This window comes from Paenibacillus chitinolyticus NBRC 15660 (assembly GCF_000739915.1).
Lineage (GTDB): Bacteria > Bacillota > Bacilli > Paenibacillales > NBRC-103111 > Paenibacillus_F > Paenibacillus_F chitinolyticus.
In genome coordinates this window covers 346,030-403,700 of the sequence record NZ_BBJT01000005.1, presented here as the reverse complement: position 1 = coordinate 403,700, position 57,671 = coordinate 346,030, and the positions used below count along the sequence as shown (strand labels likewise).

51 protein-coding genes (2 of these 51 only partly in view) are annotated in these 57,671 nt (G+C 55.8%); 49 read left to right on the top strand and 2 right to left on the bottom strand.

What is annotated here, in order from left to right; genetic code table 11:
* Nucleotides 1-1,018, top strand: partial view of a sensor histidine kinase gene (locus tag PCH01S_RS15045; RefSeq protein ID WP_042230564.1) — the 3' portion only. It extends 134 nt beyond the left edge of the window; only the last 1,018 of its 1,152 coding nucleotides appear in the window; its start codon lies off the left edge, out of view; its stop codon occupies nt 1,016-1,018.
* On the top strand, nt 1,015-1,617 hold the full coding sequence (locus PCH01S_RS15040; protein WP_084706609.1) for a response regulator transcription factor: 603 nt from the start codon (nt 1,015-1,017) through the stop codon (nt 1,615-1,617). The genes PCH01S_RS15045 and PCH01S_RS15040 overlap by 4 nt, the downstream gene beginning before the upstream one ends.
* Nucleotides 1,618-1,956: 339 nt before the next feature.
* On the opposite strand, the gene asnB is transcribed toward PCH01S_RS15040, so the two are convergent.
* A complete protein-coding gene (asnB, locus tag PCH01S_RS15035) occupies nt 1,957-3,801 on the bottom strand; it encodes an asparagine synthase (glutamine-hydrolyzing) (protein WP_042230562.1) in 1,845 nt (614 codons plus the stop codon).
* Nucleotides 3,802-4,041: 240 nt separating this feature from the next.
* On the opposite strand from asnB, the gene PCH01S_RS15030 reads away from it, so the two are divergent.
* The 17 genes from PCH01S_RS15030 to ispG all read left to right on the top strand — a co-directional run bounded on the left by PCH01S_RS15030 (nt 4,042) and on the right by ispG (nt 23,397).
* On the top strand, nt 4,042-4,395 hold the full coding sequence (locus PCH01S_RS15030; protein ID WP_042230560.1) for a hypothetical protein: 354 nt from the start codon (nt 4,042-4,044) through the stop codon (nt 4,393-4,395).
* A 166-nt stretch (nt 4,396-4,561) separates the two neighbouring features.
* Complete coding sequence (locus PCH01S_RS29810) at nt 4,562-4,675, top strand: DUF4023 domain-containing protein (RefSeq protein ID WP_084706608.1); 114 nt, start codon at nt 4,562-4,564, stop codon at nt 4,673-4,675.
* Between the two features lie 88 nt (nt 4,676-4,763).
* On the top strand, nt 4,764-4,892 hold the full coding sequence (locus tag PCH01S_RS31380; protein WP_255246842.1) for a hypothetical protein: 129 nt from the start codon (nt 4,764-4,766) through the stop codon (nt 4,890-4,892).
* Between the two features lie 261 nt (nt 4,893-5,153).
* On the top strand, nt 5,154-6,353 hold the full coding sequence (locus tag PCH01S_RS15020) for an ROK family transcriptional regulator (protein ID WP_042230558.1): 1,200 nt from the start codon (nt 5,154-5,156) through the stop codon (nt 6,351-6,353).
* A gap of 31 nt (nt 6,354-6,384) precedes the next feature.
* Nucleotides 6,385-7,473, top strand: a complete 1,089-nt coding sequence (locus tag PCH01S_RS15015) for an extracellular solute-binding protein (RefSeq protein WP_042230557.1) — start codon at nt 6,385-6,387, stop codon at nt 7,471-7,473.
* A gap of 143 nt (nt 7,474-7,616) precedes the next feature.
* Nucleotides 7,617-8,699 carry an ABC transporter ATP-binding protein gene (locus PCH01S_RS15010; protein ID WP_042230556.1) on the top strand — a complete coding sequence of 361 codons (1,083 nt, stop codon included), beginning with the start codon at nt 7,617-7,619 and terminating at the stop codon, nt 8,697-8,699.
* 52 nt (nt 8,700-8,751) lie between these two features.
* Entirely contained in the window at nt 8,752-10,458 is a 1,707-nt protein-coding gene (locus tag PCH01S_RS15005; protein ID WP_372011940.1) for an ABC transporter permease, read from the top strand.
* A gap of 162 nt (nt 10,459-10,620) precedes the next feature.
* On the top strand, nt 10,621-13,146 hold the full coding sequence (locus PCH01S_RS15000) for a PIG-L family deacetylase (RefSeq protein WP_042230552.1): 2,526 nt from the start codon (nt 10,621-10,623) through the stop codon (nt 13,144-13,146).
* A gap of 167 nt (nt 13,147-13,313) precedes the next feature.
* Nucleotides 13,314-14,060: a creatininase family protein gene (locus PCH01S_RS14995; protein ID WP_042230551.1), complete on the top strand. Its 747-nt coding sequence runs from the start codon at nt 13,314-13,316 to the stop codon at nt 14,058-14,060.
* Between the two features lie 60 nt (nt 14,061-14,120).
* Nucleotides 14,121-15,632: an argininosuccinate lyase gene (argH, locus tag PCH01S_RS14990; protein WP_042230550.1), complete on the top strand. Its 1,512-nt coding sequence runs from the start codon at nt 14,121-14,123 to the stop codon at nt 15,630-15,632.
* Nucleotides 15,629-16,585: an N-acetylglucosamine kinase gene (locus tag PCH01S_RS14985; protein WP_042230549.1), complete on the top strand. Its 957-nt coding sequence runs from the start codon at nt 15,629-15,631 to the stop codon at nt 16,583-16,585. Before argH ends, PCH01S_RS14985 begins: the two co-directional genes overlap by 4 nt.
* A 24-nt stretch (nt 16,586-16,609) precedes the next feature.
* On the top strand, nt 16,610-17,347 hold the full coding sequence (locus PCH01S_RS14980; protein WP_042230548.1) for a PIG-L deacetylase family protein: 738 nt from the start codon (nt 16,610-16,612) through the stop codon (nt 17,345-17,347).
* A 246-nt stretch (nt 17,348-17,593) separates the two neighbouring features.
* Entirely contained in the window at nt 17,594-18,508 is a 915-nt protein-coding gene (locus PCH01S_RS14975; protein WP_042230547.1) for a hypothetical protein, read from the top strand.
* A 154-nt stretch (nt 18,509-18,662) separates the two neighbouring features.
* On the top strand, nt 18,663-20,027 hold the full coding sequence (gene tig, locus PCH01S_RS14970) for a trigger factor (RefSeq protein WP_042230546.1): 1,365 nt from the start codon (nt 18,663-18,665) through the stop codon (nt 20,025-20,027).
* Nucleotides 20,028-20,229: 202 nt separating this feature from the next.
* Entirely contained in the window at nt 20,230-20,823 is a 594-nt protein-coding gene (gene clpP / locus PCH01S_RS14965; RefSeq protein WP_009674201.1) for an ATP-dependent Clp endopeptidase proteolytic subunit ClpP, read from the top strand.
* Nucleotides 20,824-20,835: 12 nt separating this feature from the next.
* Nucleotides 20,836-22,101 carry an ATP-dependent protease ATP-binding subunit ClpX gene (gene clpX / locus PCH01S_RS14960; RefSeq protein WP_042230544.1) on the top strand — a complete coding sequence of 422 codons (1,266 nt, stop codon included), beginning with the start codon at nt 20,836-20,838 and terminating at the stop codon, nt 22,099-22,101.
* A gap of 147 nt (nt 22,102-22,248) precedes the next feature.
* Nucleotides 22,249-23,397: a flavodoxin-dependent (E)-4-hydroxy-3-methylbut-2-enyl-diphosphate synthase gene (gene ispG, locus PCH01S_RS14955; RefSeq protein WP_042230707.1), complete on the top strand. Its 1,149-nt coding sequence runs from the start codon at nt 22,249-22,251 to the stop codon at nt 23,395-23,397.
* A gap of 184 nt (nt 23,398-23,581) precedes the next feature.
* On the opposite strand, the gene PCH01S_RS14950 is transcribed toward ispG, so the two are convergent.
* Nucleotides 23,582-24,505 (bottom strand): N-acetylmuramoyl-L-alanine amidase, encoded by a 924-nt coding sequence (locus tag PCH01S_RS14950; RefSeq protein WP_042230543.1) that lies wholly within the window; start codon nt 24,503-24,505, stop codon nt 23,582-23,584.
* A gap of 166 nt (nt 24,506-24,671) precedes the next feature.
* Between PCH01S_RS14950 and lonB the strand changes: the two genes are divergently transcribed.
* The 30 genes from lonB to PCH01S_RS14805 all read left to right on the top strand — a co-directional run.
* Nucleotides 24,672-26,396 (top strand): ATP-dependent protease LonB, encoded by a 1,725-nt coding sequence (gene lonB, locus PCH01S_RS14945; protein ID WP_174446821.1) that lies wholly within the window; start codon nt 24,672-24,674, stop codon nt 26,394-26,396.
* Nucleotides 26,397-26,545: 149 nt separating this feature from the next.
* A complete protein-coding gene (gene lon / locus PCH01S_RS14940; protein WP_042230540.1) occupies nt 26,546-28,885 on the top strand; it encodes an endopeptidase La in 2,340 nt (779 codons plus the stop codon).
* Between the two features lie 69 nt (nt 28,886-28,954).
* On the top strand, nt 28,955-29,593 hold the full coding sequence (yihA, locus tag PCH01S_RS14935; RefSeq protein WP_042230538.1) for a ribosome biogenesis GTP-binding protein YihA/YsxC: 639 nt from the start codon (nt 28,955-28,957) through the stop codon (nt 29,591-29,593).
* Between the two features lie 192 nt (nt 29,594-29,785).
* The gene (locus tag PCH01S_RS14930; protein ID WP_241688730.1) at nt 29,786-30,478 is read left to right on the top strand and encodes a hypothetical protein; all 693 of its coding nucleotides are present in this window, start codon (nt 29,786-29,788) and stop codon (nt 30,476-30,478) included.
* Between the two features lie 78 nt (nt 30,479-30,556).
* The gene (locus PCH01S_RS14925) at nt 30,557-30,829 is read left to right on the top strand and encodes an autorepressor SdpR family transcription factor (RefSeq protein WP_174446816.1); all 273 of its coding nucleotides are present in this window, start codon (nt 30,557-30,559) and stop codon (nt 30,827-30,829) included.
* Nucleotide 30,830: 1 nt separating this feature from the next.
* Entirely contained in the window at nt 30,831-31,499 is a 669-nt protein-coding gene (locus PCH01S_RS14920) for an SdpI family protein (RefSeq protein ID WP_042230535.1), read from the top strand.
* 304 nt (nt 31,500-31,803) lie between these two features.
* On the top strand, nt 31,804-32,391 hold the full coding sequence (locus tag PCH01S_RS14915) for a hypothetical protein (RefSeq protein WP_042230534.1): 588 nt from the start codon (nt 31,804-31,806) through the stop codon (nt 32,389-32,391).
* Nucleotides 32,392-32,798: 407 nt separating this feature from the next.
* Nucleotides 32,799-33,200, top strand: coding sequence for an adenosylmethionine decarboxylase (gene speD / locus PCH01S_RS14910; RefSeq protein ID WP_016423520.1), 402 nt, complete (start codon nt 32,799-32,801; stop codon nt 33,198-33,200).
* A gap of 141 nt (nt 33,201-33,341) precedes the next feature.
* Nucleotides 33,342-33,875, top strand: a complete 534-nt coding sequence (locus PCH01S_RS14905; protein ID WP_042230531.1) for a hypothetical protein — start codon at nt 33,342-33,344, stop codon at nt 33,873-33,875.
* Between the two features lie 145 nt (nt 33,876-34,020).
* Entirely contained in the window at nt 34,021-35,418 is a 1,398-nt protein-coding gene (hemA, locus tag PCH01S_RS14900) for a glutamyl-tRNA reductase (protein ID WP_042230529.1), read from the top strand.
* 36 nt (nt 35,419-35,454) lie between these two features.
* A complete protein-coding gene (locus PCH01S_RS14895; RefSeq protein ID WP_042230527.1) occupies nt 35,455-36,297 on the top strand; it encodes a cytochrome c biogenesis protein in 843 nt (280 codons plus the stop codon).
* Entirely contained in the window at nt 36,294-37,049 is a 756-nt protein-coding gene (locus tag PCH01S_RS14890) for a precorrin-2 dehydrogenase/sirohydrochlorin ferrochelatase family protein (protein ID WP_042230526.1), read from the top strand. The genes PCH01S_RS14895 and PCH01S_RS14890 overlap by 4 nt, the downstream gene beginning before the upstream one ends.
* A gap of 81 nt (nt 37,050-37,130) precedes the next feature.
* Entirely contained in the window at nt 37,131-38,084 is a 954-nt protein-coding gene (hemC, locus tag PCH01S_RS14885; protein WP_042230524.1) for a hydroxymethylbilane synthase, read from the top strand.
* A gap of 185 nt (nt 38,085-38,269) precedes the next feature.
* The gene (gene cobA, locus PCH01S_RS14880; protein WP_042230521.1) at nt 38,270-39,832 is read left to right on the top strand and encodes a uroporphyrinogen-III C-methyltransferase; all 1,563 of its coding nucleotides are present in this window, start codon (nt 38,270-38,272) and stop codon (nt 39,830-39,832) included.
* Nucleotides 39,833-39,927: 95 nt separating this feature from the next.
* Complete coding sequence (gene hemB, locus PCH01S_RS14875) at nt 39,928-40,923, top strand: porphobilinogen synthase (RefSeq protein WP_009674217.1); 996 nt, start codon at nt 39,928-39,930, stop codon at nt 40,921-40,923.
* Nucleotides 40,924-41,263: 340 nt separating this feature from the next.
* On the top strand, nt 41,264-42,328 hold the full coding sequence (gene hemE, locus PCH01S_RS14870) for a uroporphyrinogen decarboxylase (protein ID WP_084706607.1): 1,065 nt from the start codon (nt 41,264-41,266) through the stop codon (nt 42,326-42,328).
* 3 nt (nt 42,329-42,331) lie between these two features.
* Entirely contained in the window at nt 42,332-43,276 is a 945-nt protein-coding gene (gene hemH, locus PCH01S_RS14865; protein WP_042230517.1) for a ferrochelatase, read from the top strand.
* A 101-nt stretch (nt 43,277-43,377) separates the two neighbouring features.
* Complete coding sequence (gene hemY / locus PCH01S_RS14860) at nt 43,378-44,868, top strand: protoporphyrinogen oxidase (RefSeq protein WP_042230515.1); 1,491 nt, start codon at nt 43,378-43,380, stop codon at nt 44,866-44,868.
* A gap of 58 nt (nt 44,869-44,926) precedes the next feature.
* Nucleotides 44,927-45,193, top strand: coding sequence for a hypothetical protein (locus tag PCH01S_RS14855; protein ID WP_042230513.1), 267 nt, complete (start codon nt 44,927-44,929; stop codon nt 45,191-45,193).
* Between the two features lie 56 nt (nt 45,194-45,249).
* A complete protein-coding gene (gene hemL / locus PCH01S_RS14850; RefSeq protein WP_042230511.1) occupies nt 45,250-46,551 on the top strand; it encodes a glutamate-1-semialdehyde 2,1-aminomutase in 1,302 nt (433 codons plus the stop codon).
* 289 nt (nt 46,552-46,840) lie between these two features.
* Nucleotides 46,841-46,984, top strand: a complete 144-nt coding sequence (locus tag PCH01S_RS30910; protein ID WP_164977153.1) for a hypothetical protein — start codon at nt 46,841-46,843, stop codon at nt 46,982-46,984.
* A complete protein-coding gene (locus PCH01S_RS14845) occupies nt 46,953-47,816 on the top strand; it encodes an RluA family pseudouridine synthase (RefSeq protein ID WP_042230509.1) in 864 nt (287 codons plus the stop codon). The genes PCH01S_RS30910 and PCH01S_RS14845 overlap by 32 nt, the downstream gene beginning before the upstream one ends.
* 102 nt (nt 47,817-47,918) lie before the next feature.
* Nucleotides 47,919-49,409, top strand: coding sequence for a LysM peptidoglycan-binding domain-containing protein (locus PCH01S_RS14840; protein ID WP_241688729.1), 1,491 nt, complete (start codon nt 47,919-47,921; stop codon nt 49,407-49,409).
* 981 nt (nt 49,410-50,390) lie between these two features.
* The gene (locus tag PCH01S_RS14835) at nt 50,391-51,158 is read left to right on the top strand and encodes a tyrosine-protein phosphatase (protein WP_042230505.1); all 768 of its coding nucleotides are present in this window, start codon (nt 50,391-50,393) and stop codon (nt 51,156-51,158) included.
* 148 nt (nt 51,159-51,306) lie between these two features.
* Complete coding sequence (locus PCH01S_RS14830) at nt 51,307-52,062, top strand: YveK family protein (protein ID WP_042230503.1); 756 nt, start codon at nt 51,307-51,309, stop codon at nt 52,060-52,062.
* Nucleotides 52,046-52,729: a CpsD/CapB family tyrosine-protein kinase gene (locus PCH01S_RS14825; protein ID WP_042230704.1), complete on the top strand. Its 684-nt coding sequence runs from the start codon at nt 52,046-52,048 to the stop codon at nt 52,727-52,729. Before PCH01S_RS14830 ends, PCH01S_RS14825 begins: the two co-directional genes overlap by 17 nt.
* An 84-nt stretch (nt 52,730-52,813) precedes the next feature.
* Nucleotides 52,814-54,649 (top strand): polysaccharide biosynthesis protein, encoded by a 1,836-nt coding sequence (locus PCH01S_RS14820; protein WP_042230501.1) that lies wholly within the window; start codon nt 52,814-52,816, stop codon nt 54,647-54,649.
* Between the two features lie 30 nt (nt 54,650-54,679).
* Nucleotides 54,680-56,032: a flippase gene (locus tag PCH01S_RS14815; RefSeq protein WP_241688728.1), complete on the top strand. Its 1,353-nt coding sequence runs from the start codon at nt 54,680-54,682 to the stop codon at nt 56,030-56,032.
* A 1-nt stretch (nt 56,033) separates the two neighbouring features.
* Nucleotides 56,034-57,257: a polysaccharide pyruvyl transferase family protein gene (locus PCH01S_RS14810; RefSeq protein ID WP_042230500.1), complete on the top strand. Its 1,224-nt coding sequence runs from the start codon at nt 56,034-56,036 to the stop codon at nt 57,255-57,257.
* Nucleotides 57,247-57,671: the beginning of a glycosyltransferase family 1 protein gene (locus PCH01S_RS14805; protein WP_042230498.1), read on the top strand. The gene runs 709 nt beyond the window's last position; 425 of the gene's 1,134 nt are visible here — the first part of the coding sequence; the start codon lies at nt 57,247-57,249; its stop codon lies beyond the right edge, outside the window. The genes PCH01S_RS14810 and PCH01S_RS14805 overlap by 11 nt, the downstream gene beginning before the upstream one ends.

The window sequence follows — 57,671 nt, the reverse complement described above, 5'->3', positions numbered from 1 at the left end:
GCTGCTTATCGTCTTTGTGGCGGCTTATTTGACTTCTTTTCACCGGGCTGCGGGAAGGTACTGGGTCATTCTGTTTCAGACGGTCGTTATCGGCTTTCTGTCGATCCGGTATAACGAGAACTTTATTTACCTGGCGTTTTATCCGTCTCCGGTGATCGGGATGCTGCGGAGCGTCAGGCAGATGGCCGCCGCGATAGCGGGCTTGTTTCTGATGTTCGTGGCGGTAGGCTGGCACTACAAGTTAATGAACGATGTCGATTTGTTTTTGCAGCTTCTTCCGGCCCTTGTCATTATCCTGATCATGCCGGTCGCGATGCGCATCGGACGCAGGTCGAAGGAGCTCCGGGGCAAGCTTCAACTGGCTAACGAAGAAATCGCCCGCCTGTCCAAAATCGAGGAGCGTCAGCGGATATCCCGCGATTTGCACGATACGCTCGGGCATACTTTGTCTCTCATCACGCTCAAGGGCGAACTGGCGGAGAAAATGATTCCGAAAAATCCGGAGAAAGCGGTCCGGGAAGTTCAGGATATCCAGGCGACCTCGCGGGCGGCGCTCAAACAGGTGCGCGAGCTTGTATCGGATATGAACATGGTCACGATCCGGGAGGAATTCGACCGGGCCAAGCAGATTCTTGCGGCGGGCGGCATTGTGCTGGAATTGAAAGCCGGTGAAGGCGCCGAAGACGTAGCTCCCCCGCTGATCGGCAACATTCTCGGCATGTGCCTGCGGGAAGCGGTGACGAATGTCGTCAAGCACAGCAAAGCGAAGCTGTGTATCGTGGAATGGGCCTCCGATGAAGAGGGGTACAGGCTGATCGTATCGGATAACGGAGTCGGCTTCGATAGGGACGAAAGGCAGCCGGACTTGGGTACGAACGGGCTCAGAGGCATGAAAGAGCGGCTTAAGCTGGTGGACGGGCACTGCACGTTCGAATCGGCGGGCGGCCGGGGCACCCGGGTCGTTTTTACGATCCCTAAAGTGACCAAAAACGGAGAAAAGGAGGCGGGCGGCGAATGAAGGTCATTGTCGCGGAAGATCAGGGCATGCTCCGGGGAGCGCTGAGCGCCCTGCTGGATTTGGAGGACGATATTGAAGTGATCGGCCAGGCGGCGGACGGCGCGGAAGCGCTGGAGATGATCCGTACGCTCCGGCCGGATCTTTGTATCATGGATATTGAGATGCCGAAAATGTCGGGCCTCGATGTGGCCGAGGCGCTCCAGAAAAGCAAGGACCCGTGCGGAGTCGTCATGTTGACGACCTTTTCCCGATCCGGCTATTTTCAGCGGGCTATGCGTGCGGGAGCGCGCGGCTTCCTGCTCAAAGATTCGCCGGTCGGCGAGCTTGCGGCGGCGCTCCGCGATGTGCAGGCGGGCAGGCGCGCGGTCAGCCCGGAGCTGGCGCTGACGTTCTGGGAGGCCGAGAATCCGCTGACGGAACGGGAGCGCGAGGTGCTCAAGCTGGCCAGAGAGGGGCTGTCGTCCGGCGAGATTGCGTCGCGTCTGTTCCTTTCGGGCGGCACGGTCCGCAATTACTTGTCGGAGGCGATCCAGAAGCTGGAGGCCAAGAACCGGATCGACGCCATTGCCGCGGCGGAGAAGAACGGCTGGCTCGATTAGGCCGGAGATTCGGCGCTGAGACCGGGAGTGCGGACTCGGAATGCGGACACGAACGCGTGGTCCGGCAACGGAAGCGGTAGCGGTACGGATACTCCCGGACTTCGGGCGAAAAGGACAAAAACCTCCAGTGCCATTAAGATGGCGGCTGGAGGTTTTTTTGAAGTTTTTTTCCGCACCGCGCGAAGCTCCCGGCGCGCGGTGCTCGGCGTCACATGACGGTGGTCAACCACAATCGGGACTACTCGTAAAACCGGTGCGCGTGTAAACAGCCGTAAGTTTAGACGCGCATTGGTGTGTATAGACGTGGATCGACGTGCATAGACAAGCGGCGGCAAATGCTTAACGGATCGATACCTTATATTCGCGCAGCCACGTGTCCACCTGGATCAGATACGCGAACATTTGCGGACCGGACATGAGCTGGCCGAACCAGGGGAATTCGGTCGATTCGGCTCCCGGAGCCGCCATGGCGCGCAGCGTTTTGGCATCCACAAAAGGAAGAAGCGGCGACGACGAATCGTTTAAGATCTCAAGCGCCTGCTGTTTGACCGCGGTCGCATAGTTCGGATTGTGCGTTTTGGGATAAGGGCTTTTTTTGCGGGCCAGCACATCTTCCGGCAGCACGTCTACGAGTGCCTTCCGCAGAATCCCTTTCTCGCGGTCGCCCGCCGTTTTGATGTCCCACGGGATGTTCCACACGTATTCCACGAGCCGGTGGTCGCAGAAGGGAACCCGGACTTCGAGCCCTACGGCCATGCTCATGCGGTCTTTGCGGTCAAGCAGGGTCGGCATGAAGCGGGTGATGTTCAGGTAAGACATCTCCCGCATCCGGTTCTGCTCCCGCGTTTCTCCCGCCTGACGGGGCACCTCGGCCAGCGCCTGCTCGTAGCGGCCGCGGACGTATGCCTCGGGCTTGATCCAGTCGGCGAAATCGCGCGACAGAATGCCGGCCCGCTGAGGCAGCGAAAGCGACCACGGGAACGTGTTCGCATTCAGGGCGTCTTCCCGGTGGAACCAGGGGTAGCCGCCGAAGATCTCGTCGGCCGCTTCGCCGGAAAGCGCCACCGTGGCGCCTTTCTTGATTTCGCGGCAGAACAGGTAAAGCGAGCCGTCGATGTCGGCCATTCCGGGCGTGTCGCGGGCGAGTACGACGGTGCGGAGCGATTCGACGAGTTCGGGCGTGTCGAATTCGATGTAATGATGCTCCGTGCCGAGGTACTCCGTCATCCGATTGATCCACGGGGCGTCGGAGTTGGGCTGGAACGCGTTCTCCTTGAAGTTCTTGTCGTTGTCGGCATAATCGACGGAGTACGTATTCAGCACGCCGCCGCCGCTGTCCCGGTAATGGTGGGAGGCGAGTGTCGTCAGCGCGCTGGAATCCAGCCCGCCCGAAAGCAGGGTGCAGACCGGAACGTCCGAGACGAGCTGGCGCCGGGCGGTGTCGGCCAGGAGCTCGCGGATACGGAGCGCCGTTTCCTCCACAGTGTCCGTATGGGGCCGGTTTTCCAGCTTCCAGTAAGGACGAATCGTCAGCCCGCTGCGGTCGTAAACCATAAAATGGCCCGGCTTCAGTTCGGCCAGGTTGCGGTAAATGCCGTGACCGGGCGTGCGCGCGGGTCCGACGGCGAAAATTTCGGCAAGGCCTTCGGCGCCTACCTCGGTTTTGATATCCGGATGGGCGAGTATCGCCTTCGGTTCCGAGCCGAACAGGAAGGCGCCGTCCGTGTGGCTGTAGAATAGAGGTTTGACGCCAAGACGGTCCCGGGCCAGGAACAGGGTCTGTTCCTGTTCGTTCCAGGCCGCGAACGCGAAGATGCCGTTCAGCCGCTCCAGGCAGCTCCGGTCCCATTCGACGAAAGCGGCCAGCAGAACTTCGGTGTCGCAGGAGGTCGCGAAACGGTGGCCCCGGTGTTCCAGCTCGCTGCGCAGCTCGGGAGCGTTATACAATTCCCCGTTATATACGATGGAATACGTCCGGTCCCCGTCCTTACGGATCATGGGCTGAGCGCCGTTAAGCGGGTCCATGACACTAAGCCGTCTGTGCCCCAGGGCGCAGTGGCCGGATATCCACGTGCCGGAAGCGTCAGGACCGCGGTGGACCAAGGTTTCCGTCATATTTTCGAGAATGGATGAAGATGTGGTCAGATCTTTGCGCCAGTCTATCCACCCTGTAATTCCGCACATGATGTTCACCCTTTCGAAATACGTTCTAAGCGAGTCTTTCGAGAAGACTGCCGAATGCGATGATTAAAAGGTATGCGGCGCCCGGAGCGAAAATGTCTGTCCCCCCGGAAGAACCGGAAGAACCGGAAGGGCGAAATCGGTTTTGTTTCCAGAAAAATTTTGTTACAATAGGATTTGGTAGAAGAAAACTCCCCCTGCAAGCGCTATCGGGGAAATCATGCTAAAGGTGGACTGTTATTGATGAAACGTAAATACGCCAGGGCGCAAATCGATTATTTGGCGGCCAAAGAACAATTTCTCGCAGCCAGCCAGCAGGCTGACAAGAAACTGAACGACATGAGACAAGACGGTGCGGAAATCGGTCAGAAAGAAATGGAAGATGCGATTGAACGCAGCGGTTTCCATAAAGCTTTCAATGAACTTCGCCAGGCGGAGAACCGTCTGATCGAGTGGAGCCATTTCACGATCAAGAACGAAGGCGAGTTCAAAGAAAACAAAGCGGCTTTCGAGAAGCTTTACAACGAAGTGAAAACGAAGCCGGAAGCGCGCGCGGTTCTGGTGGACATGGCCATGAGACTGGAAGCGGAAGCTTAAGATCTTTCCTGAACGGACAAGCACTTATACGTATAGAGAACCGAGGAGCGCCGGCTTGACTGGTGCTCTTTTTCTTTTTTTCGCGGAACCCGGCATGCTTTCCCCCAAAGCCCGGACATACTAAGACGGCTTCACGAAACTTACTTCCCGGGGAGGGCTTGCGGAGATGGACAGTCATTTCATCAGCAAACTGCATGACACTCAGCGTAAAGACGAACGCAACCGGAGGACGCAAGGCAAAAACCGCCCGGACAAACGGCTCCCCAACAAACAGCACTGAGCAGTGCCGCTTTGACTATTCCGTTCACCGTCCCTTTGCGGCGGAGGCCGGAATAAAGGAAATCGACAAACGGGCGGGGGTGATGAACATGGCGAAGGTTTCGAAAGCGACCAAAGGCAAAAAGTACGAAGTAAACGCGGAATTTGCCGAGGAGATGGAGGCCAAAAACGTCAAGCATTCGGCCCAGAACAACCTCAGTCACGGGACGGCGAAGTAAGCGTAAGGAAGAGAAAAGCCTGCTGCGGCTGCAGCGGGCTTTTTGACGCGGACGCATAAGAAGGCGGAAAAGTAAATAAACTGAAGGGAAGAATACACGCTATTAGGTATAAAAATGATGAAATAATTGATAATAACGCGATTAATATTTATTTTCTATGACTATTTTCACTTTTTATATTGACATCATGTAAACGTATACATATACTTGATTTAATTAGTTTGTTAGTCATTTTAACTAAGTAAGGTGGTGATTGGGCTTGTGATCGGCAAGGGGAAAACGGGAAATACGAAATTAGTGAAACAAATGAACCGGGAAGGCATTTTGTACCAGCTGCGCCAGCATCCCCGCTTGTCGAGAGCCGAATTGTCGGTCCGGACAAAGCTGAGCAGACCCTGCGTTTCCTCTCTCGTGGACGAAATGATCCATGAAGGACTTATTCATGAAGTGGGAACCGGGGAGTCGAAGGGCGGACGCAAGCCGATTCTCCTTGAATACAACGTGCAGGCGTATACGGTCGTCGGGGCCGTTTTTGAAGGCAGTGAGCTGGAAATGGCCATTGCCGATATGAAGGGCGAGCTGCTGCATCATGTGCATACCCGCCTGGAGCAGCCGGTTGACGGCGATTCCGCTCTGGAAGCGCTCAAGACGAACCTGGATACGCTGCTTGAGAAAAGCGGGTTCGGCCGCGACCGCGTTATCGGGATCGGCGTCGGCCTGCCGGGTATTACGCAGAAGCGCAGCGGCACCGTCAGCTACGCGCCGAGCACGGGCTGGATGAACCTGCCGGTCGGGAAGGAAATCGAAGAACGGCTCGGCATTCCCGTTATTCTCGACAACGACGTCAATATGATGACGATGGGCGAATTTTACGGGGGCGCCGGCTCGGGGGTTTCCAGCCTGGTCTACATGTATGTGGGAACCGGGATCGGGGCCGGGATTATCATCGACAAGCAGTTTTACCGAGGCAGCAAAGAGGCTGCCGGCGAAATCGGCTACATGCTAATCGGCGGCGACCGGCTCCGCAGACAAGGCGAATTCGGCGTTTTCGAGAAGAATTACTCCGTTACCGGCATCTGCGACAAAGCGAAGGCTGCGGGCCTTGCCGTCGATCCCGGGCGCAGCATCCTGCGGCAGTTGGTCGAACAGGCGGATCAAGGAAGCCGCCAGGCCGGGACGCTGCTCGAAGATGTTTACGTCCACTGGGCGTCCGGGATCGCCAATACCGTCAGCGTGCTGGACCCGGAGCTGCTCATCCTGAGCGGCGAGATGGTCCATCTGAGCGAAAGCGGCCTGACCCGGATCCGCGAGCTGCTTGCGCAGTGGGTTCCGGTGCTGCCGGACATCCAACTGGCGGGGCTGAGGGAGCGGGCAGGTTTGCTGGGGGCCGTCCACAGTGTACTGGAAGCGTTTCCGTCCGCCCAGCCGGCCAGATCCTCCGGATCTGCCGGCGCGGATTAAACGATACAATCTAGAACTAGGGGGAGTACAAGTGAAAAAGAAGATGACCAAATGGACTAGTTTGACTCTTATCGCGGCAATGGCTGTCGGCCTGTCGGCCTGCGGCGGCGGTGACGACGGTGCGAAGAAGGGTGCCGAAGGCGCCGGCGGCGGAGCCGCTTCCGGTTCCCAGAAGCTCGTGATTTACACGGCCCGCGACAAGAACGTGGTCGACGAGATTTTGCCGAGATTCAAAGAGAAAAATCCGGGCATTGACGTGGAAGTCATGACGATGGGCGCCCAACAGGTTCTGGAGCGTATCCGCGGCGAGAAATCGAATCCCCAGGCGGACTTCTGGTGGGGAGGCACGCAGTCCTCTTTCATAACCGGGGCCGAGGAAGGACTTCTTGAGCCGTATAAGCCGACCTTCGCGGATAATGTCGCGGCTGAGAACAAGGACGCTCAGGATCGCTGGTACGGCGAAATGCTGCTGCCCGAAGTGATCATGTATAACTCCGAGGCGCTGAAGAAGGAAGACGCGCCGAAGGACTGGGATGAGCTGCTCGACGCGAAATATAAAGATAAGCTTCTGATCCGCGGCGTTATGGCGTCCGGTACGATGCGTACGATCTATTCCTCGATGATTTACCGCCAGGACCCTGCGAATCCGCAGAAGGGCTACGACTGGCTCAAGAAGCTGGACGCGAACACGAAGGAATACACGCAGGATCCGACCAACCTGTATCTGAAAATGGCTCGTCAGGAAGGCACGCTTTCCCTCTGGAACCTTCAGGATATCCTGATTCAGAAGGAAATGAAAAAGCAGCCGTTCGATTTCATTTATCCGGCCAGCGGCGCTCCGATCCTTGTAGACGGAGTGGGTATTGTCAAAGGCGCCAAAAACATGGACGCCGCCAAGAAATTTTACGAGTTCCTTTTCGATAAAGAAGAACTGAAGAAGAAAGCGGAAAAACTGTTCCAGATCCCGACCCGGACGGACATCAACAAGGATGAATTCCCGGCTTGGCTGAAAGGAATCGAAACGAAACCGCTGCAGCTCGACTGGAAAGTACTGGCCTCCAAAGAAAAAGAGTGGATGCAGTACTGGGATGAAAACATCAAGGGCAAAGGCAAGAAATAAAGCCCGAAGCCTGACAGATCCGGGTGGGGGAAGCCCCATCCGGGCCCGTTTAGGCCGGGCACAATATACGATTTGTGCCTTTGCGCCGGCGGGATAGACGTACGGATAGGCAGGGAAGTTTTACTTTCTAGGAGGGATTCCACTTGATAGAAGTCAAGCTCGATAAAGTAAGCAAGCAGTTTAACGGCGCACGCGGCGTTGAAAACGTCGACATTCACATCCAGCCGGGCGAATTCTTCACGTTTCTCGGACCCAGCGGCTGCGGCAAAACGACAACGCTCCGCATGATCGCCGGTTTCTATTACCCGACGGAGGGACGGATCATGTTCGGCGAGAACAACGTGACGTATACGCCTCCCAACAAACGCAACACCGGTATGGTGTTTCAGAACTACGCCTTGTTTCCGCACATGACCGTGTTCGAGAATATTGCTTTCGGTCTCCAAGTCCGCAAACAGTCCAAGGCGGAAATTATGGATAAGGTGACGCGCGCCCAGAAGCTCGTCCACCTGGACGGATACGGCGACCGCAGAATCGACCAGCTGTCCGGCGGGCAGCAGCAGCGGGTGGCACTGGCCCGAGCCTTGGTGATCGAACCGAATATTCTCCTGCTTGACGAGCCGTTGTCCAACCTCGACGCAAAGCTGAGGGAAGAGACGCGGCTGGAAATTAAGCGCTTACAGCTTGAGCTGGGCATTACGACGATTTATGTCACGCACGACCAGGCCGAGGCTATGTCCATGTCCGACCGGATCATGGTCATGAAAGACGGCATCGTGCAGCAGATCGGCACCCCGCACGACATTTACAACCGTCCCGTCAACCGGTTCGTCGCTTCCTTTATCGGGGAGTCGAATCTGTGGGAAGGGACCGTCGAACGCATGGAGGGCGACAGCGTGTATGTCCGCACCTCGTCCGATGTGCTTATTGCCGGACTTGCCGCCAACGCTTCGCCGGAGTGCCGTCTGGCCCTGGGCAGCAAGGTGACGGTCTCGGTCCGTCCGGAATCGATCCGCGAGGCCGCGGCTTCGGAGAGAGGCCTGGAGAACATTCTGGCCGGCAAAGTGCTGATGTCGGAATTTACGGGCGTGAGCGTCAACTACGTCGCTCAGGTCGGCACGCTGCCGATTAAAGCGATGTTTATCGGCCCCGGCCAGCGCATGCGTCACCGCGATGAAGATATCGCTTTTGCCGTCCCGAAGGAAAGCGTCTATTTCGTAGAATAAGGAGGGTGCGCCCGTGCAGACGAACAAACCGCAAGCCAAGCAGCAGCCGGCCATCCGTCCGAACAGCCGATGGACCACGATCACGACGTCGCCTTACTTCGTCTACGTGCTCATCGCGCCGTTGTTTCTGATTTTGCTTGCTTATGTCATTTATCCGTTTTTTCAGACATTTTTACAGAGTGTGAAGCTGGAAGGGGCTTTTTCGTTCAAAAATTACGCCCGCTTCTTCAGTCTTGAGCATACATCGAATCTGGAAGCGTTGTGGAACAGCGTCTACATCTCCGTACTCAGCGTTATCACCTGTGGCATCGTGGGTGTCGCGATGGCGTTCCTGCTGGAGCGCTACGAGTTTCCGGGACGCAAAATTTTGTCCGTCCTCGCGATCGTGCCGATGGCTCTTCCGCCCCTGATCGGGGTGCTGTCCTTCTCGTTCCTCTACGGGGACAGCGGCATTATCCCGCGTGCGCTTCAGAAGCTGTTCGCTCTCGATCACGCGCCGCTTGCGCTTAAGGGCATCTGGGGGGTCATCGTCGTCCATACGTTCACGATGTACACCTATTTCTATATGACGGCGTCCACCGCCATCAGAGGTCTGGACCCGTCGCTGGAAGAAGCGGCCGCCAATCTGGGCGCCGGACGTCTGCTCATCTGGCGTAGAGTCATCCTTCCGATGCTGACGCCGGCCATCATCGCGGCTTCGCTGCTCGTCTTCATGATCTCGATGGCGTCCTATACGGCGCCGCTCGTGTTCGGGATCGACCGGACGCTCACCATGCAGATTTACTTGTCCCGCACGAACGGGGACCTCGACATGGCGGCGACCCAATCGACCCTGCTGTCGATCGTTTCGATCCTGTTCCTGATTATGATGCGCTGGTACCAGAACGCGCGGAACTATCAGAACATGAGCAAAGGCGTCAGCGTCCACCGGACCGAAGTGAAAAGCAAGGCGGGCAAGTACACGGCGATGGTGCTGTCGTTTATCGCCACGCTCGTGCTGATGCTGCCGATTCTCGTCATCGTCCTGCTTTCCTTCTCCGAAGACAGTACATGGACGGTCCAGGTCCTTCCGCCGGAGTATACGCTCCAGCACTTTAAAGACCTGTTTACCGATCCGAAAACATGGCGCCCGATCGCCAACAGCTTCAAGATGAGCTTCGTGGCGACCATCGGCAACCTGCTCTTCGGCGTTGCGGCGGCTTATGCCATCGTGCGGATGAAATTCAAGGGCAAAACGCTGCTCGACATCCTGATTATGCTGCCATGGGCGCTGCCGGGTACGGTCGTAGCCGTCAACCTGATCACGGCCTTCAGCGAACCGAACGCATTCTCGTTCAACCAGGTTCTGATCGGCAGCTTCTGGATTTTGCCGCTCGCTTATTTCGTCCGCCACCTGCCGCTGATCTTCCGGTCGACATCCTCGACTCTGATGCAGATGGACAGCTCGGTAGAGGAAGCGGCGCGCAACCTTGGAGCTTCCTGGTGGTACAGCTTCCGGCGCGTTGTCTTCCCGATGGCTCTGAGCGGTATTCTCGCGGGAACGCTGCTGGCCATGGTGGAGGGCCTCGGCGAGTTCGTAGCGTCGATCCTTCTGTACACGAATAACACGACACCTATGTCGGTTGAAATTTTCCAGCGCATGTACGCGTTCGAATTCGGTACGGCATGCGCCTACGGGGTCTTGCAGATTGTCATGATCATTCTCGTTCTTTTCGTTTCCAGGAAGCTGACCGGCGGCAACGCCGGGTCCGCTATCTGACCCGAGCTACGGTTCATTATCGTCAGGTCGCCGGCCGTTCCCCCGCGGAATGCCGCGACCGCCGCGATTTTGATAAAGGCAGGGAGTCATGCAGGATTCCTGCCGCCACTTTTTACGCCTGAGGAGGAGAAGCGATTGAGTCAAGCAAGTGCAAACAGATGGATGAAAAAGTGGGTGGCAGCCGCCGTCTCGCTGACGGTTGTCGGAACCGTCGCCCTACCGGCGGCGCCGCAGACAGCCTCGGCCGATAGAGGGGTTGTCGATCTCTGGAAATCGATCAAGCCGCTCACCACAATCGCCAGTGCCATGAATACGGGGGCTCACCCCGACGATGAGCACAGTGCTACACTCGCGTATGTATCTCTCGGTCAAGGGGTTGACACGTCCAGTGTCATCGCCAACCGCGGAGAAGGCGGACAGAATGAAATCGGCAGCGAGCTCGGAAATGCCCTCGGCATTATCCGGACCCGGGAACTGCAGGAAGCTTCCAAAATCACGAACATTACGCTGGCCAACCTGAGCGTGAAGCTCGACGATCCGATCTACGATTTCGGCTTTTCCAAAAGCCCGGACGAAACGCTGGAGAAGTGGGGCGAATCCGTCGCCTACGAGCGGCTGATCCGTCAAATCCGCCAGAAGCGGCCGGACGTGCTGATTCCCGCATTTCTGAACGAAGCGTCGACTCACGGTCATCACCGGGCCATCAACGTTCTGACGGTACGGGCGTTCAAAGACGCCGGCAATCCGGCTATTTTCCCGGAGCAGCTTAAAGAAGGCCTTGCCGTATGGCAGCCGAAAAAGCTGTACCTGCCGGCCACGGACAAAGAGTACGACGTCGCTCTTCCGGTCGGAGACTACAACGAAATTTACGGAGCCTCCTACTCGCAGCTTGGGGAAGAATCCCGTTTTATGCACAAAAGCCAAGGCATGGGCCGCCATGTAGATGAAGGTCCGGGAAATTCCTATTACAAGCTGGCAGGCACCGCCGGGGACAACAAGACAGCCGTTTCCAAAAGCAGCTCGCTCTTCGACGGGATTTCCTTTACATTCGAAGATCTTGCCAAAGAGCTGGACACCAAAGGCAAAGACAACAAGATCGTCAAAGATCTGAAAACCCTGCAGCAGGATGCCAATGAAGTCGTTGCCGCCTATCCTAAATTCGCGAACGTCGCACGCGAGGTTCATGAAATGAAGGCGGACGTAAAGTCAGCGATTGAAAATGTGGAAAAATCCACTTTAGATGCTTCTGTTAAAACTGATCTCCTTCACAGATTGCAGGTGAAAACCGATCAGCTTAACAAAGCGAGCATGGAAGCGGCCTCTCTAACCGTTAAAGTGAAGCCCGTATCGGGCGAGCTTGTAGCCGGACAAACGGCGAAGGTAGCGGTCACCGCACACAGCGGCGGCAGCGTGGATATCTCGGACATCGCGATGAAGCTGAATGTTCCGGAAGGCTGGACGGCCAAGGCGGCGGGCGCCGCCGAGTTCAAGAAACTGGGCTACAACCAGACGGTCAAAACCGAGTTCGAAGTGACCGTTCCGGCGAAATCCGCCGACTTCAACCCGTACGCCCTGCCGCTCATCAGCGCTGATGTTACATACACAGCCTACGGCACGCAGGCGGCGGTCCATGCGGTACCGGACAACGCGGTTGCCGTTCTTCCGGCAACGTCCTTGACCCTCAGCCCGGAAGCGGCCGTGTTCAATACGCTTAAGCCGGACGAAGCCGTGCCGGTTAAAGTAACCGCCCGCAATTACGCGCCGGGAGCTTCCAAAACAACCGTTTCGCTGAAAGCACCGGAAGGCTGGACGGTCGAGCCCGCTTCCCTGGACGTAAGCTTTGCGGCGAAGAACGAAACGAAAGCCGTCGAGTTTACCGTGAAAGCGCCGAAGGGCGTGAAACCGGGCAAGGTGGACATTTCCGCCGTGGCGACAGAAGGCCAGACCGATACGAGCCGTACGGTGCAGGTCATTTCGTACCCGCATATCGGCACGACTTATTACGTGAAACCGGCGACTCTGACGATTCAAGCTTTTGACCTTAACATGCCGCAGAATCTTAAAGTCGGGTATGTTTCCAGCGGATTCGATAATATCGACGCCGTTCTGCGCCAGGTAGGCGTTAACGTGACGAATCTGGATGCGAAAGCGATCCAATTCGGGGATCTGTCCCAATACGACACGATCGTGCTCGGCATTCGCGCTTACGCGTTCCGTCCCGAGCTGATTCCGAGCAACCAGCGTCTGCTTGATTACGCGAAAAACGGCGGCAACCTGGTCGTTCAGTACCATAAGCCGGAAGACAAATGGACGCCGGACCTCGCGCCGTATCCGATCAAAATCGGTCAGCCTCTCATTCAGTGGAGGGTAACGGACGAGAATTCGAAGGTAACCATGCTGGCACCGGATCACAAGATCTTCAATACGCCGAACAAAATTACGGACGCCGACTGGCAGAATTGGATTCAGGACCGTTCGGCCTACAATCCGGCTGAGTGGGGCAAGGAGTACACCGAACTGATTTCCAACGGCGATCCGGGCGAAAAAGAATTTACGGGCACGTTCCTGTCCGCCAATTACGGCAAAGGCACGTACACGTACAGCTCGCTTGTCTGGTATCGTGAAATGCCGAGTCTTGTTCCGGGCTCCATCCGGATGTTCGTGAACATGATCAGCCTGAAGCAGTAAGCTTGGCAAGCCGAACTTATACCGTTTTTTGATTTCAAAAAGCTCTATGATTCACTCCTTATTTAAATGAAGAAAGACCGCAGCGGGGGATCTTCCGATCCTCCGTTCTATCGCGGTCGGCTTGGTCCGGCAGCAGGAACAAATCAAAGAAACCGGAGGGGACAGTTATGAAGGCCCTAGATATCCACGGAAGGCATGCCGAGGACGCTTTCAGAAATGCCGCCTTTGCGGTCGTTCCGCTGGGAAGCTTGGAGTACCACGGTCCGCATTCTCCGCTGGGGACGGATTTTTTTCTCGCTCAAGGCTTCGCAGATCTTATTGACCCGGGGTTAAATCCCCTCGTTTATCCGGCTATTCCTTACACGGCATGTCCGGGCAAAACGGGAGATTATCCCGGCACCATATCCATTGATCCGGCCGTGTTTCACCGGTATTTGAGCGATGTGCTGGAAGGCATCTGCCGTTCGGGGTTCAGACGGATCGTGCTGCTCAACGCCCATGACGGCAACATTGGAGCTTCCAGGACGGTTGCCGAGGAAGTAACTTCCCGCTGGAAGGATGCAAGCTTTCTCCTGATCAACTGGTGGCAGTTGGCTGCTGCGGACGCTCCGGAAAAGCTCGGATTTTTTCAAGGGACGACAGGAAGAGGACACGGCGGGCCTTACGAAATGTCCGCTGTCAAAGCGTTCCGTCCCGATCTGGTTCATGTATCGGAAGAAGATGCGGAATTGACTCCGCCTCCTCCGCTTTCCCCGATGCCTTACGTATTGGTGGAAGGCACGCCGGAAGGCTGGGCGGGCTACACGGGTCACATCCGCCAGACTTCTCTTCAAACGGGTGATTGGATTGTAGGCGAGGTCACGGCCAACATGAACGCTCTCATTGCGAACTGGCTCGGCCGGCCCGCTCCCTGAACCGCGCACCGCTTGCCTGTCACAAACATATAGAAAGTATCACTAGGAGGAATGGACCGCATGAGAAACCGCGAACAGATCTTACAGGAAGAAGGCGCCGCCTTTCCGGGGCTGACCTATACGGAAGCTGTGCTTAAACCCGCTTTTAACGAAGCGAAAGCAAGTCTTCTCGGCCCGATGATGGCAATCAATAAAGCACACCTGATCATGCTTAAAGACCAGGGGCTCGTTACCGAAGAGGAAGCGTCGCAAATTGCGGACGCGATCCGCGGACTGGATCTGGAAGGGCTGCGTCAAGCCGAATATACGGGACAGTTCGAGGATTTGTTCTTCCAAGTGGAAAGCGACCTGCTGGAAGCGGCCGGAGACATCGCCGGCAATCTCCATCTGGCCCGCAGCCGCAACGATATGGGCATCTCGATTTACCGGATGGTGCTCCGGGAGAAGCTCCAGACGACGATCCGGGGAGCGCTCGCCCTCAAAAGCCAACTGCTCGCCTTCGCCGAGGAGCACGCCGAAACGATCATGATCGGCTACACGCACACCCAGCAGGCACAGCCGACAACGCTTGCTCATTACATCATGGCGGTGGCGGATTCGCTCGACCGGGATGTGCGCCGTCTGCAGGCCGCCTACGCCAACTGCAACCGCAGCAGCATGGGCTCCGCCGCTTTGACCACCTCCGGGTTCAATATCTCCCGGGAGAGAATGCAGGAACTGCTCGGCTTTGACGAGCTGATTTACAACTCCTACGACGCCATCGGCGGAGCCGATTATGTCGGTGAGATTGCTACGGCCGTACAACTGGCCGCCATTAACCTCGGCCGCTCTTCCCAAGATTTCCTGCTGTGGTGCACACAGGAATTCGGTGTTCTGCGCGTAGCCGACCCGTACGTCCAGATTTCGTCGATCATGCCGCAGAAACGCAATCCGGTCTCGTTCGAACACATGCGCTCGCTTCTTTCGAGCTGCGTGGGGAACACCCAGACCGTACTGACGATGATGCACAACACACCGTTCGGCGACATCGTCGACACGGAAGACGACATGCAGCCGTACGCATGGAAAGCTCTGGCTGTCCTCAATCAAATGTACCGCCTCCTGTCCTGCGTCATCGGTACGATTCACGTGGACAAGGATGTGCTGCGCAAGCGGACGGAAGGCAGCTTCGCTACCGTGACCGAGCTTGCCGATACTCTGGTGCGGACCGACAATCTCTCTTTCCGCAAAGCCCACCACATCGTCAGCGGAGTCGTGAAACGCGCGGTATCCGAAGGGCTGGCCGCCAACGAAATATCGCTGGCCATGGTTAACGAGATTGCCCGTCAGGTGATCGGCCGCGACTTGTCGATTACAGAGGAAGCGTTCCGCAGCTCGCTCGACCCTGTCCATTTCGTCTACATCCGCACCCTGCCCGGAGGACCTGCCCCGGACGAAATCCGCAGCACGATCGCAGACCGCCGCAGCCGTCAGCAGACCCAGGAAGCCTGGCTCCGGGATTCGCGGAGCAAAACGGAAGAGGCGCTGTCGCATCTGGATGCGGCGCTTGAAGGATGGAGCTCCGGTCAATGAAGGGACGCAGCATTCCGCTGCTTGCCGTAGACGGCGGTGGAACCAAGTGCCTGGCTGTTTTTACCGATAGGCAGGGAAAAATAGAAGGAACCGGCCGGGGAGGTTCCTGCAATTACCAGACGACAGGCAAGGAAGCCGCCGTGGATGAGCTGGTGCGGGCCATGAAGATCGCCAAGGAGGAGCTCGGCGAGTCTCCGGACGAAACGCTGCGCGTCGAATGCGCGGTCTTCGGGATGGCCGGGCTCGATACCGGTTACGACCGGCAGATCATTGAAGGGCTCGTCCGCGAAGCCCTCTCCAGAGCGGAGATTCGGGCGGACCGGGTCGTCGTGGAGAACGACGGACTTGCCGCGCTGCTCGGAGCGACGGACGGCAAGCCGGGCGTCCTGCTTATCGCGGGCACCGGCTCCATCGTTTACGGCGTCAACGGGCAGGGACGCAGCGCCCGGGCGGGCGGCTGGGGCTACCGGGTCGGAGACGAGGGCAGCGCCTACTGGATCGGCAAACAGGCCCTCACCGCTATCCTGCAGACCCTGGACGGCAGGCAGGGACCGACGAGTCTCGCCCGCAGAGTCCTGCCCTATCTCGACCTCCGTTCGGAAGAGGAGCTGTACAACTGGGTGTATTCGGCCGACTACCGGGTAGACACCGTTGCGGAACTGTCGCTGCTTGTCAGCGATTCCGCTCGGGAGGGAGACGCGTCCTCCCTGCGTATTCTCGAGGCCGCCGCGGATGAGCTTTTTTACGGGGGGCGGGCCGTTATCGAAAAGCTTGGAATGACAGACACTTCCTTCACTTTGATCCTCCAGGGCGGGGTTCTCCAGAATAATGAGTTTGTGCGGAGCCGTTTAACGAAAAAATTGCGCGAATTCGCCCCTTCATGTAATCTGGAAGAAATAAAAAAAGAACCGATTTACGGAGTGATCGCCCAGGGACTCAGCCTGCTGCCGTAAATCCGGAGGAGGTTGGGGGACGTTATGAGGAAAACGCTGCTCTTTGTGTTTGCGCATCCGGACGACGAATCGTTTGCCTGCGGAGGCACGATGGCCAAATACGCGGAGAGTGGACATGCTGTCCATCTGGCCTGCGCCACATCCGGCTGCAAGGGCAAAACGGGGGAGTACACGTTTACCTGCAGGGAAGAAATCGCGGTGTACCGGGAAGGGGAACTCCGCCGGGCCGCCGCCGTTCTCGGTGTTGAGCGGGTTCATTTCTACCGTTATCCGGACGGAGACCTGGCCGAGGTCCGTGAAGATCTCCTGGCCGCCCGTGTGGCCGCGACGATTCTGGACCTGCAGCCTCATCTCGTCGTCACGTTTCCCCCGGACGGAGTAACGGGGCATCCCGATCATATCGCCATCTCCAAGGCTGTGCTGCGGGCGGTCAAGGAATTGGACGCGGAAGGCGGGGCGGCGCCCGACCTTTATTACGCGTCCATTCCGAACTACTACGACCACTGCGGGGACTGCGGCCCGTCCGAGTGCTGCCCCATTACGGCGCGCGTGAATATTTCGGAATTCCGCAGCCGCAAGGGTGAAGCGCTCCAGGCGCACAAAAGCCAGGTGTATTCCGTGGATCGGGCCTACCCCGGCGTCATGCACGGCGACTACTCGGTGATCGGGCCCTACGAATACTTCACGCTTGTGCGGCGGGGCGGACAGTCAACCGGATTAAACAAATGCGCCGGTGAAATTCCGGTCGTTGAACTGGTCTGATATTCTTTTTAATTAAGCAGCTCAATAAACGAGGCCGGCTTTCCTTCGACAGGGAGGCTGGCTTTTTTTACGTGTCCAGCCTTAGGAAAGGACAAGGTGAGCAGCGAGTTGGAGGACCCGCCCGAATTCCGTTCTTTGATTTCCTTCCGCTAATCCGGTACACTTTATGGATGATCTTTTGCAGGAGGAACTGCGGGAGAATATTTCAAAATCAGCCGGGACGAGTCCGGTTTTGAGGTGGAACTTTTGACTCATTCCTACGACAATGTAGTTTTATTTCCCAAAACGGCCGCTTCCTACGAGAAGCAGATGACTCAGATGTTGGAGCAGGAGCGCTATGAAGAGGCGGTCCGCCTGCTTCGCTACCTTCTGCAGTTCGCCAGGGACGATGCGGAGAAACAAGCCCAGTGGAGAGCTCTTCTGCAGTGGCTGGAAACGATGTTCCCGGAAACTCTGTACGACGATGCCGTCATGCAGGAGGGCGGTGAAGAGGAGGAAATTACCGAGGAAGACCTCAAGCGCCAGTCGGTGGCCGGAAAGTCCGCGGAAGGCCGGCAGTATGTCGGGCGTCTGCTGGACATGCTTGAGGACGGTACGGATATGGAGCGTCAGATGATCGCTCTGGAGCAGCTTGCTTTTGCGGAGGACGACCGGATCGACGAGTTTGTAAAAGAGTGGCTCCATACGGCCGAGAGCCATCCGTTCGTCCAGTTCAGAGCTCTGCAGATGCTGAAGCAGCGGGGAGGAAAAGGCCCTGTCGTGCTTGCGCGCGCGCAGAACAAAATGGTGCTCCGCATCGAGGATACGCCTCTGAACCTCGAAGAATTTCCGGACCGGATACGCGAAATGGTATACCGGGTTCAGCAGATCAGCGAGTCGGAGCAGCCCGATTTCGGTTTTTTCGCCGAGCAGACGTGGCTGGAATTTCTCAAGACGGTGTACGGCACGGAATTGTACACGTCCATGAGCAGCTGCAGGGAAGAAGAAGTGGACGTCTGGGCGAGCGCTCTGCATACCGTTCTTCACGAATCTTTATTCGGGAGCGCGGACAGGGAGCATATGCGGGAGCAGTACGGAATCACCGCTTCCATGCTGCAGGCGTGGGGCGAAGCTTACGCTTGTCTGCAATCTTTTATCCGGGCTTTGTACACGGGCGGCTAAAATAAAGCCATTCCTGTCATTCGCTTGAAAAAGCAAGGGTTTGTGGTATACTAGAATGGTTATAATGGCCACTAAAAGGCTTACGGGCCTAATTATGAGGTCAGAACGTGAAAAAATACTTGTCAGGGTACATTTTTGGAGGGGAAAGCATAAAATGAAAGCAAGCTGGGAAAAAATAGAGAAGAACACTGCAGTTCTTGATATCGAAGTGGAAGCGGAGCAAGTAGCCGACGCTCTCGACAGAGCTTTTAAGAAAGTCGTAGCCAAAGTAAACGTTCCGGGATTCCGTAAAGGTAAAGTGCCGCGGTCCATTTTTGAAAAGCGTTTCGGCATCGAAAGCCTGTACCAGGATGCGCTGGACATCATTCTGCCGGAAGCTTACATGCAAGCCGTTCAAGAAACGGGCATCGAGCCTGTTGACCGTCCTGAAGTGGACGTTGAACAATTCGGCAAAGGCCAAGCCCTGAAGTTCAAGGCGAAAGTAGCCGTGAAGCCGGAAGTGGAACTCGGCGACTACAAAGGCATCGCGATTCCTGCAGCGGACAGCGCGGTAACTCCGAAGGAAATCGACGAAGAGCTGGAACGCCTGCAGCAAAGACACGCTGAGCTTGTCGTGGTTGAAGAAGGCGCGGCGGCAAACGGCGACATCACGATCATCGACTTCGAAGGTTTCGTGAACGGCGAAGCGTTTGAAGGCGGCAAAGCGGAGAAGTACTCCCTTGAGCTGGGCTCCAACAGCTTCATCCCTGGTTTCGAAGAGCAAATCGTCGGCATGACCAAGGACGAAGAGAAGGACATCGAAGTGACATTCCCGGAAGAATACCACTCCGAGCAGCTTAAAGGTCAAGCGGCTACTTTCAAAGTGAAGCTGCACGACATCAAGCGTAAAAACCTTCCTGAGCTTGACGACGAGTTCGCTAAAGACGTAAGTGAATTCGACACGCTCGAAGAGTACAAGCAGGACATCGCGAAGAACCTGGAAGAGAAGAAGAAGCAGGATGCTGAAGTTCAGCGCGAAACAGCCGTGGTCGAGAAAGCCGCTGCCAACGCGAACGTTGAAATTCCGGCTTCCATGATCGAAACCGAACTCGACCAGATGGTAGGCGAATTCGAAAGACGTCTGCGCATGCAGGGCATGACGCTGGATCTGTACTTCCAATTCTCCGGCCAGAACGTGGACGTGCTGAAATCTCAAATGAGAGAAGACGCCGATAAACGCGTTCGCAACAACCTGGTTCTCGAAGCGATCGCGATCGCGGAGAAAATCGAAGCGACGGACGAAGACGTGAACGCCGAGCTGGACCGTCTTGCCGAGCAGTACCAGAAATCCGTTGAAGAGCTTCGCTCGATCTTCGAAGCTAACGGCAGCCTGGAAGGCATCAAGCAGGATCTGGCTGTTCGCAAAACCGTAGACTTCCTGCTCGCCAACAGCACGGAAGAGAAAGAAAAGCCGGCTAAGAAAGAACCGAAAGCTAAAAAAGCAGCGAAAGAGGAAGCCAAGGAAGAAGCGGCCGAGTAATCGCCTCGCCTTCCCGGGCACTGCACGATCCCGACAAAAGCTGTATAATAGGACACATACAAAGGCACGTAATCCAAAGCGTGCCTTTGTTTTACCCGAAAACAGCCGCGGAAGCGAGATTTATCGGGATTTATCCTAAAAATGACTTTACCTTTTAAACATGGTAAAATGAAAAGTAAGTACCCGCAAAGGAGTTGGTCCAATGAGTCTTATCCCTATGGTTGTGGAGCAAGAAGCCCGTGGTGAGCGTTCCTACGACATCTATTCTCGCCTGCTCAAAGACCGTATTATCTTTATCGGCAGCGCGATTGATGATGATGTGGCTAACCTTGTCATTGCCCAACTGCTGTTTTTACAGTCCCAGGACGCAGAGAAAGACATTCACGTATACATTAATTCTCCGGGTGGCTCGGTAACGGCCGGACTCGGAATTTACGATACGATGCAGCACATCAAACCGGACGTGTCGACGATTTGCGTAGGCATGGCAGCGAGCATGGGTTCCCTGCTTCTGACGGCCGGTGCGCCCGGCAAGCGTTTTGCCCTGCCGAACAGCGAGGTTATGATCCATCAGCCGCTGGGCGGTGTCAGGGGGCAGGCGTCGGATATCAAAATCCACGCCGACTGGATCATCAAAACGAAGCAGAAGCTGAATAATATCTATGTGAAGCATACCGGCCAGCCGTATGATAAAATAGATCGCGATACTGATCGCGATAACTTTATGAGCGCGGAAGATGCGAAGGCGTACGGATTGATCGACGAAGTCATCACTCGAAGCGACCTGAAATCTTAAAGGAGTGAGCCAATGTTTAAATTCAACGATGAAAAAGGTCAGTTGAAATGTTCTTTCTGCGGAAAGTCCCAAGATCAAGTCCGCAAACTCGTTGCGGGTCCCGGCGTTTATATCTGCGACGAGTGCATTGAATTGTGCACGGAAATCGTGGAAGAGGAGCTCGGGCACGAGGAAGAGCTGGATCTCAAAGATATTCCGAAGCCGAAAGACATTTGCGGCATTCTCGATCAATATGTAATCGGCCAGGATCAGGCGAAGAAATCCCTATCCGTTGCCGTTTACAATCACTATAAGCGGATCAACTCCCAAAGCAAGCTGGAAGACGTGGAACTGCAGAAGAGTAACATCATTCTTGTCGGTCCTACGGGAAGCGGGAAAACCCTTCTTGCCCAGACGCTTGCCAAAATTCTCAACGTTCCTTTCGCCATCGCCGATGCGACTTCCCTTACGGAAGCCGGCTACGTGGGCGAAGATGTCGAGAACATTCTCTTGAAGCTGATTCAAGCAGCCGACTACGATGTGGAAAAAGCCGAGCGCGGCATTATCTACATCGATGAGATCGATAAAGTAGCCCGCAAGTCCGAGAACCCGTCGATTACACGCGACGTTTCCGGCGAAGGCGTACAGCAGGCCCTTCTGAAAATTCTGGAAGGTACGGTCGCTTCCGTACCGCCGCAAGGCGGACGCAAGCATCCGCATCAGGAATTTATCCAGATCGATACGACGAACATCTTGTTCATCTGCGGCGGCGCGTTTGACGGCCTGGAACAAATTATCAAACGCAGAATCGGGAAGAAAGTCATCGGTTTCAGCTCCGACGGTCTGAAAACCGATTTGAAGCCGGGCGAGTACCTCTCCATGGTACTGCCGGAAGACCTGCTGAAATTCGGATTGATTCCGGAGTTCGTAGGACGTCTGCCGGTTGTTTCCACGCTGGAACCGCTGGACGAAGCGGCTCTCGTTCGTATTCTCACCGAACCGAAGAACGCCCTTGTGAAGCAGTATCAGAAGATGCTGGACATGGATAACGTCAAGCTTGAATTCGATGCGGAATCGCTCGATGCTATCGCCAAAGAAGCCATTAAGCGCAACACCGGTGCCCGCGGTCTGCGTGCAATCATTGAAAGCATTATGCTTGATGTGATGTTCGACGTGCCGTCCCGCACGGATGTAACGAATTGCACCGTTACGAAAGATACGGTTCAGGACAAATTGACCCCGATTCTTTCCTCTCAGGAAGGTCAGGATGTCAACAAGAAGAAAGAAGAAAGCGCCTGATCTCGGTTGAGACCGGAGCTCATACTATAGAGTAACCGACAGCCTCCAAGCTGCCCGGCCTTGGCTGCCCGCTTCATCATTTGAGGCCGGCGCGGCTTTTGCCGGTGCGGCGCGGAGGATGTTTGGTTCATGGGAGAGAAGACACGTATGTTTCACAGAAAAGATACGAGACCGGTTCGTGTCGGAGATTTAACGATCGGCGGCAGCGACGAGGTTATCATTCAAAGTATGTGTACGACGAAAACGGCGGACGTCAAAGCGACTGTAGCCGAAATCCACCGGCTGGAGGAAGCCGGCTGCCAGCTCGTTCGTGTGACCGTCAACAATATGGAAGCGGCGGACGCCGTCAAGGAAATCAAGAAGCAGATTAACATTCCGCTTGTATCCGATATCCATTTCGACCATCGCCTCGCACTGGCGGCCATTGAGAACGGCATCGACAAAGTCCGGATCAACCCGGGTAACATCGGCCGCCGTTCGAAAGTCGAAGCCGTTGTGAAGGCTTGTAAAGAGCGGGGAATTCCGATCCGGATCGGCGTAAACGCGGGTTCTTTGGAAAACCACCTCTTGGAGAAATACGGATATCCGACGCCTGAAGCGATGGTGGAAAGCGCCTTGTTCCACATCGGCATCTTGGAAGAACTCGATTTCCACGACATTATCGTGTCCCTGAAGGCGTCCGATGTGCCGATGGCTATCGCCGCGTACACCCAGGCTGCGCAGGCGTTTAATTACCCGCTTCACCTTGGCATTACCGAAGCCGGAACGCTGTTCTCCGGCACGGTAAAGAGCGCTGCGGGGCTCGGTGCGCTACTTAGCATGGGCATCGGCTCCACGATGCGGATCTCGCTCAGCGCGGACCCGGTCGAGGAAGTGAAAGTCGCCCGCGAGCTGCTTAAAACGTTCGGCCTCATTACCAATGCCGCGACGCTTATTTCATGTCCGACCTGCGGACGTCTGGACATCGACCTCTTTTCCATCGCCAACGAAGTCGAGGACTACATCGCCAACCTTAAGGTGCCGATTAAAGTTTCCGTACTCGGCTGCGCCGTGAACGGACCGGGCGAAGCCCGCGAAGCCGATATCGGAATCGCCGGGGCGAGAGGCGAGGGCCTGCTTTTCCGCTACGGGGAGATGGTCCGCAAGGTACCGGAAGCCGAGCTTCTGAACGAGCTGAAGAAAGAAATCGACATCATTGTCCACGAATTCAACCGTACGGGTGAAATTCCGGGACGCCGGCAGCATCAAGAACGTATCGAGCTTGCCCAAAAGCAGGCTCAAGCCCAGCATTCCTGATGCATCAAGGATTCCCCGGCTAAGGCTGGGTGCAGTCAACCGGAGTATTCCGCTTAACAAATCAAAAGTCACGATTCCCTTAGGATCGTGACTTTTTTTGTTGGAGCTTAATCCTGGAAGCTGCCGGGGGACTTTTGTCCTTCGCCAAAAAACGATTTCTCCTGAAAGCGAAGCGGGCTGTCCGTCATTTTACCGGTGAGGAATCCTTATTCTGGCTGCCGCCGGGACCGGGGCCTAAATCCCCATGGGTGATATAAGCGGCAACGGCATCCCGGATCGCCGCTGCGATTTTTTGCTGGCCCTCGGCGCTCGTCATCCGTGCCCGGTCCTCCGCATTTGTGATAAACCCGATCTCCACGATGACCGAGGGGCTCTGGGCTCTTTTCAGAAGGTAATACGTTTTACCAAGGATGGGGAGATGCCGGGTTCCTGAAATGGCGTTCAACCGTTCTTGGATTTGAGTGGCAAGAAAAAGGGAACCGGCGCTGTTTTGATGCAGCACATAGGGCCCTTTTTTGGAGCGGCTGAACGAAGAATTCACATGCAGCGAAATGAGCAGCTTCGGTTTGAGGTCGTTGGCCATCTGCATCCGCTGAGCAAGGTCCCGGATATGCCGGCTGCGGTTATTAAGCCATTTGTTGTCGTCGCTCAGAGCGTAGTCTTTGTCCCGGTTCAGAACGACCCGGTAGCCCGCTGTCGTGAGCAGCTGATAAGTCTGCTTGGCCACGGCCAGGTTGATGTCTTTTTCGAGCAGATCGCCGTGAACGGCCCCGCCGTCAATGCCTCCGTGTCCGACATCAATCAGCACATCCGGCGGATTTATATGGCTGTTGGTCTTGGAAGCGGATTTGGGAGGCTGCGCGTTGAGCGGGGAGTCGGGTGTCATCGCGGGTTTCATTATATCGGGTAGCGATTCCGCATGGGCTTTTCCCGTAGTGAGCGATTTTTTGGCGTCGGCTGCAAGCTTAGATGCCTGTGAGGCGGTATCGGCGGTAAGAGCTTTGGTTTCGGCGAGCCGGTTTGGCGTTCCGCAGGCCGCGGCAAACAAAGAAAGGCCGGTTATGCAAGCGGCCAGACAGGAACCCGTTAATAAGCGTTTGGTAAACATCCGGTCCATCCTTTCCGGAAAAGAGATAACCGTAGTTTTCTACGCCGGCCTTCCTCTCATTCATTATTAGCCGAGAAAACATTTGGACGGCATGATTATTCCTTCCCAGGAGGGGAATACTGCCATGTATGAGATCGGACCGGAAAGGACTGAAGATAAGATGGATATGAGCTTTAGTATGATTTTAATGTTGATTCAGGTGTTTTTTGCAGTTGTCATCGGGATGTACTTCTGGAACTTGCTGCGCAACCAGCAGACCAACCGGTCTGCCATAGATAGAGAATCGAAAAAAGAGCTGGAGAAGCTGAGAAAGCTCCGATCCGTATCGCTGACCAAACCTCTGGCGGAAAAAACGCGGCCTTCCAGTATGCAGGATATCGTTGGGCAGAAGGAAGGGCTTAAAGCGTTAAAAGCCGCTCTGTGCGGTCCCAATCCCCAGCATGTGCTGATATACGGCCCTCCGGGTGTAGGAAAGACGGCGGCGGCTAGGGTCGTTCTGGAAGAAGCGAAGAAAAATCCGCAATCGCCTTTTCGCAACGAAGCGAAATTCACGGAAATCGACGCGACCACGGCACGTTTTGACGAGCGGGGCATTGCCGATCCGCTGATCGGCTCCGTTCACGACCCGATTTATCAGGGCGCCGGTGCAATGGGCGTTGCCGGAATACCGCAGCCGAAACCGGGTGCCGTTACGAAAGCTCACGGCGGTATTCTGTTCATTGACGAAATCGGGGAACTGCATCCGATTCAGATGAATAAATTGCTCAAGGTGCTGGAAGACCGCAAAGTGTTCCTGGAAAGCGCCTATTACAATTCGGAAGACAATAACATTCCGAACTTTATCCATGATATTTTTCAGAACGGGCTGCCTGCGGACTTTCGTCTCGTCGGCGCGACGACGCGCACGCCGAATGAAATTCCTCCGGCCATCCGTTCCCGCTGTATGGAAATCTTCTTCCGTCCGCTCCTTCCGGAAGAAATCGGGGAGATTGCGGCCAATGCGCTGGCCAAAATCGGGTTCCCGGCGAACGAATCCGCCATTGAGGTCGTCAAACGCTACGCCACCAACGGCCGCGAAGCGGTCAATGTGATTCAGCTCGCGGCCGGACTCGCTCTGACGGACAAGCGCGAAGAAGTGACCGCGGCCGATATCGAGTGGGTCGTCAACAGCTCCCAGATCCAGCCCAGACCGGAACGCAAAATCCCTTCGGAGCCGCAGATCGGCTTTGTAAACGGGCTTGCGGTATACGGTCCGAATTTGGGCACGCTATTGGAGCTGGAAGTTATCGCAATCCCCGCCGCCCGTCCGGGGAGCGGTTCGTTCAACATCACCGGGGTCGTCGACGAGGAAGAGATGGGCGGCGGTTCCCGCACGCTTCGCCGCAAAAGCATGGCCCGCGGGTCCGTGGAGAATGTGCTGACGGTTCTGAAGCGCATGGGGCTGCGCACATCGGACTACGACCTGCACATTAATTTCCCCGGCGGGACGCCGATCGACGGACCGTCCGCGGGAATCGCCATGGCAACGGCAATCGCATCGGCCCTAAACCAGATACCCGTGGACAACAAGCTCGCCATGACCGGCGAGATGAGCATACACGGGAAAGTGAAGCCGGTCGGCGGCGTGGTCGCCAAGGTGGAGGCCGCTTTCCAGGCGGGTGCTACGCGCGTGTTTATTCCGAAGGAAAACTGGCAAGAGCTTTTCGCGGATTTGCCCGGTGTCGAAGTTATCGCGGTGGAATCGGTCGAAGAAGTGCTTTCGCTTGCCCTCGGCCTCCAGATCGCCAGCAATGTCATTCCGATGCCTGCGGCCGGAGAGCAGATGCTGCCGGGCACGATGCCGTTCCTGCATGCGGGACCGACCGATGGATCGGAATCCGCCAAATCGTAACATTTCCGTCTCCGGGCAGAAGCGGCTTTCGGCAGGGAGAAATTCCTTTCCGGGGGCCGTTTTGTGCCCAATTGGTGTTTTTCAGACAATTTTGTTAAAATGTTATCTACAGCATTAGCCCACCAGTAAAAAAGTGGAGGTGTCGGAACTTGGGGCCTAATAAAACGCGGATACGCCGCCTGCCGTTATTGCCTCTCAGGGGACTGCTCGTATATCCGAGCATGGTACTGCATCTGGACGTAGGCCGGGAGAAGTCGGTCAAAGCCTTGGAAAAAGCAATGATCGAAGACAGTATGATCCTGCTCTGTTCCCAGGCCGAAGTGAATATAGAAGAACCCGCCAAGGAAGATATTTATCGGGTGGGGACCATCTCGAAAGTGCGTCAAATGCTCAAGCTTCCGAACGGAACGATTCGCGTACTGGTAGAAGGAGTCGTGAGGGCGGAAATTGCCGAGTATATCGCCAACGACGAGTTTTACGAAGTCAACGCGAAAGAGCTTCCCGAAGAAGAAGTGAACGACGCCGAAATCGACGCGCTAATGCGTACGGTGCTCAACCAGTTCGAGCACTATATTACGCTGTCCAAAAAAGTAACGCCGGAAACATTGGCTGCGGTATCCGATATTGATGAGCCGGGGCGACTCGCCGATGTCATCTGCAGCCATCTTTCCCTTAAAATCAAAGATAAGCAGGACATTCTCGAAACGGTGGACGTGCGAAGCCGTCTGGAGAAGCTGCTTAATATTTTGAACAACGAGCGCGAAGTGCTTGAACTCGAACGCAAAATCAGCCAGCGCGTGAAGAAGCAGATGGAGAAGACGCAGAAGGAATACTATCTGCGGGAGCAGATGAAGGCCATCCAGAAGGAACTCGGCGACAAAGAGGGCCGGGCCGGAGAGATCGAAGAACTCCGGAGCCAGCTTGCCGCCTCGGAAGTGCCTGAGAACGTTCAGGAAAAAATCGAGAAGGAAATCGACCGTCTCGAGAAGATGCCTTCCACATCGGCGGAAGGAAGCGTTATCCGCAATTATATCGACTGGCTGCTTGCTCTCCCGTGGACGAAGAAGACGGAAGACGATCTGGATATCCATAAAGCGGAAGAAATTTTGAATGCCGATCATTACGGACTGGAAAAACCGAAAGAACGCGTGCTGGAATATTTGGCCGTCCAGAAGCTGGTCAAGAAGCTGAAAGGGCCTATCCTCTGTCTCTCGGGTCCTCCGGGAGTCGGTAAAACGTCCATCGCCCGCTCGATCGCGAAATCGATGAACCGCGAGTTCGTCCGTATCTCGCTCGGAGGCGTACGGGACGAAGCGGAAATCCGCGGTCACCGCCGTACCTACGTCGGGGCTATGCCGGGCCGGATTATTCAGGCCATGAAGACGGCGGGCAGTGTGAATCCGGTTTTCCTGCTTGATGAAATCGACAAAATGGCGATGGATTTCCGCGGAGACCCGGCTGCCGCGCTTCTTGAAGTGCTGGACCCGGAACAGAACAACACGTTCAGCGACCACTTCATCGAAGTGCCGTTTGATCTCTCTAACGTGATGTTCATTACGACGGCCAACGCCCTTCACAACATTCCGCGGCCGCTGCTCGACCGGATGGAAGTCCTGTACCTCCCGGGCTACACGGAAATCGAGAAGCTTGAAATCGCGGACAGCTACCTGCTGCCGAAGCAGAAGCGCGATCACGGGCTCGAAGACGGCCAGATGGTGATGAACCGCGACGCCCTTCTCCAGGTGATCCGCGAGTACACCCGCGAAGCGGGCGTCCGCAACCTGGAGCAGCAGCTTGCCGCGATCTGCCGCAAGACGGCCAAGAAGATCGTCTCCGAACCCGGCCGGACGGTCGAGGTTACGGTGGACACCGTGAAAGACGACCTCGGTCCGCCTAAATTCCGCTATAATATGGCGGATGAGCAGGACCAGATCGGTGCGGTCACGGGTCTGGCCTGGACGGAAGTGGGCGGCGATACGCTGGTCATCGAAGTGACGGTCATGCCGGGCAGCGGTAAGCTGACGCTGACGGGCAAGCTCGGCGACGTGATGAAGGAATCCGCCCAGGCGGCATTCAGCTATACCCGTTCGAGAGCGGAGCAGCTCAAGATCGCGCCGGATTTCCATGAAAAGAATGACATTCATATTCATATTCCGGAAGGCGCGATCCCCAAAGACGGACCGTCGGCAGGGATTACGATGGGAACGGCCCTGATCTCCGCGCTGACGAACATTCCCGTGTCCAGCCAAGTGGCAATGACCGGCGAGATTACGCTGCGCGGCCGCGTCCTCCCTATCGGAGGACTGAAGGAGAAGGCTCTGGCCGCACATCGTGCGGGAATCCGCACGATCCTTCTGCCGAAGGACAACGAGAAAGACATTCGGGATGTTCCCGAAAGCGTCCGTAACGATCTTACGTTTATTCCGGTCGCTCATATGGACCAGGTACTGGAACACGCGCTCGTCAAGGAAGTGGATCTGAAGGCTTAAGCCGGACGAAAATCTTCCGGTCTTCCCCAAGCGGAGACCGGGCGCATATCGATGAAAAGAGTGTGAAACATGAAGGTCAACCAGGCTGAATTTATTATCAGTGCGGTGGGACCGGGACAATACCCTGAGGATGCCTTGCCGGAGATTGCTTTGGCAGGGCGTTCCAATGTGGGCAAGTCTTCGCTCATCAACCGCATGATTTCCCGTAAAAATCTGGCCAGGACAAGTTCCCAGCCGGGCAAAACGCAAACCCTCAATTATTACCGCATTAATGACGACTTATATTTCGTCGATCTTCCCGGTTACGGCTATGCCAAAGTTTCCAAAACGAAACGTGCCGAATGGGGCAAGTTTATCGAAAATTATTTGCTGAAGCGGGAACCGCTGAAAGCGGTTATGCAGTTGGTCGACCTGCGTCACCCGCCGTCCAAGGACGACCAGGCCATGTATGCCTGGCTGAAGCATATGGGTGTGCCGGTTATTGTCGTTGCGACCAAAGCGGACAAGGTGCCCAAAGGCAAATGGCAGAAGCACGCCAAGATCATCAAGGACGACCTGGAGTTTGACCGTTCGGGTCCCTTCATTATTTTCTCGTCGGAAACGGGAATGGGGAAGGACGAGCTGTGGGAGATTCTGGAGTCCGCCATCGGCTGGGGACAGGCGCAGCCGGACGGCGAAGTTTTGCCGGAATCCGCTCCTTCTGAATAAGAGCCGCAGTCTATCGATCGCTTACGGGCTGCAGGGCGGGAACCGTCTCTTTACAGAGACGGTTTTTTGCTGTTTGCCGAGAGGGGAAAAGATGGGGAGCAGTCTCTTGACGAAGAGGAGCAAATCTTGTATTCTTTATTTAGATATTTTTCTAAATGTCTAATTAAGATCGATAAAAGGTGTGTATCGACCATGAACCCGTCTACTGATTTAAAGCAGCTTCAGGATCATCACATCCGCTTGTCCCAACTGATGTCCCCGCTTTACCTCCTGATACCGCTCGTCTTCTGGGCGTTTTTCAACTATCAGGGAGTGGGCGTAACCGTAAAACCGGTTCTGCTGGGCGCAGCGGGCTGGATAATCGCTCTCGCTCTCAGAGGGCCGGTAAGTCTTCTTGCAGCCCGTATGCCCGCAGAAAAAGGGCGCCTGCTTCTCGTATCGTCATCCGGACCGTTGGAAGAACTCGTCCGCCTGGTTACGCTGCTCATAGCGGGCTTGACGATCGGCTCCGCGGCTTCGATAGGCATTGGCTGGGCCGCTATCGAGATTGTGTATACGCTCGTATCCCTTTTCGCGGTAGCCTCCCTGTCCAAGCGCACGGACGAGAAAGCGATGCAGGCTAAAGCCATGCTGGAGGCCCAAGGGACGTACGGGGCCCATCCGGCCTGGGGGCTTATCGAGCGGGTCTTCGTGAGTGCTTACCACATCGGCGCAGCCTTGTGCATAGCACGCTACCCCTGGTCGGTTGCCGTGCTGATTCCGCTTCATTCTCTGCTCAACCTGGCCGTACTGGCAGTCGCCAAAAGATCGCTGGCTCAGGCCGAAGCCGTCGCCGCATTCGTCGGAACGACGGTACTTGCGATCGGCTGGCAGCTCTACCTGTAAACCGAAGGCTGCCGCGGCATGATATCTGCCGTTTTCCGATCGGAATGCAAATAAGTTTTTCATGAGGAGGTGAGGGTGGTGAACGATACCTTCAAAGCCCTGTCGGACCCGACGCGGAGACAAATCCTGAAACTGTTGAAAGAAAAGGATTTATCCGCGGGCGAAATCGCCGACCATTTTCAAATGTCCAAACCGAGTATCTCCCATCACCTGAACGTCATGAAGCAGGCTAAGCTCGTGCTGGACGAACGCAAGGGGCAGAGCATCATCTATTCACTGAACACGACCGTCATTCAGGATGCTTTGGGATGGTTGATGGATTTTACGCATAAAGACGAAGGAGGCTCTTAACATGACAAACTCGATTCGTAAAGTGCCAAAATGGACATGGAAAGACACTTTGCTGCTTATCATTGCCGCCGCGCCCATTCTGTACGCAATAGGGGTCTACGGCAAATTACCCGAGCAAATGGCGGTCCACTTCGGAGTGAGCGGGGAACCCAACGGCTATCAGAGCAAAGGCTCCTTCCTGATTCTGATGTCCGTTCTCAGCTTGGCTATGCCTCTGCTGATGAAGTGGTCGCCTTCCCTTGATCCGAAACGTACGAATTACGAGAAATTCCAAGGGGTTTACGATCTTTTCCGAATTTTAATCACGGTTTTATTAAGCGGCGTTTTCTTCATGACCCTGCTGACCAATCTCGGATACGATGTACCTATCAATTTCTGGGTTCCGCTTGGCGTAGGCGCTCTTTGGATGGTTGTAGGAAACTATATGGGACGTGCGCGCCCCAACTATACGTTCGGGATACGCACTCCCTGGACGCTGGCCGACGAGGAGGTATGGCGCCGGACCCACCGCCTGGCGGGCCCCGTCTGGATGCTGGCGGGAATCGTCTTTATGGGAGTGTCGCTGTTCCCGTCGGTCGTCCCCGCCTGGTTCGGAATTGTCGTTATTCTGCTGAGCGTGCTCGTCCCGATCTTGTATTCGTTCATCAAATACCGGCAGCGGAAAAATTAAATTTTCACCAAAGGTTAATAAGTAAAAAGCGCGGACTCCGCGCTTTTTTTGTTTAATCGGAAGCATGGACGGGTAAAAAGCCGTATGGAAGACTATTTTGCGAAGTGTGCATGGAAAGCGATGAGTTTTCAAGGCAATTGGAGACTTTACGGTGCTGATAGCCAATTTTTTCAGGCAGGAGAGCGTTTTTTCCGGTTTTCGCCGGATTTTCATGCATGATACGCAGGAATATTAAGTCTTGATGTAGTATAATATGAAGTAGGCAAGATCAAAGGCGTTGAAAAAATAGAATTGAGGGATTTCCATGGCACAGAGGTTAGCGACTGAATATGTCAAAACCCGCCTGCAATTAACGGAAGCCGAAATGTCCAAATTTGTCCAAATGTTTGCCGATCAGCAAATCACGGCTCAGGTCAAAGTCATCGAGAACGGAAACCAGGAGTTTGTCTTTCAGGAAGAAGCGGGAGAAGAGATCGTTCTTTCGTTTGAACGCGTCGGTAAGCAGTATATTAGCTCGGGATCCTGCCGTGTTACGAGTCTTCGTTTGACTAATCTTATGCGTAAAGCGATAGCCGAATTCAAAGGTTCAGCCATCGTTAAGCGGATATACGCTACGTTCGTGATGATGTACACCTACGAGAACGGCAAAGTCATCAAAATCGTCGAGATCAAAGGCCAGCATACGAACGTCGTCTATGAGTATCACGATACGCTCGGCCAGCTGGAGAACCTGTTCCGCCGGACGGAGATCGAACGGGAAATCGATATGATCCAGGATCAGATCAACCATCTGCTGGATATGCGCAACGAAGTTCCCTGCCCTTCGCTTAAAGGCGATATCGACGCACGGCTGACCAAGCTGACCCGTCGTTTGTTCGTACTCGAAGCGTAGAACCGGCCCAAGCCCGGCAGTAGGCCTACTATTTTACGTGCAAGTTAAGCTCTATATACAGAAGCGAAGAGCCTGTCCACAGGCTCTTTTTTTATTTTTTTGTGAAGAAAAAAATGGATTCGTCCGATCCGCTCTGACAGACACGAAGCCGCGTACCGTTACATAGTGTATTATGGACAGAAACGCAAGCAAGGCATTCCGAAAATGAATCTTGCGAATATGAAAAAAACTATTGCATTTCTGTTCAATAGATGTTATTTTTAATTTCGTTGAAAACAATATAGGAACCAGGATTCACTCAGGACATTGAATGTTGCGAGAGATTATTCCCTCGGGAAGTGAATGACGTAGGTCCTAGCGGATGAAATGCGAGAACAATTTTATTCCTAGGAAGGGGGAACCGGAAGATGGAATATTCAACTTTCGGAAGACACGTTGCTGTAGATACTTGGGGAGTAGATTTTGAACTTTTGAACAATGCAGAGTGGCTGCAAGCCCAAATGGTAGACGCAGCTGAAGCGTGTGGAGCAACGGTCATGTCTGTTCAGTCCAAGCAATTTGAGCCACAAGGTGCCACAGTACTAGTACTGCTGTCTGAGAGTCATCTTTCCATTCATACGTACCCTGAGAGAGGTTTTGCCGCGCTGGATTGCTACACTTGCGGTGAAACGGTAGATCCTCAATTGGCTATCGACCACATGATCTCGCTGCTTAAGCCGGAGAAGGTCTATGCCAAGAAACTGGTTCGCGGAATGGGCGAGTTTGAAGTCGAAACGCCGGAAATCAAGCAAGCTGTATTGGCTAAGTAAGTTCGTTGTTTTAGTATACAAGATAAGCGTTTATATAAGTAAGGTAACCACGGAGTCCGCATTCCGTGGTTATTTGTTTGTTAGGCCTCTCATACAATGGTACGGGTCTTCTTAACCGGGACCCGGAAGGAGAGAGGTGCCGTGCGAAGCCGAATCAAATCGAAGCTCATCCTGTTTGTGCTGGCAGCCGGGCTGGTTGCCTGGCCGCTTACCAGCTTATACGGCTATGTGACGAAAGGGGCGGATAAGCCGGATGCGGAGCGTCTTTTGTTCCAGGTTTCTTTGTTCCAGATCGAGCTGCTGAACCGTTTTCTGCAGGATGCCGCACGTTCGGCCGATACGCGGGAACTCGATTCGCTTAAACAGGCGCTGTACACGGCCAGTTACACGCACGAGAGACTCGTACTTGCGGAAGGAAGCGAGAAGCTGCATACGCTGGGCAGTTTGCCTCAGCTGATGCAGTACATACTGAGGCTGCAGATAGGCGGAGAGCGCGCTCTGAAAGCGGATGAGCAGGGTGTCCTGCAGGAATCCGCCAAGCTCTACGCTCAGCTTTACGAGGCCTATGGGAAACTCATGACCTCCTCGGGGAGCGTCGTTACTTCGCAAAGCGAAGCCGTGTCGAAAAATGATGAAGCGTTAAGAGAACTGCTTGAAAAAAAGCTGCTCCAATAATCGGTATATCTACAAGAAACATAGACCACACTAGGCATAGCGGGTTCCGGCAGCATTCAAAATTTAGTCAAAATATTTGTCGGTTACGACGGTCGGCTATGTTATAATAATTATTGTTAGCTGCAAAGAAAGGTAGGTGTGCCCCATGCATATTGTCGTCGTCGGATTAAATTACCGGACAGCTCCCGTCGCGATTCGCGAGAAGTTTACTTTTACACAGGAAGAGTTGTCGCAAGCGCTCGTGGAGCTGAGGCAGACAAAAAGCATACTGGAATGTGTTGTGGTGGCCACTTGCAACCGTACTGAAATCTACGCCGTGGTCGATCGTGTACACATTTGCGGGCACTACATTCGCAAGTTTATGGAAGAGTGGTTTGAGATTCCGCGGACGGAATTCAATAACCATCTGTATATATATGAACATGACCGGGCCATTGAGCATTTGTTCCGTGTCGCAAGCGGTCTTGACTCGATGATTATCGGCGAAACGCAGATTTTGGGGCAAGTGAAGGACGCATTTTTGGAAGCCCAGCGCCTTGGAGCCACGGGCACGATATTTAATACGCTGTTCAAACAGGCCGTAACGATGGCCAAACGCGCTCACTCGGAGACTTCGATCGGAGAAAATCCGGTTTCCGTCAGCTATGCCGCCGTTGAGCTGGGCAAGCGGATTTTCGGAAGCTACGAGGGGAAGAAAATTCTGATCGTGGGCGCGGGCAAGATGAGCGAGCTGACGGTGAAGCACTTGTATGCGAGCGGCGCCGAACGGGTTGACGTCGTCAACCGCACATATGAGCGGGCTTTGGAGCTGGCCGGCAAGTTCAACGGCCACGCGTATCCGATGGAGCGGCTCTACGAACGGCTGGCCGAAGCGGATATCGTCATTTCGTCCACGGGATCGACCGATTACGTGCTGACGAAGAAGCAGCTTCAAGCCGTGCTGCCCAAGCGGAAGTCCCGTCCGTTATTTATGATGGACATTGCGGTTCCGCGCGACCTTGATCCGGACATCAGCGACCTTCCGGACGTTTTCCTGTACGACATCGACGATCTGGAGGCCATCGTGGATAGCCATCTCAAGGAACGGAAGAAAGAAGCTGTCAAAATCGAGGAAATGATCGGCGCCGAGATTGCGGCTTTCGACCAATGGACGAAGACGCTCGGAGTGAGCCCGGTTATTCACGCGCTTCAGGCCAAAGCGAATATGGTGCATCAGGAAACGATGGAAAGCTTGTTCAAGAAGCTGCCGGACCTGGATGAGCGCGAGATGAAAGTGATCCGGAAATTAACCAAAAGCATTGTCAACCAGATGCTGAGAGACCCGATCCTGGCCATTAAAGAAATGGCTGCGGAGAAGAAGGGCGACGAGGCGCTTGAAATGTTTACGAAAATGTTCGCTTTAGAGGAACTTATGGCGGAGCAGGCAGAAGCCGAAGCTTTGGGAGAAGCCAAAGCGGAAGCGGTCCAGACGGCTGCCCAGAAGCATGCCAAAGAAGAGCTGACCGGCGGTTTTACGATGCAGCCGGCGCTTGCACGCTCCTGATTCCCGGTTCTCCGAGATAGAGGAAGGAGAAATGCCGTGTTCACTCGCAGCTTTCTGTACGATGCGATAATTTATTTATATGCCCTGAGCCTGCTGTTTTACTTCTCTGATGTTGCGCGCGCGAATCGGAGTGCGAAACGGATGGGTACGGGGCTGCTTTCTTTTGTATGGGTTTTGCAGACGGCCTATCTGGGCTACAATTTATATGAACACCTGGGACGATGGGTGTTCTCCATGTTTGAGACGCTCTTTTTATTTTCCTGGGTGCTCGTCACGGTATCGCTCATTATGAGCCGGTTTTTCCGGATTGAGCTTGTGGTCTTTTTCGTTAATTTATTCGGGCTTGCCGTATTGGCCTTAAATTTCTTCAGCGACTCCAACGTCTCTCCCATGATTGATTCCTGGAACGTCAACGACGAGTTGCTGTTCATTCACGTCTCTCTCGCTGTCGGCAGTTACGCGGCCTATACGATCTCGGCCATTTTCTCGGGCATGTATTTGTTCCTGCACCGTAAGCTAAAGCAGAAGAGCTGGACGAATACGATGAAGAGGCTTCCTTCCCTGGAAAAAATCGAACGCTACACATATGTGAGCGTCGTGATCGGAACGCCGCTGCTCATGCTGGCGCTGGCTCTGGGAGTCGTGTGGGTGCTTATCGAAAAGAACGTCAATGTGCTGTTTGACTCGAAAGTCATCAATTCGCTGCTGGTGCTTTGCGCGTACGGGTTCTACCTGTTCCAGCATCATTCGCTAAGCATGTCGGGTCCTAAACTGGCGAAGTGGAATTTGGCGGCTTTTGGCATCGTGCTGCTGAATTTTATCCTTTCCAACGTGTTCTCCGGATTTCATAACTGGCAGCAGACGGGGGTTGGAGGATGAAGGAATATCCGGCGGTGCTGCGGCTTGAAGGCAAGCGCTGCCTCGTTGTAGGCGGCGGAGCCGTAGCCGAAAGAAAAATCGCTTCCCTGCTGGAAGCGGGCGCGCTCGTTACGGTGATCAGCCCTGCGGCTACCGCGGCCGTCGAGAAGTGGGCGGAAGCCGGCCGGATAACCTGGCACTGCGGACGCTACGGAGAAGCGGATCATGATTACACAAAAGATAAAGAAGGTTCGGATAAGGGCCGGCCGGGCACGGAGGCCTCCTTCTATCCGGACCTCTCTCCATATCTAATTGTTTTTGCGGCGACGGACAATTCGCAGGTCAACGAACGGGTTCGCACCGACGCCGACGCGGCGGGGAAGCTGGTAAGCTCGGCGGACAAGCCGGACAGAGGAAGTCTGATCGTGCCGGCGGCCGTAAGGCGCGGCAAGCTCACGCTGGCCGTGTCGACATCGGGAGCGAGTCCCGCGTTGTCGGCTAAAATCGGCCGGGAGCTGCAGGAGAGGTACGGACCGGAGTACGAGATTTACCTCGATTTTCTGGCGGAGCTGAGAGAACTCGTCCGCAGCCGGGTCGGCGATATGCCTTTGCGGCATGAACTGCTCCGGCGGCTTCCGAGCTGGCGTGTCCTGGACCGTATCGCCGCCGGCACATACGAAGCGTGGAGAGCCTCCCTGCTGGACAGGCTGCAGGCGGCGCAGGGTTCGGAAGAAATTTTTGCCGCGGTATGGATGGAAGCGGACCAGGAATAGAGGCGGCACCCGGCTGCGGGCCCCGCAGTGGTATTAAGGCGGCATTTTCACGGCCTCATAGAAGAAACGGAGGAATTACATATGCGTACGATCGTCGTGGGCACCCGCCAGAGCGCTCTGGCCCTCACTCAAACGAATCAGGTTATCGACGAATTAAAGGAACTGAGCCGGCAAAACGGCATAGAATGCGAGTTTGAACTTCGCAAGATTGTGACCAAAGGGGACCGGATTCTGGATGTAACGCTGTCCAAGGTTGGAGGCAAAGGGCTGTTCGTTAAAGAAATCGAGCAGGCGATGATGGACAAGGAAATCGACATTGCCGTACACAGCATGAAGGACATGCCGTTCGAGCTTCCCGAAGGGCTCATGGTCGGGGCGGTGCCTAAGCGCCAGGACCCGCGTGATGTGCTCATCACGAAAGGGGAGAAGGCGCTGGACGAGCTGCCCCAGGGCGCGCTCGTCGGTACAAGCTCGCTGCGGCGCTCCAGCCAGCTGCAGCACAGCCGCCCGGACCTGCGTATTCAGCCGGTCCGCGGCAACATCGATTCGAGGCTGCGCAAGCTCGAATCGGAAGGCTTCGATGCGATCGTACTGGCCGCTGCCGGTATGCACCGGATCGGCTGGCAGGATCGCATCAGCGCCTACGTTCCGCCCGAAGTGTGCGTGCCTGCCGTTGGGCAGGGCGCGCTGTGCATCGAATGCCGGGCGGACGACGAATTCGTCTTGAATCTGCTGAGCAAGATTCAAGATGACGATACGGCGCTCGCGGTCAGAGCCGAGCGCAGTTTCCTCGGCAGACTCAACGGAGGCTGCCAGGTGCCTCTCGGCGCGTACGCGACTGTCGAGCGTACCGGCGGCGGCACGGAGCTGTCGCTGACGGCGATGGTCGGCTCGCCGGACGGCGCCGAGCTGCTGAAGGAGACGCTGCGGGGCAGCGATCCGGAAGCGCTCGGCAGAGAAGCCGCGGAGAAGCTTATCGCCCGCGGCGCGGACCGCATTCTGGCCGAAGCGTACGAGAGCGGCCAGATCGAATAGGCGGATGGATGGAATTCCGCCTTGCTTTTCGCCTATCGGCATCTTTTTACAAACAGCGGTTAACGATATGAAAAGAATAGCGGACAGCGGGGAAGCTTCCGGTTGAGAAAGGGCGCAAGGTACGCCGGAGACAGGGGGCGGCCTTGCCGTAAGGGAGACGGAAGCAGTTGAGAGGGAGTGGGCGAGTGGAGAGAGGGAAAGTTTATTTAGTGGGCGCAGGACCCGGTGACCCGAAGTTAATTACGGTCCGGGGACTTCAGGCGATTGAGCGGGCCGACGTGATTGTCTACGACAGGCTGGCGAGCCCCAGACTGCTCAAACACCGCAAACCGGATGCGGAGCTGGTATTTGTAGGAAAGCTCCCGGATAAACATATGATGAAGCAGGAAGACATTAACCGTCTGCTCGTTGATCTGGCCCTCCAGGGCAAGGTCGTGACCCGTCTGAAAGGTGGCGACCCGAGCGTATTCGGCCGTGTCGGGGAAGAGGCCGAGCTTCTGGCCGATCATGAAGTTCCGTTCGAAATCATTCCCGGTATTACTTCCGCCATAGCGGTTCCCGCTTATGCAGGCATCCCCGTCACACACCGGGATTTCACTTCTTCGGTCGCCATCGTAACCGGGCACGAATATCCGAACAAGACTTATACGAAGCTCGATTGGGAGCATCTGGCCAAAGGAATCGGCACGCTCGTGTTCCTGATGGGCGTAGCGAATCTGGAGCAGATCAGCGAGCAGCTGATCCGGCACGGAAAGCCTGCCGACCTGCCGGTCGCGCTGATCCGCTGGGGGACATGGACGGAGCAGCAGACGCTGACCGGCACGTTGTCCGACATCGGCGCCAAGGCACAGGAAGCCGGTTTCAAGTCACCGGCTGTCATTATCATCGGCGAAGTGGTCAAACTGCGCGAGAAGCTGGCCTGGTTCGAGAAAAAGCCTCTATTCGGCAAGCGCGTACTCGTTACGCGGGCAAGGAGCCAAGCCAGCGAACTCGTTGCGATGATCGAGGAGCTTGGAGGGGAGCCGGTTGAGTTTCCGGTGATCAAGCTCCAGCCGCCGAGCAGCCCGGATGCGCAGCGTCTGCTGGATGAAGCGCTCCGCGGACTCGAGAATTACAATTGGGTCGTGTTTACGAGCACGAACGGGGTGGAGTTCTTCTTCCGCCGCATGCGGGAGCTGCGCCTTGATATACGCGGTCTGGCTGGCGTGCGGATCGCGGCAGTCGGACCCAAGACCGCGGAAGCTCTGGAATCCCGCGGGCTGCTCGTCGAGACGCTTCCCGGTGAGTTCCATGCGGACGAGCTGCTTGTAGAGCTGGGAAAAGCGGTCCGCCCGGGAGAGCGCGCATTGCTGCCCACTGCCGACATTGCCCGCAACGCACTTCCGCAGGGCCTGCGTTCGCTCGGTCTCGAAGTTAGCGAAGTGGACGTTTACGAGAACGTCCCCGAAGTCGAAGGCGGCGAAGACGTGGTCCGGCTGCTGGAGGAAGGGCAGGTGCACATCACGACGTTCACGAGCTCCTCGACGGTCACGAACCTGATCGGAGCGCTTCAGAAGCTCGGGGTTCAAGACCCCGTATCCCTGCTGAAAAACACGGAGATCGCCTGCATAGGTCCGAAGACGGAAGCGACGCTGGCTCATTACGAACTGGCGGCCGCCTATATGCCGCCGGAAGCGACCATCGCGTCCCTCGTGGAAAGCATTGCCGCAGGTCGGTCCGTTAAAGCGGAAGAGCCCATGGGCTCCTGAGTCTAATAAACTTTTCGTTATGCGGCGGGAGCGGCCGGGCTCGAAGTTTCGGGGTCCGCTGCCCTGCCGGTATGGATTAAAAGGAGGAAGTTATCATGAGTTTCCCGTTAGTACGCCACCGCCGTCTGCGCGGTTCGGCTGCAATCCGCAACCTCGTGCGTGAAAACGCGTTGTCCGTTAACGATCTGATTCAGCCGGTTTTCGTGGAGGCCGGACATAATATCAAATCCGAAATTCCGTCTATGCCGGGCGTTTACCATTTTTCCCTGGACCGTCTGGAAGAAGAAATCCGCGAGATTTCCGAGCTGGGCATCCAGGGCATTCTTCTGTTCGGTGTTCCCGAGACGAAAGATGCGGTCGGAACGTCGGCTTTTCACGAGGAAGGAATCGTCCAGCAGGCGTCGCGCCTGATTAAGAAGATTAATCCGAATCTGCTCATTATTGCCGATACTTGTCTGTGCCAGTTCACGGATACCGGCCACTGTGGCGTTGTGCATCATAACCCCGAGACGGGCTGCACGGATATCGCCAACGACGAATCGCTGGAGCTGCTCGTTAAAACAGCCGTTTCCCAGGCGAAGGCCGGCGCGGACATTATCGCTCCGTCCAACATGATGGACGGCTACGTGCACGCCATCCGCGCGGGACTGGATGCGGAAGGCTTGGAACATGTGCCGATTATGGCTTACTCGGTCAAATATTCTTCCGCTTACTACGGCCCGTTCCGTGAAGCGGTGGATTCGGCGCCTCAGTTCGGGGACCGCAAAACCTACCAGATGGATTCGGCGAACTCCCGCGAAGCTCTTCGCGAAGCCGAGAGCGACGTCCTGGAAGGCGCGGATTTCCTGATGGTCAAGCCTGCGCTTGCGTACATGGACATTCTGCAGCTGCTTAAGCAGAACTTCGATCTTCCGCTCGTGGCTTACAACGTAAGCGCGGAGTATTCGATGGTCAAGGCTGCGGCCCAGAACGGCTGGATCAATGAAAAAGAAATCGTGCTGGAAACGCTGCTTGGTTTTAAGCGCGCGGGAGCCGATATTATTTTGACCTACCATGCCAAGGACGCGGCACGCTGGCTTAAAAACGTTTAACGAAACCTTTTTCTCCGCAGGAGCCCGGCCGGGAAACTGCGGAGCGTTTTTTATCCGGATAAAAAGATCGGGGACCACTGACGAAAGGCGTTTGTCCTAGAAACCGTACCTGCGACCGACCGCCGCGCAGTGCCGCGTCGAACGCCTGAGACTTGCACGAGTTGGAAATGGTAAACCGGGCTTCAAACGGCTTTAACGGAAACAAGAGTACGGAGGAAAGCCCTCTCCCGGCGGCTTTGTCAAAGATTTGTCGGAAGTCGGGGCGCGGCTGCAGTTGTGACCGGGGTATAATTAGGGCATAATGGTAACAAATCATGACAGGGTCAGGAGAAGGTGTCTTGTGATAAATAACGACCGTTTTATTCGAGCCTGCCGCAAGCAGGATGTAGACCGGCTGCCGGTGTGGTACATGCGTCAAGCCGGACGTTACGATCCCGATTACCGCAAGATCAAAGAAAAATACTCGCTGCTTGAAATATGCGAACAGCCGGAACTGGCTGCGGAAGTCACGTTGATGCCGGTGAAGAAGCTCGGCGTGGATGCGGCTATTTTGTATTCCGATATTATGAATCCCGTAGCGTCGCTCGGCATTCAATTCGATATTGTTAAAGACGTGGGGCCGGTGATCGAGAATCCGATCCGTTCCCGTGAAGATGTGATGAAGCTGAAGCCGATCGACGTGGAAGGCGACTTGTCCCATGTCATCGAAACGATCCGGATTTTGGATCGCGAGCTGACGGTTCCACTCATTACGTTTGCCGGAGCGCCTTTCACTATTGCAAGCTACTTGATAGAAGGCCGTCCTTCGAAAAGCTACATTCGCACGAAAGAACTCATGTACGGAAATCCGGAAGTATGGCATGCGCTGATGGATAAGCTCGGAGACATGGTGATTACATATTTGCGTGCTCATATCGCTGCAGGCGCGAAAGCGGTGCAACTGTTCGATTCCTGGGTCGGCGCGCTTGCGCCGGAAGATTTCCGGGTGTTCGTTCTGCCTACGATCCAGCGGATTTTCCGCGAACTCGGCGATCTGAAGCAGCCTAAGATTTATTTCCCGGGCGTAAGCTCGGGCGAACTGCTTCCTCTGCTTGGCGACCTCCAGGCGGATGTGATCGGTATTGATTGGCGCGTCTCCATTCCGGAAGGACGGAGAAGAACCGGAGGACGTTTTGCCGTCCAGGGAAATCTCGATCCTTACGTGCTTACGGCGCCGATGCCGGTCATTCAGGAGCATGCGAAGCGCATTATCGATCAGGGGATCACGGAGCCGGGTTTTATTTTCAACCTGGGTCACGGTTTGTTCCCGGAAGCGTCGCTGGATAAATTAAAGGAACTCACTGATTTTATACATGCCTATTCTGCCGAGGCGCTGGCCGGGCGGAACGCGGGCAAGGGGGTCTGAACAATGAGCGGGAAGAAAGTCGGCGTACTGGTGATGTCTTACGGCACTCCTCAGAGCATGGAGGATATCGAAGCTTACTACACGCATATCCGGCGGGGCAACAAGCCGAGTCCGGAACAGCTTCATGAGCTGACCAGCCGTTATGAAGCGATTGTCGGAGGTGTTTTTCCGCTGCGGGAAAATACGGACAATCAGGTGGCGGGTCTGCAAAATGCACTGGCTTCCGAACATGACGACGTGGAATTCGTCTGTTTCCAAGGCTTAAAGCACGCATATCCCTTCATCGAAGACGGCATTGAGCAAATGGCTCAGTGCGGAATCACCGAAGGAGTGGGCATCGTTCTCGCTCCTCACTATTCGACGATGAGCATCGGCAGCTACAACAAGCGCGCACGCGAAAAGGCGGCCGAGTACGGCATTTCCATGACGTTCGTCGACAGCTATCATCTGCATCCGAAGCTGATTCAAGCTCTGACCGAACGGGTGGAACGCGCACTCGGCAAGTTCGGAGAGGAGAACCGTTCCTCCGTCCGCGTCCTGTTCTCGGCGCACAGCCTGCCGGAGAAAATACTCGAGCTGGGCGATCCGTACCCGGAGCAACTGCTTGAGACTTCGCGTGCGATCGCGGACAAAGCCGGCATCGAGAACTGGCAGTTTGCGTGGCAGAGCGCGGGGCAGACGGCTACCCCATGGCTTGGCCCGGACATCCTGGATGTACTGCGTACTCTCGCCAAGGAAGACGTGAAGCGCGTACTCGTGTGCCCGATCGGATTCGTTTCGGATCACCTGGAAGTGCTGTACGATCTGGATATCGAGGCACAGCAGCTCGCCAAGGAAATCGGCCTGCACCTCGAACGTACGGATTCGCTTAATACCGACCAGCTGTATATGCAGACTCTCAGCGATGCCGTATGGAAGCAGTACGGCGAACTGACGAAACAAGCTTAAAGTAAGACGACAAAGGAGCGCAGACATTCGGATGCGCCTCTTTGCGATTTTATAATCCGGGCGGCCTTAAGATGCCGTCCGGGCGGAAAGGACGTTGCCCTATGAACGAGGCCCGTAAAATAATCGTTGTCGGCGGAGGCATCACCGGTCTTACCGCCGCTTATTACGTGCGGAAGCGGTTGAAGGAGGCCGGATGTACGGCGGATGTTACCCTGGTTGAAGGAGCCGAAAAGCTCGGCGGCAGAATCCATACCTTACGTAAAGAAGGATTCGTCATCGAGAAGGGACCGGATTCTTTCCTGGCCCGGAAGCTTCCGATCATTGAGCTGAGCCGCGAGCTCGGGCTGGAAGGGGAACTCACGGGTACGAACCCGGAGGCGAAGAAGACGTACATTTTGCGGGACGGCACCCTGCACCCGATGCCTGCGGGACTGGTGCTCGGCATTCCGACGGACATCGAACCGTTTATGAGAACGGGCCTCGTTTCCGCGAAAGGCAAGGCGCGTGCGATGATGGATCTCGTGCTGCCCAAGAAGGAAGACGACAGTGACGAATCTCTCGGCCATTTTCTTCACCGGAGACTGGGTAAAGAAGTGCTGGACCAGATTGTCGAACCGCTGCTGGCGGGCATCTATGCGGGCGATACGTATGCGCTCAGCCTGCAGTCGACCTTTCCGCAGTTCGGCGAAATGGAGCAGCAGTACCGGAGCCTGATCTACGGTATGATATCGAACCGCAAGAAATCTCAGCAGGAGGCTTTGAATTTGCCGGCTCCCGGCCGCAACTCCGTCTTCCTGACCTACAAGAACGGCCTGCAGACGCTGGTTGAGCGGCTGGAGGAAGTGCTGCGGGAGGAAGGGGTTACAATTCGGACGGGCACGAAAGTGACGGAACTGCGCAAGGAAGGGGAGCTCTACGAGGTCGGATACGAAGGCGGACAGCGGGAAACGGCCGACAGCGTCATTCTGACCCTGCCGACCTATCACTCCGCCGAGCTGCTAGGCGACCATCCGTCCGTGGACAAGCTGAGGGCGATTAATTACGTCTCGGTTGCGAACGTAGTGATAGCCTACCGGGAAAAAGACGCGAACGTCAAATTCGACGGATCGGGTTTCCTTATCCCGAGATCCGAAGGGCGCTCGATCACGGCATGCACCTGGACGTCCACCAAGTGGCTTCACACGGCGCCCGAAGATCGCGTCCTGCTTCGCTGCTATGTCGGCCGCTCGGGTGAAGAGGATTGGGTGCATCTTACGGACGAAGAAATCGTGGCGAAAGTCCGCAAAGATGTTGCCGAACTGATGGGCATCACGGCGGAGCCTTTGTTCTACGAAGTGACCCGCCTGTACCGGTCGATGCCGCAGTATCCGGTCGGCCATCTGGACCATGTCCGGGAGCTGCGGAGCGATCTCGCCGAGCGTATGCCGGGCGTGTATGTGACGGGCGCGGGCTTCCACGGCGTGGGACTGCCGGACTGCATCCGGCAGGGACGGGAAGCGGCGTTCGAGGCTGTGGATCGCTTGACGGGCGCGGCCGACGAATCGGCGGCGCAAGCTTCGGCGGAAGGCACGAAGACGGCTGCGAAGGTCTAGTCGCGGAAACTGGAGCCGAGGCCGAAGCGGCAAAGCAAAAGAGATCGCGAGTGCGCTTATGGACGAGGTCGACGTCACGCAGCTCGCTGCGCTCCGCACTATAACGAAGCCGAAGCCGCTTGCCGATAAGAAGCAAAAGCTCGAAGCGAACGCATGCGGCGCGGCGGCAGCGAAGGCCGTGTACCTCTTAAAGCAATCGCATGCGGAAGCGTGTATAATAGAAACTACTGACAAGCAGAAGCCGGGCCGCCTTTGTTCGTTTGAAGCGTCCCGGCTTTTGTCAAGACGGGAGGGGGCGGACCGCGGTTTACCCGCATCCGCCTGACGGTGCCCGCCCGATTAAGTTTACTGATAACTGAAACCAGGAGGTATCCGGCTATTATGGAACTGAATCACAAACGCAACGATACGAAGTCCGCGGCTGCTTTTGCCGAAGCTAAACAAGTGATCCCCGGAGGGGTGAACAGCCCGGTCCGCGCTTTTAAATCGGTCGGTCTGACTCCGATGTACATGGAACGCGCAAGCGGCTCGCGGGTGTACGACATTGACGGGAACGAATATATCGACTATATCGGTTCCTGGGGACCTCTCATTCTCGGCCATGCCCATCCCGAAGTGATCGAAGCCGTGAAATCGACGGCGGAAAAAGGAACGAGCTTCGGAGCGCCTACGTTGATCGAGACGGAAATGGCCAAGCTGGTCGCGGAGCGCGTACCTTCCATCGATATCGTGCGCATGGTGAATTCCGGTACGGAAGCGACGATGAGCGCGCTGCGTCTGGCCCGCGGTTTCACCAAGCGCAACAAGATTTTGAAATTCGAGGGAAGCTATCACGGCCACGCCGATGCGCTTCTGATCAAAGCGGGCTCGGGTGTAGCTACGCTCGGCCTGCCGGACAGTCCGGGCGTGCCGGAATCGGTTGCGCAAAATACGCTGACGGTTCCCTACAACGATCTGGAGACCGTCAAGGTAGTGTTTGAAAAATTCGGCGAAGATATCGCCGCTGTCATCGTCGAACCGATTGCGGGCAACATGGGCGTCGTGCCCCCTCTGCCCGGTTTCCTGGAAGGATTGCGCGAGGTGACTTCCAAATTCGGCGCCTTGCTTATTTTCGACGAAGTGATGACCGGCTTCCGCGTCCATCTTAACTGCGCGCAGGGATTGTACGGCGTGACGCCGGATCTGACCTGTCTGGGCAAAGTAATCGGCGGCGGGCTGCCCGTCGGCGCTTACGGCGGACGCAAGGACATCATGGAGCAGATCGCTCCAAGCGGTCCGATCTATCAGGCGGGTACGCTGTCGGGTAATCCGCTCGCGATGGCGGCAGGGTATACCACCCTTAAGCTGCTCGGACAGCCGGGCGTCTACGAGGAACTCGAACGCAAATCCGCCCGGTTGGCGGAAGGCTTCCTGGCCAATGCCAAGGAAATCGGCGTGCCAAGCACGCTGAACCGTATCGGTTCGATGGTGTGCCCGTTCTTCACGGAGCAGAAGGTAGTCAATTACGACACGGCCAAAACGTCCGATCTGTCGGTATTCAACCGCTACTTCGGCCATCTGCTGGATCTGGGTGTCTCGGTAGCCCCGTCCCAATTTGAGGGTATGTTCGTTTCGGCCGCCCACACGGATGAAGACATAGAAGTGACCATCGAGGCGAATCGCGAAGCTTTGAAACGGCTGTAGGCGCTTATTCCTCTGTTTTGTTTTGATTTTCCCTGCTGTGCGATGTCTCCCCGGTCTTTCAGGACCGGGGATTTTTTTGTGCGTATTTGTACGGGCGCAAGGAACGGTGATTATGCTTGCATCCGGTTACGTGAAATAGCCTTGCAAGGCCGTTGCATCTCCTTCCGTAAAGCGAGCCGATGGCGTTTAATAAACGAGGGGCCGGGTCCGGACTTGCTTGTTTTCTTTTAAAAGGCGGAGATGATAAAATGGGAAAGACTTTCGATGACGAACGGAGCTGTTTATTCGCATGAAACGCTATTATTTCTTCGATTTTCCGATTGATCTGATCTTTATCGTGTTCGTATTTGTCGTGCTGCTTGCGGTTTTGGCAGTCGTGCTGCGGAAGGGAGGGCGCTATCGTGACAGGCAGAAGAAAAGGGGAATGGATTGAGCTGGCGCTGCCGGGCGATACGTGTGCATGGGAAGAGGTCAACGCGGTACTGCCGGTTCCGCTTAAGCTATGGCGCAAGCTGGAACGCGAAGACGGAATCCGCCGGCAGGGGAAGAAAGTTCTGCTGAAGGTATTTCCCGATGAGCCTTCACCCGTGCCGGGGGAATGGACCGACCTGCAAGTCTTGTTCGAAGACGACTACCTGCTTGTCGTCAACAAACCGGCGGGGATGGCGGTTCATCCATCGGAGCCGGGACAGCGAGGAACACTGGCGAACGCGGTGGCCGGCTATTACGAATCCACGGGCCAAAGCTGCGGCGTCCGCCACATTCACCGGCTGGATCAGGATACAAGCGGAGCCGTGCTGTATGCAAAGTACGAGCTGCCGCACCTTCTGCTCGATGAAGCGATGCGGGAGAAAGCGATCGGGCGCATTTACGCGGCCGTCTGCGGCGGACTGCCGGCGCCTCCGGCCGGAACGATTTCAGCCCCGATCGGTAAAGACCGTCATCACCGGGCGCGCCGCCGGGTGTCTCCCGGAGGGGACGCGGCAGTGACCCATTACCGCACGGTAGAGAGCTTCAGAGACGCAGCCCTGCTGGAGCTGCGTCTCGAAACCGGGCGGACGCATCAGATCCGCGTACATATGAGCCATATCGGCCATCCGCTGCTCGGAGATGAGCTGTACGGCGGACGGATGAACGCTTTCGGAAGGCAGGCACTGCACGGCGCGCACCTTCTATTCCGTCATCCGGTCACCGGCGAAGAGCTGGCTGTCGACGCTCCTTATCCGGATGATTTCCGGGAGCTTCTTGCCGCTTTGAACGCATAAATGACAAAATGCAGTCATGCCATCCTCCTTCTATCATATACATAGTAAAGAACGGAGTCCCGCGATAAGGCGCAGCTTTACTAGAGGACAACCGAAGGGAGGATGGCAACGTTGACGGAAGAGCAGAACGGTCTGCGATTCGACATTTACGAACGCGTACATTTGGCGGAAGGAGCCGCAGGCATACGGGATTTGGACGATGTGGAACTGATTCCGAGCATAGAGGTGATTCCCCAGCAGGAACAAGCTTTGTTGAAAGGCAGCCTGCTGCTGAACGGAAGCTATCTGGATGAGCAGGACACGAAACGGTCGCTGGAGCATTCCATTCCGGTGGAGATTACGCTGCCGCTCAGCCGGGTGCAGCGGATCGAAGATATTTTGGTCGATATCGAAACGTTTGATGTGGACGTACTGAATTCACGGAGCCTGAATGTGACCGGGGTTCTTTCTCTGCACGGTGTGGAGATGGCTTATGAAGCCGGCGGCTGGAGCGAAGAGGACGAAGAGGTTGTTTTCGTGCATGAAGCGGCTTCCGCTCCGCAAAATGCTCCGGCAGAGCAGTGGAGCGAACCTGCCGGCGGAGCCGATGAACTCGAGCTTCGTCAGCAGACGGAATATTCGGCTTCGGCGGATGGACAGGCGAAGCTGCAGCCGCCGACGACATCGGCTCAGCCCCAGTACCAGGCCCAGCCTCAGGCCCCGGTTTATCCGGGCAGCGCGTACAAGGCCGAGAACCCGTGGCTGCGCGAGACGCGGACAGAGCAGCCCGAGGTCCAGGCGGCGGCGCCGAGCGCCTGGGACCGGCTGGCCACGCCGAAGTCTCCTCCGCCGCAGGAGGATTCGTCCGCTTCGTATGCGGACCGGTCTTTCGGCGAGCTGACGCTGCACCAGCTCTCATCCGAGCGATCATACCGCAGCGCGGGCGTGGAAGAGGCGCAGGAGCAGCGCTCTCCGTCTGCGGCTGCGGGACAGCAGCCGCTTGCCCAGGCGGCGGACCCTGCTTCGGCCTCCCGGGAGGAGCAGGAGGCGGCCGGTCAGGCGGAGCGCGAGGAAACGGCTCCGGCCTTCAGTGTCGATGCCGAAGTCATCGAGCCCGAGAGAGACCCGGTGCCTGCTTCCGCTCCCGCCCAGGAGAGTTTGGAAGTATTCGCCGATGAAGAGCCTGCCGTGCAGGAAGAAACGAAGGAACTGAAGGTGGCGTTCGGAAGCAAGAAGCAGCAAGACTCGCCATCGTCCGGAGGTTCCGGTCTTCAGTCGCTCTTCGCAAACGGCGCAGGCAGCAGTGCGTCTTCTTACGAACATACCGAAAAGGATGAGCGGGAATACGCCTTGGCCTCCGGTTCGGAAGAATCCAAAGCGGATGCCCTGGAATGGAAAAAACTTTTTATCCAAACGGAAAAAGAGGATCAGCAGTTCCGCAAAGTGACGATGTGCATCGTTCAGAAGGAAGATTCACTGGATCTTATCGCCAAACGGTATGAGATCAATCCAAGGGAGCTTCAGCTCTACAACCGGCTGGAGGATCAGGAAGTCAGCCCCGGCCAAGTCCTGTATATCCCCGGGAAAGCCGTATTTTCTTCCTCCGACCAATAATCCGGCAGGCAATCCGGCAAGTTCAAGTTCCGATAACTTCCGATAGCACGGATGAACAGAATAATTGGGGTTGAAAGAGAAGCCGCCGCGTGCGGCTTTTTTTCTTTTGGCTGACCGGAAGCTGAGCCGGGCCGGCTTGCGGCGCACTAAAAGGAAAGCATAGGAGAAGCTCCTAAAAATTTGAATGGAAACGCTTGCAAAAAACAGCTCTTGAGACCGTATCCGATTGGGCTGAAAGAAGGAAGGCGCGCGCCCCCTTGTGTCCAAAGTCACTGCCGGGAGGCGAATAATACCTGAGCCGTCCAAAAAACGGCGGTTTCCGCGGGGTTGAGTCTCTCCGGTAGAGCGGAATGTCGGCTTTTCTGCAGGCAAAGCTCACATGAGACGGGAAATTAGTAACGGAATTACCCGGAAGACTGGGACGAAAATCCGGAGTTTGTCCCGGTTTTTGGACGAAGTAGGTACAGGCCGGGACTATTCCAAGTAAAATTGTGGGAATTAAATCCGGTTCCTTTTCTGCCCCTAAATGCGTCCCTAAGACCTAGGTTAGTTACCCCGTCCCACCCCCAAATCGAAAATTGAGCCGAACGGCTTTCCCTGGGACCTGTCTTTGGTATCATCTGTTAAAAATTCGTTTACGACCCCCCGAAAGCCCGTGGAGCCAGTCCTTTAAAAGCATTAGGGGGTTTTTCGAGTGGAAAAAAAGCATGAACGGACCGTGACCTTGTAGAGAGAAAGGTCTGATTCGTTGTACCTTGCAAGAAGCGGAAGATAGCATTTTAATCGTAAAATACCGCGAAATAATTATAAATAACTGGAAAAAGAGATAAATAAAAACAAAAACAAACAGGAAATCCAGCTCATACTTCGCTGTGCAAAATAAGCAAGAGTGACTACATGAATTTATAACTATACACCCTCATGCAATCCATACGTTTTGTGACATAATTTTAGTAACATTCGGATCTGGAGGGAAAATGAATGATTGATATCCATACACACATCCTTCACGGTCTGGATGATGGGCCAGGCAGTCTGGAGCAATCGCTCGAAATGGCGCGAATGGCGGTGTCGAATGGAATATCGACGGTATTCGCTACGCCTCATCATCGGACGAGCCGCTATTACACCCCCTCTGCTGACATTGAAGAAGCGGTAGCCGGGTTGAATGAGTCCTTATTGGAGCACGGCATTCCGCTTCACGTTAAAAGCGGCCAGGAGATCCGCGTTACCCCGAATCTGATCAATGACTGGTACGAGGATACTTTGCTCACGCTTGGGGGAACCCGTTATCTGCTGATTGAATGTCCGGCTTACTCCCTTCCTGCGGAGCTGGCCGAGATCTGCCATGAATGTTCGGTTTTGGGACTCGTGCCCGTAATTGCGCACCCCGAGAGGAATGCGGAGGTTGCGGGAGATCCGGACAAGCTGCTGCAGCTTGCGGAATGGGGAGCGGTATTTCAGCTCACCTCGGATTCCATCCTGGGCACATTCGGCTCGAAAGTACAGTCGCTCGCCTTTGAGCTTTGCTCCCGCCGGTTGATTCATCTGGTTGCGTCGGATGCGCACGATCTGGTTCGCAGGCCGTTCAGGCTGAGTGAAGCCTATGAGAAGATAGAGGCGAAGATAGGCGGGGATTACGCGGAATACTGCCGCCGGAACGCTATCCGGGTAGCGAACGATCTTGCTTTGGAAAAAAGGGAACCGGTCGCAGGCAGGCCCCGGAGGATTTTTGCGATGTTCCGTTGAATGGCGCACCTCTGTGCTTTAAGGTTACAAAGCGGCAATTAGACATTGTTTTAATGCGGTGAAGTATGGAAAAAAGCAGCTTGCTGTCCGCAGGCCCTCATCGGGCCGCGTCATACGGATACCAAATGAAAGCGAGGGATTCAGTTAGGTGAGTATAGATTTTGAAATTAAACGGTATTTGGCTGTCCTCCGTAAAAGGCTCTGGCTTATTCTGCTGATCGTGGCGGCGGGTTGTCTGATTACTGGCGTCGTAAGCAAATATTACTTAAAGCCCGTTTATCAGGCTTCCACGAAGCTGATCGTCAACTCCCCTGCGGATACCCAGGGAATGCTGCGGCTCGATATGAATGCGATCAACACAAATATTTCCCTGATCCACACGTACAAAGAAATTATCAAAACACCGGCGATTATGGATCTTGTCGTCAAGGAACATCCGGAATACGGAGTGACCTCCGACGATCTTATGCGGCGTATCCAGTTCAGTTCGGTCAGCGATACGCAGATTTTTACGCTGAGCCTAGAAGATGCTTCCTACTCCAAAGCAGCTCAGATGATTAACACGGTGGCGCAGATGTTCCAGAAGCAGATTCCGAACATTATGAAAATCGACAACGTCTTCGTGCTTCATGAGGCGGACCCGGCCAAAACGCCGGCACCGGTCAAGCCGAATGTGCCGCTGAACGTGGCCATTAGCTTCCTGGCTTCGCTCATGTTCGCGATCGGACTCGTTTTCGCACTCGAATATTTTGACGATACCCTGAAAACAGAGGAAGACGTGGAGCATTATCTCGGCCTTCCGACCCTTGTAGCGGTCCCTGAAATACGGGCCGGAGACATGAAGCCCAAACGCACCCCGATCGGGAAGAAAGTAGGTGAAGCATCCGGTGTCCCCATCCAATAAGCAGCGACCGATTATCGCTCACAGCAATCCCATGTCGCCGATATCCGAAACGTACCGCACGCTGCGGACAAACATCCAGTACTCCGGGGTAGATGGAGAAATCCGGACGCTGATGGTTACCTCGGCAAGTCCCTGGGAAGGGAAGTCCACCACCATCGACAACTTGGCCGTCGTGTACGCCCAAACGGACAAAAAAGTGCTGCTGATCGACGCGGACCTGCGCAAACCGACGGCTCACCGCACGTTCGGCCTCTCGAACCGCACCGGATTGACCGATGTGCTGACGCGCCAGGCCGAAGTGGAGGAAGCGCTAAAGGAGACGGATATCCCGGGTTTGTATGTCATGACCTGCGGCACCTTACCGCCTAACCCGTCCGAGATTCTCGGTTCCCTGCGGATGAAGGAGCTGCTGGAGCGGCTCAAACAGGAGTTCGACGTTATTCTGGTCGATACGCCTCCCGTCCTCGCCGTCAGTGACGCCCAGGTCGTGGCGACCCAGTGCGACGGCGTCGTGCTCGTCGTTAACGCGGGCGGAGTCAAACGCGAGCTGGTGCAGAAAGCGCGGGACAGCCTGCAGTTCGTCCATGCCCGGGTGCTTGGCGTCGTCCTGAACAAAGTCGCCCGCAAGGACGCCAAGATGAACACGTATTACGACTATAGCAGCTGATTTACTTAGGAAACGGCGGCTTTCTCCATTTAGATTCATCATCCTTTTATCAAAACGGTTTCCAACACTAAGGGAGGGGAAAAGATGAGTTATTCTAAACGGACGCCCATGCTTGTCCTGATCGACATGATTATCGTATGGGCGAGCATTTATCTGACTTTCCTGGCGCATTTCCGGGGCGGCATTCCGCAGGAAGTCATGAGTGTCATTATGCTCTACACACTGGTATCCGGCATCTCGCTGGCGTGCGCGATGTTTTACTTCCAGCTCTATAACCGGATCTGGCAGTATGCCAGCGTCGGTGAAATGGTTGCGATCGCCAAAGCGGTCATCGTCTCCTGTCTGATCTCGTATGCGGTGACGTCGTTCCTGTCCGCCGGAGAAATTACGCTGTACATGTTCCTCCAGAATCTGAACGGCATCCTGCTTATGCTGGGCGGATCAAGGTTTGTCTGGCGCGTATTCTGCGACAACTTTTACGGCAGCTCAAGATCCCGGGGCGGCAAACCCGCCCAGCGGACGCTTGTCGTCGGAGCCGGAAGCTGCGGCGTCATGTTCGTGAAGGAGCTTGCGCACAACGACAGCTTCATGATGAAGCCGGTCGCCTTCGTGGACGACGATCCCTACAAACAGAAGCTTCAGCTTCACGGCATACCGGTCATGGGAAACCGCCTGGACATTCCCCGGATCGTGGAAGAACAGCGGATCGACGATATTATTATCGCGCTGCCTTCGGTGTCGAAGACGCAGATTTCGGACATTATCAACATTTGCAAAACGACGAAAGCCCGTCTGAAAATCATTCCGCTCATCCAGGAATACATCCAGGGTAAAATGGCGGCCAACCAGATGCGCGACGTGCAGGTGGAAGACCTGCTGGGGCGCGATCCCATCCAGACGGATCTGCAAAATATCGCCGATTATGTACAGAACAAAATCGTGCTGGTCACCGGCGCGGGCGGGTCTATCGGCTCCGAGCTGTGCCGTCAGGTAGCCCCGTTCAAACCGGCCCGGCTGCTCCTTCTCGGCCACGGCGAGAACAGCATTTACGGCATTGAGATGGAAATGCGCCGGCTGTTCCCGAATCTTCCGATCGAAACCGTAATCGCCGATGTGCAGGACCGGACCCGCATTGCGGACGTGTTCCGCGAATTCGGCCCGCAGGTCGTCTTCCACGCCGCTGCGCACAAGCACGTGCCGCTCATGGAGCGCAACCCGTCGGAGGCGATCAAGAATAACGTATTCGGCAGCAAAAACGTGGCGGAGTGCGCGGACGAATTCGGCGCGGAGCGTTTCGTGCTGATTTCCACGGACAAAGCCGTCAACCCGACGAGCATTATGGGGACGACTAAACGGATTGCGGAAATGTTTATCCAGAGTCTGGACAAGCACAGCAAAACGAAATTCGTGGCCGTCCGCTTCGGGAATGTCCTGGGCAGCCGGGGCAGCGTGATCCCGAGATTCAAGGACCAAATCGCCCGAGGAGGCCCGGTAACGGTAACCCACCCCGAGATGGTGCGTTATTTTATGACCATTCCGGAGGCGGTGCAGCTCGTGATTCAGGCCGGAGCTTTCGCCAAGGGCGGCGAGGTGTTCATTCTCGACATGGGCAAACCGGTTAAAATCGTGGATCTCGCGACCGACCTTATCCGGCTTTCCGGCTATGAACCGAACGTCGATATCGATATCGAATTTTCCGGTATCCGCGCGGGCGAGAAACTTTACGAGGAGCTGCTGACCAGCGAGGAAGGCATGTCTTCCACGATACACGACCGGATTTTTATCGGAAAGCCGATGAATATCAACCGGACCGAGCTGGAGTTCGAAATGCGCCGTCTCGAACGCGTGCTCGGCAGCGATCCCGAAGAAATCCGCGCGCTGCTGCAGCATCTGGTGCCGACCTACCGCAATGTTTCTTAAAACCAAAGCAGGAATGGAATTGAATCCGGGATGAGCATACATACAACCGCGAAACCACTTACACAGCGTTCTTTATCCAAAATGCTGATGAAAAGCAGCTCGCTGTCTTTCCTGGTCAACGTAGGGGGAATCGGCATCGCGCTGATTATGCAAATCCTCCTGGCCAGGCAGCTCGGCGCCGTCAGCTACGGCTATTATTCGTTCGTCACGACCGCAGTGACGTTCCTGGTTTTCCCGACGAAGCTCGGGTTCGACACGGCCATCGTCCGCTACGTTTCGTCCTACCGGGCACACGGGCAGTGGGCGGAGGTGAAAGGCCTGCTCCGCCGGGCGAATCAGATCACGGCGGGACTGTCGCTGGCCGTAACGGTCATTTCGCTCCTCGTCGTGCTTCTGATGAGCGGATCCATGAACGGCGAACTGCTCTACACCTACATAGCCGGCTTGCTCGGCATTCCGGTGATGGCCCTGGCCCTGCTCCGCCAAAGCTCCCTTCAGGCGCTGAAGGAGATGCTGCACGCGCAGCTGCCGGAGAAAATCATCCGCCCGGTCGTTTTCATCGCGCTGCTGTTTCTCTACAACGCCATCGCGGACACGAAGGCCGGAGCGGGAGAAGCGATGCTGCTCTTCCTGGCCGCCATGGCCGTGTCCTACGCCATCGGCGCATGGGTGCTGAAGCGCAGGCTGACTCCGAAGATCCAAGGAGCGGGCACCGCCTACAACACCCGCGAGTGGGTGAACGTCTCCCTGTCGCTCATGTTCGTCTCGGGCATGTACCTCGTGCTGGGCCAGCTCAACGTGCTGATGCTCGGCTGGATGGAGGGGACGACCGAGGCGGGGATTTACGGGGCGGCCGTCCGGATCGCGACGCTCGTTTCGTTCGGTCTGACGGCCATCAACATGACGGCGGCTCCTTTCATCTCGGAGTCTTACGCCAAGAAGGACGACAAGCAGCTCCGGCATGTGCTCAGCCTGAGCAACCTGGCGGGATTCCTGTTTGCGGGCGTCATCTATGTTGCCTTCCTGTTTCTGAACGATCCCATTCTCGGCCTGTTCGGAGAAGAGTTCAAACGGGGATCGCTGGCGCTGCTGATTTTGTCCACCGGCCAGCTCGTCTCCGCTTTCAGCGGGCAGACGGGTACCCTGATGACGATGACGGGTCAGCAGAAAACATTGGGCCGGATTTTAGCCGGTTCCGCCGTGCTGAACATTGTGCTGAACTTTGTCTTGATCCCGGCCTTCGGCATGCTGGGGGCCGCCGTTACGAATCTGCTCTGCACCGTCTGCTGGAAAACAGCCATGGTGATCGTTATCCGGCGTAAGCTGGGCATTTCCATCGGGATGTTTGCCTGGATGACCGCCAACAAAAAGCGAGGGAACTAACGTGAAACATATATTGCTTGCGGGCGTGCCCCATTCGACGAACCTGGGAGACGGTCTTATCGCGATGACCGTCAACCAATTGATCCGCACCTGCGGGGAATATACCGTCACCAACTTTGATTTGACGGCCGGTCTGTACAGAGAGACTCCGGTCCGCAGCGGTTCCGTTCAGCGATCGGATGGAGGACCCGCTCTAACCCGCGAATACAAACTGAACGAAGTCAGCGTGAAAAAAAAGCTGACGCCGGATTTTCTGCGCTACATGAAATCGTACTCGGTCCATAAGCGCAAAGACGCCGTGCTCGGCGAGCAGATCCGCGAGCTTGTCACGCAGGCGGATGCGGTTCTGATCGGCGGCGGGCATTTGTTTATCGACACCTACTTGTCGTTTCCCATCGCCATGCGCCGTCTGGTCCGGGAAGTGAAGAGACAGGGGAAGCCGCTTCACGTCGTGTTCGTCGGCATGAGAGGGCCTTGGAGCTTTCTGGCCCGGAAGTGGTTTACCGATATTTTGCATTACGCTAAAACGATTTCGGTCCGTGACGAAGATTCGCTGGCTTATTTACTTTCCATCGCTCCGTCACTGGCGCACAAAGCCGTCGCTCTATCCGATCCGGCTCTCGTTACCCTGGAAGCTTTCCCCGGAAAGCGTGCGGCCGCAATTGCGAAACTGCCTTCCGTCCGGACCGTCGGGCTCGGCATCATGGACCCCAACGAAATGAGGCGGCATTCCTCTTACGTATGGGAACGGGACGATTGCGCCGATTGGTGGCACAGTCTGGCGAAAGGGGCGACCGACGGCGGCAGCCGCGTCCGGGTCTTTACGAACGGAGCGGACACCGACAACGCCTTCGTGGAACGTTACATCAAACCGCGGCTGGCCGGAATGCCCGGTGTGGAATTCGCCCCTTATCCGGGCGATGTCGGGGATCTGGTCGAAAGCATCCGGGACTGCGATACGGTTATCGCCCAGCGCCTGCATGCGTGCATCCCGGCCATCTCCTTCGGCAAGCCGACCTACGGCATCGCCTGGGACAAAAAGCTGGCGAGCATTTTTAAAGATCTGGGCCTCTCGGGGCACGTGCTCGATTTCCGTACGGACCCCAAAGCAGTGCTTGCCGGGCTTGTCCCGGAGAAAAGCCGCCAGGAAGGCTCCGTCCGGATCGTCAATCAGAAAAAACGGGAACTTGTTACTTACGTCGGGAGGATTCTGCATGAAGCCTAAAACGAAAATTCTTCACGTCGTCGGAAAAATGCATCCCGGCGGGATCGAAACGCTATTGATGAACTTGTACCGGACGATTGACCGGGATAAATACGAATTTCATTTTGCCGTACAGTTTGAGGAAAAAGGATTTTACGATGACGAGATCATCGAGCTGGGAGGCCGTATTTTCAGACAGCCCCATCCGAAAAAAGGGCTGCGTGCCTTCCGCCGTGCTTTCCTCGCCAACTTGAAGGAACACGGACCGTATCAGGTCGTGCACAGCCACATCTACCAGTTCAGCGGCTATGTGCTGAAGCTTGCCGGAGAGATGAACGTGCCGGTTAGAATCAGCCACAGCCACAACACACACGACAGCAAGCGGGAATCGTGGCTGCGCAACCTGTACCGGAGGTACATGCGGGGATTGATCCG

Excerpts from the sequence above, each read along its gene's own strand:
- PCH01S_RS15040 (WP_084706609.1), top strand. The coding sequence starts at position 1,015 with ATGAAGGTCATTGTCGCGGAAGATCAGGGCATGCTCCGGGGAGCGCTG.
- asnB (WP_042230562.1), bottom strand. The coding sequence starts at position 3,801 with ATGTGCGGAATTACAGGGTGGATAGACTGGCGCAAAGATCTGACCACA.
- PCH01S_RS15030 (WP_042230560.1), top strand. The coding sequence starts at position 4,042 with ATGAAACGTAAATACGCCAGGGCGCAAATCGATTATTTGGCGGCCAAA.
- PCH01S_RS29810 (WP_084706608.1), top strand. The coding sequence starts at position 4,562 with ATGGACAGTCATTTCATCAGCAAACTGCATGACACTCAGCGTAAAGAC.
- PCH01S_RS31380 (WP_255246842.1), top strand. The coding sequence starts at position 4,764 with ATGGCGAAGGTTTCGAAAGCGACCAAAGGCAAAAAGTACGAAGTAAAC.
- PCH01S_RS15000 (WP_042230552.1), top strand. The coding sequence starts at position 10,621 with ATGAAAAAGTGGGTGGCAGCCGCCGTCTCGCTGACGGTTGTCGGAACC.
- PCH01S_RS14995 (WP_042230551.1), top strand. The coding sequence starts at position 13,314 with ATGAAGGCCCTAGATATCCACGGAAGGCATGCCGAGGACGCTTTCAGA.
- argH (WP_042230550.1), top strand. The coding sequence starts at position 14,121 with ATGAGAAACCGCGAACAGATCTTACAGGAAGAAGGCGCCGCCTTTCCG.
- PCH01S_RS14985 (WP_042230549.1), top strand. The coding sequence starts at position 15,629 with ATGAAGGGACGCAGCATTCCGCTGCTTGCCGTAGACGGCGGTGGAACC.
- PCH01S_RS14980 (WP_042230548.1), top strand. The coding sequence starts at position 16,610 with ATGAGGAAAACGCTGCTCTTTGTGTTTGCGCATCCGGACGACGAATCG.
- tig (WP_042230546.1), top strand. The coding sequence starts at position 18,663 with ATGAAAGCAAGCTGGGAAAAAATAGAGAAGAACACTGCAGTTCTTGAT.
- clpP (WP_009674201.1), top strand. The coding sequence starts at position 20,230 with ATGAGTCTTATCCCTATGGTTGTGGAGCAAGAAGCCCGTGGTGAGCGT.
- clpX (WP_042230544.1), top strand. The coding sequence starts at position 20,836 with ATGTTTAAATTCAACGATGAAAAAGGTCAGTTGAAATGTTCTTTCTGC.
- ispG (WP_042230707.1), top strand. The coding sequence starts at position 22,249 with ATGTTTCACAGAAAAGATACGAGACCGGTTCGTGTCGGAGATTTAACG.
- PCH01S_RS14950 (WP_042230543.1), bottom strand. The coding sequence starts at position 24,505 with ATGTTTACCAAACGCTTATTAACGGGTTCCTGTCTGGCCGCTTGCATA.
- lonB (WP_174446821.1), top strand. The coding sequence starts at position 24,672 with ATGAGCTTTAGTATGATTTTAATGTTGATTCAGGTGTTTTTTGCAGTT.
- yihA (WP_042230538.1), top strand. The coding sequence starts at position 28,955 with ATGAAGGTCAACCAGGCTGAATTTATTATCAGTGCGGTGGGACCGGGA.
- PCH01S_RS14930 (WP_241688730.1), top strand. The coding sequence starts at position 29,786 with ATGAACCCGTCTACTGATTTAAAGCAGCTTCAGGATCATCACATCCGC.
- PCH01S_RS14920 (WP_042230535.1), top strand. The coding sequence starts at position 30,831 with ATGACAAACTCGATTCGTAAAGTGCCAAAATGGACATGGAAAGACACT.
- PCH01S_RS14915 (WP_042230534.1), top strand. The coding sequence starts at position 31,804 with ATGGCACAGAGGTTAGCGACTGAATATGTCAAAACCCGCCTGCAATTA.
- speD (WP_016423520.1), top strand. The coding sequence starts at position 32,799 with ATGGAATATTCAACTTTCGGAAGACACGTTGCTGTAGATACTTGGGGA.
- hemA (WP_042230529.1), top strand. The coding sequence starts at position 34,021 with ATGCATATTGTCGTCGTCGGATTAAATTACCGGACAGCTCCCGTCGCG.
- PCH01S_RS14890 (WP_042230526.1), top strand. The coding sequence starts at position 36,294 with ATGAAGGAATATCCGGCGGTGCTGCGGCTTGAAGGCAAGCGCTGCCTC.
- hemC (WP_042230524.1), top strand. The coding sequence starts at position 37,131 with ATGCGTACGATCGTCGTGGGCACCCGCCAGAGCGCTCTGGCCCTCACT.
- hemB (WP_009674217.1), top strand. The coding sequence starts at position 39,928 with ATGAGTTTCCCGTTAGTACGCCACCGCCGTCTGCGCGGTTCGGCTGCA.
- hemH (WP_042230517.1), top strand. The coding sequence starts at position 42,332 with ATGAGCGGGAAGAAAGTCGGCGTACTGGTGATGTCTTACGGCACTCCT.
- hemY (WP_042230515.1), top strand. The coding sequence starts at position 43,378 with ATGAACGAGGCCCGTAAAATAATCGTTGTCGGCGGAGGCATCACCGGT.
- PCH01S_RS14855 (WP_042230513.1), top strand. The coding sequence starts at position 44,927 with ATGGACGAGGTCGACGTCACGCAGCTCGCTGCGCTCCGCACTATAACG.
- hemL (WP_042230511.1), top strand. The coding sequence starts at position 45,250 with ATGGAACTGAATCACAAACGCAACGATACGAAGTCCGCGGCTGCTTTT.
- PCH01S_RS30910 (WP_164977153.1), top strand. The coding sequence starts at position 46,841 with ATGAAACGCTATTATTTCTTCGATTTTCCGATTGATCTGATCTTTATC.
- PCH01S_RS14840 (WP_241688729.1), top strand. The coding sequence starts at position 47,919 with ATGGCAACGTTGACGGAAGAGCAGAACGGTCTGCGATTCGACATTTAC.
- PCH01S_RS14835 (WP_042230505.1), top strand. The coding sequence starts at position 50,391 with ATGATTGATATCCATACACACATCCTTCACGGTCTGGATGATGGGCCA.
- PCH01S_RS14820 (WP_042230501.1), top strand. The coding sequence starts at position 52,814 with ATGAGTTATTCTAAACGGACGCCCATGCTTGTCCTGATCGACATGATT.
- PCH01S_RS14815 (WP_241688728.1), top strand. The coding sequence starts at position 54,680 with ATGAGCATACATACAACCGCGAAACCACTTACACAGCGTTCTTTATCC.